The sequence below is a fragment of the Sporomusa sp. 246TCP1 genome (genome assembly GCF_057319775.1).
In genome coordinates this window covers 853,545-911,215 of the sequence record NZ_CM170492.1, presented here as the reverse complement: position 1 = coordinate 911,215, position 57,671 = coordinate 853,545, and the positions used below count along the sequence as shown (strand labels likewise).

At 43.0% G+C, this 57,671-nt stretch carries 50 protein-coding genes, 2 pseudogenes, 1 riboswitch and 1 other annotated feature; of the genes and pseudogenes, 3 read left to right on the top strand and 49 right to left on the bottom strand.

Going from position 1 to position 57,671, the window contains the following annotated elements; genetic code table 11:
- Nucleotides 1–69: 69 nt before the first annotated feature.
- The 20 genes and pseudogenes from AC1ECB_RS04345 to AC1ECB_RS04250 form a co-directional block, all read right to left on the bottom strand.
- The gene (locus tag AC1ECB_RS04345) at nucleotides 70–786 is read right to left on the bottom strand and encodes an SDR family NAD(P)-dependent oxidoreductase (RefSeq protein WP_485667620.1); all 717 of its coding nucleotides are present in this window, start codon (nucleotides 784–786) and stop codon (nucleotides 70–72) included.
- Between the two features lie 129 nt (nucleotides 787–915).
- Nucleotides 916–1,176 carry a hypothetical protein gene (locus AC1ECB_RS04340; RefSeq protein WP_485667619.1) on the bottom strand — a complete coding sequence of 87 codons (261 nt, stop codon included), beginning with the start codon at nucleotides 1,174–1,176 and terminating at the stop codon, nucleotides 916–918.
- Between the two features lie 83 nt (nucleotides 1,177–1,259).
- Nucleotides 1,260–2,006 (bottom strand): GNAT family N-acetyltransferase, encoded by a 747-nt coding sequence (locus AC1ECB_RS04335; protein WP_485667618.1) that lies wholly within the window; start codon nucleotides 2,004–2,006, stop codon nucleotides 1,260–1,262.
- A gap of 49 nt (nucleotides 2,007–2,055) precedes the next feature.
- Nucleotides 2,056–2,313 (bottom strand): annotated as a pseudogene (locus AC1ECB_RS04330) (PEP-utilizing enzyme); the annotation flags it as partial.
- Nucleotides 2,314–2,696: 383 nt separating this feature from the next.
- Nucleotides 2,697–3,083, bottom strand: a complete 387-nt coding sequence (locus tag AC1ECB_RS04325; protein WP_485667617.1) for a sigma-70 family RNA polymerase sigma factor — start codon at nucleotides 3,081–3,083, stop codon at nucleotides 2,697–2,699.
- Nucleotides 3,067–4,827 carry a recombinase family protein gene (locus AC1ECB_RS04320; RefSeq protein WP_485667616.1) on the bottom strand — a complete coding sequence of 587 codons (1,761 nt, stop codon included), beginning with the start codon at nucleotides 4,825–4,827 and terminating at the stop codon, nucleotides 3,067–3,069. Before AC1ECB_RS04320 ends, AC1ECB_RS04325 begins: the two co-directional genes overlap by 17 nt.
- A 250-nt stretch (nucleotides 4,828–5,077) precedes the next feature.
- Nucleotides 5,078–8,134, bottom strand: coding sequence for an efflux RND transporter permease subunit (locus AC1ECB_RS04315; protein ID WP_485667615.1), 3,057 nt, complete (start codon nucleotides 8,132–8,134; stop codon nucleotides 5,078–5,080).
- Nucleotides 8,131–9,240, bottom strand: a complete 1,110-nt coding sequence (locus AC1ECB_RS04310) for an efflux RND transporter periplasmic adaptor subunit (RefSeq protein WP_485667614.1) — start codon at nucleotides 9,238–9,240, stop codon at nucleotides 8,131–8,133. Before AC1ECB_RS04310 ends, AC1ECB_RS04315 begins: the two co-directional genes overlap by 4 nt.
- A complete protein-coding gene (locus AC1ECB_RS04305) occupies nucleotides 9,215–10,513 on the bottom strand; it encodes a TolC family protein (protein ID WP_485667613.1) in 1,299 nt (432 codons plus the stop codon). Before AC1ECB_RS04305 ends, AC1ECB_RS04310 begins: the two co-directional genes overlap by 26 nt.
- A gap of 71 nt (nucleotides 10,514–10,584) precedes the next feature.
- A pseudogene (locus tag AC1ECB_RS04300) lies at nucleotides 10,585–11,156 on the bottom strand (response regulator transcription factor); the annotation flags it as partial.
- 438 nt (nucleotides 11,157–11,594) lie between these two features.
- On the bottom strand, nucleotides 11,595–12,203 hold the full coding sequence (locus AC1ECB_RS04295; protein WP_485667612.1) for a TetR/AcrR family transcriptional regulator: 609 nt from the start codon (nucleotides 12,201–12,203) through the stop codon (nucleotides 11,595–11,597).
- 219 nt (nucleotides 12,204–12,422) lie between these two features.
- A complete protein-coding gene (locus tag AC1ECB_RS04290) occupies nucleotides 12,423–12,962 on the bottom strand; it encodes a GNAT family N-acetyltransferase (RefSeq protein WP_485667611.1) in 540 nt (179 codons plus the stop codon).
- A 416-nt stretch (nucleotides 12,963–13,378) separates the two neighbouring features.
- Nucleotides 13,379–14,425, bottom strand: a complete 1,047-nt coding sequence (locus AC1ECB_RS04285) for a tyrosine-type recombinase/integrase (RefSeq protein ID WP_485666398.1) — start codon at nucleotides 14,423–14,425, stop codon at nucleotides 13,379–13,381.
- Nucleotides 14,418–15,368: a tyrosine-type recombinase/integrase gene (locus AC1ECB_RS04280; RefSeq protein WP_485666397.1), complete on the bottom strand. Its 951-nt coding sequence runs from the start codon at nucleotides 15,366–15,368 to the stop codon at nucleotides 14,418–14,420. The genes AC1ECB_RS04285 and AC1ECB_RS04280 overlap by 8 nt, the downstream gene beginning before the upstream one ends.
- Nucleotides 15,365–16,597: a site-specific integrase gene (locus tag AC1ECB_RS04275; RefSeq protein WP_485666396.1), complete on the bottom strand. Its 1,233-nt coding sequence runs from the start codon at nucleotides 16,595–16,597 to the stop codon at nucleotides 15,365–15,367. Before AC1ECB_RS04275 ends, AC1ECB_RS04280 begins: the two co-directional genes overlap by 4 nt.
- A gap of 213 nt (nucleotides 16,598–16,810) precedes the next feature.
- Nucleotides 16,811–17,728 (bottom strand): Fic family protein, encoded by a 918-nt coding sequence (locus tag AC1ECB_RS04270; RefSeq protein WP_485667610.1) that lies wholly within the window; start codon nucleotides 17,726–17,728, stop codon nucleotides 16,811–16,813.
- Between the two features lie 157 nt (nucleotides 17,729–17,885).
- Nucleotides 17,886–18,272, bottom strand: a complete 387-nt coding sequence (locus AC1ECB_RS04265; protein WP_485667609.1) for a YoaP domain-containing protein — start codon at nucleotides 18,270–18,272, stop codon at nucleotides 17,886–17,888.
- A gap of 58 nt (nucleotides 18,273–18,330) precedes the next feature.
- Nucleotides 18,331–18,774, bottom strand: a complete 444-nt coding sequence (locus AC1ECB_RS04260) for a CGGC domain-containing protein (RefSeq protein WP_485667608.1) — start codon at nucleotides 18,772–18,774, stop codon at nucleotides 18,331–18,333.
- An 83-nt stretch (nucleotides 18,775–18,857) separates the two neighbouring features.
- A complete protein-coding gene (locus AC1ECB_RS04255) occupies nucleotides 18,858–19,820 on the bottom strand; it encodes an MBL fold metallo-hydrolase (RefSeq protein ID WP_485667607.1) in 963 nt (320 codons plus the stop codon).
- A gap of 165 nt (nucleotides 19,821–19,985) precedes the next feature.
- On the bottom strand, nucleotides 19,986–20,336 hold the full coding sequence (locus tag AC1ECB_RS04250) for an ArsR/SmtB family transcription factor (RefSeq protein WP_485667606.1): 351 nt from the start codon (nucleotides 20,334–20,336) through the stop codon (nucleotides 19,986–19,988).
- Nucleotides 20,337–20,637: 301 nt separating this feature from the next.
- Here AC1ECB_RS04250 and AC1ECB_RS04245 point away from each other — a divergent pair, with 301 nt between their 5' ends.
- A complete protein-coding gene (locus AC1ECB_RS04245; RefSeq protein ID WP_156023726.1) occupies nucleotides 20,638–20,805 on the top strand; it encodes a hypothetical protein in 168 nt (55 codons plus the stop codon).
- Between the two features lie 307 nt (nucleotides 20,806–21,112).
- Entirely contained in the window at nucleotides 21,113–21,682 is a 570-nt protein-coding gene (locus AC1ECB_RS04240; RefSeq protein ID WP_485667605.1) for a Fic family protein, read from the top strand.
- Between the two features lie 359 nt (nucleotides 21,683–22,041).
- On the opposite strand, the gene AC1ECB_RS04235 is transcribed toward AC1ECB_RS04240, so the two are convergent.
- From AC1ECB_RS04235 to leuS, 18 genes are all read right to left on the bottom strand, one after another.
- Complete coding sequence (locus AC1ECB_RS04235) at nucleotides 22,042–23,346, bottom strand: DUF977 family protein (protein WP_485667604.1); 1,305 nt, start codon at nucleotides 23,344–23,346, stop codon at nucleotides 22,042–22,044.
- Nucleotides 23,347–23,744: 398 nt separating this feature from the next.
- The gene (locus AC1ECB_RS04230; RefSeq protein WP_485667603.1) at nucleotides 23,745–24,095 is read right to left on the bottom strand and encodes a helix-turn-helix domain-containing protein; all 351 of its coding nucleotides are present in this window, start codon (nucleotides 24,093–24,095) and stop codon (nucleotides 23,745–23,747) included.
- Nucleotides 24,092–24,466, bottom strand: a complete 375-nt coding sequence (locus AC1ECB_RS04225) for a sigma-70 family RNA polymerase sigma factor (RefSeq protein ID WP_485667602.1) — start codon at nucleotides 24,464–24,466, stop codon at nucleotides 24,092–24,094. Before AC1ECB_RS04225 ends, AC1ECB_RS04230 begins: the two co-directional genes overlap by 4 nt.
- A gap of 310 nt (nucleotides 24,467–24,776) precedes the next feature.
- On the bottom strand, nucleotides 24,777–25,370 hold the full coding sequence (gene yyaC / locus AC1ECB_RS04220) for a spore protease YyaC (protein WP_485667601.1): 594 nt from the start codon (nucleotides 25,368–25,370) through the stop codon (nucleotides 24,777–24,779).
- 68 nt (nucleotides 25,371–25,438) lie between these two features.
- Nucleotides 25,439–26,008, bottom strand: a complete 570-nt coding sequence (locus tag AC1ECB_RS04215; RefSeq protein ID WP_485667600.1) for an HDIG domain-containing metalloprotein — start codon at nucleotides 26,006–26,008, stop codon at nucleotides 25,439–25,441.
- A gap of 29 nt (nucleotides 26,009–26,037) precedes the next feature.
- On the bottom strand, nucleotides 26,038–27,768 hold the full coding sequence (locus AC1ECB_RS04210) for an ABC transporter ATP-binding protein (protein ID WP_485667599.1): 1,731 nt from the start codon (nucleotides 27,766–27,768) through the stop codon (nucleotides 26,038–26,040).
- 120 nt (nucleotides 27,769–27,888) lie between these two features.
- The gene (locus AC1ECB_RS04205; protein WP_485667598.1) at nucleotides 27,889–28,557 is read right to left on the bottom strand and encodes a C40 family peptidase; all 669 of its coding nucleotides are present in this window, start codon (nucleotides 28,555–28,557) and stop codon (nucleotides 27,889–27,891) included.
- Between the two features lie 4 nt (nucleotides 28,558–28,561).
- Nucleotides 28,562–28,699, bottom strand: a riboswitch (cyclic di-AMP (ydaO/yuaA leader).
- A gap of 73 nt (nucleotides 28,700–28,772) precedes the next feature.
- The gene (locus AC1ECB_RS04200; protein ID WP_485667597.1) at nucleotides 28,773–29,756 is read right to left on the bottom strand and encodes a glycosyltransferase family 2 protein; all 984 of its coding nucleotides are present in this window, start codon (nucleotides 29,754–29,756) and stop codon (nucleotides 28,773–28,775) included.
- Between the two features lie 145 nt (nucleotides 29,757–29,901).
- Nucleotides 29,902–30,261, bottom strand: a complete 360-nt coding sequence (aroH, locus tag AC1ECB_RS04195) for a chorismate mutase (RefSeq protein WP_485667596.1) — start codon at nucleotides 30,259–30,261, stop codon at nucleotides 29,902–29,904.
- A 90-nt stretch (nucleotides 30,262–30,351) separates the two neighbouring features.
- Entirely contained in the window at nucleotides 30,352–30,666 is a 315-nt protein-coding gene (locus AC1ECB_RS04190) for a hypothetical protein (RefSeq protein ID WP_485667595.1), read from the bottom strand.
- A 27-nt stretch (nucleotides 30,667–30,693) separates the two neighbouring features.
- Nucleotides 30,694–31,176: a HyaD/HybD family hydrogenase maturation endopeptidase gene (locus AC1ECB_RS04185; RefSeq protein WP_485667594.1), complete on the bottom strand. Its 483-nt coding sequence runs from the start codon at nucleotides 31,174–31,176 to the stop codon at nucleotides 30,694–30,696.
- An 11-nt stretch (nucleotides 31,177–31,187) separates the two neighbouring features.
- Nucleotides 31,188–31,910, bottom strand: coding sequence for a Ni/Fe-hydrogenase, b-type cytochrome subunit (gene cybH / locus AC1ECB_RS04180; protein WP_021167303.1), 723 nt, complete (start codon nucleotides 31,908–31,910; stop codon nucleotides 31,188–31,190).
- A gap of 19 nt (nucleotides 31,911–31,929) precedes the next feature.
- On the bottom strand, nucleotides 31,930–33,822 hold the full coding sequence (locus AC1ECB_RS04175; RefSeq protein WP_485667593.1) for a nickel-dependent hydrogenase large subunit: 1,893 nt from the start codon (nucleotides 33,820–33,822) through the stop codon (nucleotides 31,930–31,932).
- Between the two features lie 22 nt (nucleotides 33,823–33,844).
- The gene (locus AC1ECB_RS04170) at nucleotides 33,845–34,975 is read right to left on the bottom strand and encodes a hydrogenase small subunit (protein WP_485667592.1); all 1,131 of its coding nucleotides are present in this window, start codon (nucleotides 34,973–34,975) and stop codon (nucleotides 33,845–33,847) included.
- 103 nt (nucleotides 34,976–35,078) lie between these two features.
- On the bottom strand, nucleotides 35,079–36,071 hold the full coding sequence (nirJ2, locus tag AC1ECB_RS04165; protein ID WP_485667591.1) for a putative heme d1 biosynthesis radical SAM protein NirJ2: 993 nt from the start codon (nucleotides 36,069–36,071) through the stop codon (nucleotides 35,079–35,081).
- 100 nt (nucleotides 36,072–36,171) lie between these two features.
- Complete coding sequence (locus AC1ECB_RS04160; protein WP_485667590.1) at nucleotides 36,172–37,737, bottom strand: bifunctional metallophosphatase/5'-nucleotidase; 1,566 nt, start codon at nucleotides 37,735–37,737, stop codon at nucleotides 36,172–36,174.
- A 111-nt stretch (nucleotides 37,738–37,848) separates the two neighbouring features.
- A complete protein-coding gene (trxA, locus tag AC1ECB_RS04155; RefSeq protein WP_485667589.1) occupies nucleotides 37,849–38,166 on the bottom strand; it encodes a thioredoxin in 318 nt (105 codons plus the stop codon).
- A 36-nt stretch (nucleotides 38,167–38,202) separates the two neighbouring features.
- Nucleotides 38,203–40,683, bottom strand: a complete 2,481-nt coding sequence (gene leuS, locus AC1ECB_RS04150) for a leucine--tRNA ligase (protein ID WP_485667588.1) — start codon at nucleotides 40,681–40,683, stop codon at nucleotides 38,203–38,205.
- 118 nt (nucleotides 40,684–40,801) lie between these two features.
- Nucleotides 40,802–41,005: a binding site (T-box leader), on the bottom strand.
- A 107-nt stretch (nucleotides 41,006–41,112) separates the two neighbouring features.
- Between leuS and AC1ECB_RS04145 the strand changes: the two genes are divergently transcribed.
- On the top strand, nucleotides 41,113–41,517 hold the full coding sequence (locus AC1ECB_RS04145; RefSeq protein ID WP_485667587.1) for a hypothetical protein: 405 nt from the start codon (nucleotides 41,113–41,115) through the stop codon (nucleotides 41,515–41,517).
- 462 nt (nucleotides 41,518–41,979) lie between these two features.
- Here AC1ECB_RS04145 and AC1ECB_RS04140 read toward each other — a convergent pair whose 3' ends face one another.
- The 11 genes from AC1ECB_RS04140 to AC1ECB_RS04090 all read right to left on the bottom strand — a co-directional run bounded on the left by AC1ECB_RS04140 (nucleotide 41,980) and on the right by AC1ECB_RS04090 (nucleotide 57,332).
- Nucleotides 41,980–45,498 carry an FAD-dependent oxidoreductase gene (locus AC1ECB_RS04140; protein WP_485667586.1) on the bottom strand — a complete coding sequence of 1,173 codons (3,519 nt, stop codon included), beginning with the start codon at nucleotides 45,496–45,498 and terminating at the stop codon, nucleotides 41,980–41,982.
- A 16-nt stretch (nucleotides 45,499–45,514) separates the two neighbouring features.
- Complete coding sequence (locus tag AC1ECB_RS04135; RefSeq protein ID WP_485667495.1) at nucleotides 45,515–47,269, bottom strand: NADH-ubiquinone oxidoreductase-F iron-sulfur binding region domain-containing protein; 1,755 nt, start codon at nucleotides 47,267–47,269, stop codon at nucleotides 45,515–45,517.
- Nucleotides 47,259–47,795: an NADH-quinone oxidoreductase subunit NuoE gene (gene nuoE, locus AC1ECB_RS04130; protein ID WP_021167189.1), complete on the bottom strand. Its 537-nt coding sequence runs from the start codon at nucleotides 47,793–47,795 to the stop codon at nucleotides 47,259–47,261. Before nuoE ends, AC1ECB_RS04135 begins: the two co-directional genes overlap by 11 nt.
- Before the next feature lie 292 nt (nucleotides 47,796–48,087).
- A complete protein-coding gene (locus AC1ECB_RS04125; RefSeq protein ID WP_485667585.1) occupies nucleotides 48,088–49,143 on the bottom strand; it encodes an NAD(P)-dependent alcohol dehydrogenase in 1,056 nt (351 codons plus the stop codon).
- Between the two features lie 333 nt (nucleotides 49,144–49,476).
- Nucleotides 49,477–51,663: a sigma 54-interacting transcriptional regulator gene (locus AC1ECB_RS04120; protein ID WP_485667584.1), complete on the bottom strand. Its 2,187-nt coding sequence runs from the start codon at nucleotides 51,661–51,663 to the stop codon at nucleotides 49,477–49,479.
- A 267-nt stretch (nucleotides 51,664–51,930) separates the two neighbouring features.
- Nucleotides 51,931–52,200: a hypothetical protein gene (locus tag AC1ECB_RS04115; RefSeq protein WP_485667583.1), complete on the bottom strand. Its 270-nt coding sequence runs from the start codon at nucleotides 52,198–52,200 to the stop codon at nucleotides 51,931–51,933.
- 892 nt (nucleotides 52,201–53,092) lie between these two features.
- Nucleotides 53,093–54,256, bottom strand: a complete 1,164-nt coding sequence (gene dltB / locus AC1ECB_RS04110; RefSeq protein ID WP_485667582.1) for a D-alanyl-lipoteichoic acid biosynthesis protein DltB — start codon at nucleotides 54,254–54,256, stop codon at nucleotides 53,093–53,095.
- A complete protein-coding gene (gene dltA / locus AC1ECB_RS04105; protein ID WP_485667581.1) occupies nucleotides 54,253–55,773 on the bottom strand; it encodes a D-alanine--poly(phosphoribitol) ligase subunit DltA in 1,521 nt (506 codons plus the stop codon). The genes dltB and dltA overlap by 4 nt, the downstream gene beginning before the upstream one ends.
- 14 nt (nucleotides 55,774–55,787) lie before the next feature.
- A complete protein-coding gene (locus AC1ECB_RS04100; protein ID WP_485667580.1) occupies nucleotides 55,788–55,949 on the bottom strand; it encodes a teichoic acid D-Ala incorporation-associated protein DltX in 162 nt (53 codons plus the stop codon).
- Nucleotides 55,909–57,093 carry a D-alanyl-lipoteichoic acid biosynthesis protein DltD gene (gene dltD / locus AC1ECB_RS04095; protein WP_485667579.1) on the bottom strand — a complete coding sequence of 395 codons (1,185 nt, stop codon included), beginning with the start codon at nucleotides 57,091–57,093 and terminating at the stop codon, nucleotides 55,909–55,911. The genes AC1ECB_RS04100 and dltD overlap by 41 nt, the downstream gene beginning before the upstream one ends.
- Nucleotides 57,090–57,332: a phosphopantetheine-binding protein gene (locus AC1ECB_RS04090; RefSeq protein ID WP_485667578.1), complete on the bottom strand. Its 243-nt coding sequence runs from the start codon at nucleotides 57,330–57,332 to the stop codon at nucleotides 57,090–57,092. The genes dltD and AC1ECB_RS04090 overlap by 4 nt, the downstream gene beginning before the upstream one ends.
- Nucleotides 57,333–57,671 lie beyond the last annotated feature (339 nt).

Sequence of the window (57,671 nt, the reverse complement as noted above, 5' to 3'; positions counted from 1 at the left end):
GGCATCTCGAAGGATAAAGCCTCGTTCATTTCACCTTCTTACGCTAAGGCTTTCCTTCTGTTTTTACAATTAAATTTTGTTATAAAGCCAGTCCGGTAAAATCTTAAGTAACCACGCTATAATTCGCCAGCGCTTCGTTATATATGCACGACTTCTTTTATTTACGATTGCCTCATAAATCTGTTGTGCCGCTTTCTCTGGCGTAGCGATCCAAAATAGTCCTTCCCCTTGAGCCATAGCGGTATTAACAAAGCCGGGTTGAATATCGGTCACAGTTATAGGAATACCCAATTTATATGCCTTTTTTCTTAGTCCTTCCATATAGTTCGATACAAAGGCTTTTGATGCACCGTATGCCGGAGCCTCAGCACTGCCCCTAAGTGCTGCAATTGATGATACTGCTACAATATGGCCTATACCTTGAACACAAAAATGTTTGAAAGCAACATTTGCCATAGCAGCATAACCCAATATATTAACATTAATGGTTTTTCTCTCTTTGATAAAATCCAAATCAGGATTTAAAAAACCGCATCCCGCGCTAATTACGATTAATTCTACCCCATTCATTTCTTGAATCAATGCTTCCAGTGAACTCTGTGCTTGCTCCAGACGCGATATATCAAAGCTGCTGATATACGAGTCTCTAGTAATTTCATTCTGTAGTTCTCGCAAGAGTTCAATTCTTCTTCCAACAAGCCCCACTACATAATCGTTTTCTGCCAATACTTTAGCTAATTGCCTCCCTATCCCCGATGATGCTCCAATTACTATAGCCTTTTTCATATGCGTCTCCTCCCCGACCCGTCCTCCCTGCATGCTCCTACGCTGGGTCGATGCCCGTAAGGTAAAATTCAACTTGACTGCCCCGGCTCTGGTATTATCAATGTGCTCGAAGTGCGGGATAAAACCTTTCTAATAACGATTATACTTTTTTCCGATAATATCGATTCGTTCTGTCCATATGCAACCATTGTATCCATCTGGTATTTCCTTTAACTCATCCTCATTATCAAAACCTCCGCTCCATTGACCCCGGCTTTTTACTAAAACCAGTCGGGAATTAGCTTCTTTCACTCTATCCAGAAAAACTGTTGGCCACCCCCATAGGAATCTAGCATATTTTACCGGTAAATGGATATCTAAGTTCTTCATGTTTTCCGGAATAATGCCCAACCTGGCGACTCATATTCAATCAGTCCTGAAGTATCATCAATGATCAAGTAACCAATATCGTTCATGTACAAAAAGAATTTTGTTTATCGGCCAATCAATTTCTTTAGATAACCCTCATTAAGCAATTGCACTGTTTCAAACTTGCCTCTATAAAAAACAGCCCAATTATTAAAAATGCAAGGAAGCTCCTTGGCTTTTTCCAAAGTATCAACCTTTATCAAATCAAGCGGGATATTATTTGCTTTGCAATAGGCTTCAATTTGCTCAATACAATTTGGAATATACGGGCATTGTAAACCATAATAGATTGTCAGCGTTTCATTACTTATGGTTCTTTTTCTAGCATTTTCCGCAAACTGCGGCTTTGTACCATTAAAAGAAAGCGCTAAAAGTTCATATTCATCAACCATGTTCACTGTTTCAAAGCCATATTTCTGCATGAACTTCTTCTCGGAAAGAAACGGTTTTTTCTTTGTAGAACTGAGAATGCAAATACCGGACTTGTTGTGTTTTTTTGCATCGTCTATGCAATATTCAATCAAGTCCTTACCATAACCCTTGCCCTTAAAGCTGCCAGAAACCCAAAGACAATAGATATATAAATAATTATCGCCAACAACCGGCACCCATGCTTTTTCCAGCGGCGCATATTCAATAAAGACTTTCCCTTTTTTATTTAATTTTCTGAATACATGCCCTTCGCCAATTCTGTCATCAAGCCATGCTCTTTTGAGAGCAACTCCACATTGATGTTTTTTGTCGGCAATAGCACAACACAGATGCTCGCTTGCAACATTATCGGCAGTTAGATTAATAAAATCCTTATCCATGCTTATCATACTCCTCACAGGATTTGATTACATAAAGACTATCTGTCTCTCACAGCAATACTCCTTGGAAATATCTTATATTTTCCATATAATTATAAATTGCATTCGGTCTCAATTCAAAATTTCTACATACCCTTCCGTTCACTCGGATTTGTTGCCCATCTTTTATCAGTTTAGTAGCATTTTCTACTCCGACAACTGCCGGCAAGCCATATTCACGTGCGATAACAGCTCCATGGGTCATCAGTCCACCAACTTCGGTGACTAGCCCCTTTATGGATACAAACAATGGTGTCCAGCTAGGGTCGTACCTTTTGCATATATTCTATGCCCTCGCATTTTGCTTCGTAGAGGTTGCTATTATATTTGTGCGCCCTTTTTTCTGGTACATAGGAGATGTTTTCATAGTAAAGTAACAAAAGGTCTAGACCCCAAGCTTCCAAAAGCTGAAAAGCCGGGCGATATTCCTAAAATCCGTAAACTCGCTACGCTCAAACAGTACGGATTTTTTATCGGAATACCGCCCGGCTTTTCTCCTGCAGAACTCTTTTTCCGGCAAAGGCCGGGGAGTTACGGGAGTTTCGAAGAGTGCGACCGCCTGTGCCAGGTTTTATTCTTGCCACTCCTTGTTTTATAAGGCATCCATACGCCCCTTATTCTGCTTTTTTATGACTTCATTAGCCTACAGATCTATTTAAGTGTAGTATCATTTGCAGACAGTGTCTTCCCTAGTTTGGTAATAGCGTGTTTTTCTATTCTACTAACATAGCTGCGAGAAATCCCCAAAATTTTGGCAATATCTCGCTGGGTTTTTCGTCTGCCGTCAGGCAAACCAAAACGCATTTCAAGCACCCATTTTTCCCGGGCAGTCAGACGGTGGATTTCACGGGTCAATCTTTCCTGTTCACATAAACTTTCTACCGCTTCACCCACAATATCAGGAGCTGTGCCCAATACGTCAATTAAAGTTATCTCATTGCCTTCTTTGTCGACCCCAATCGGATCATACAAACTAACTTCTGTGCGAATGCGCCGGGTGCTTCTCAGGTGCATGAGTATTTCATTTGCTATTCTCACCTAACGTCTCAGTAGTGTTCTCCTCATTTTCAGCAAACTCCCCGCCGTTACCCTGCAGAAAATCATCCGGCGGCAATTCAATACCGCCGCTATCATCAGAGCCAAATAGATACACATGAACATTCTCGCCGTCCCAAACCACCTTTTTCACAAAGGTGCGTAAAGCGGCGCGTTTTTGTTCAACGCTCATGTCGTCCATCGTATGCTTGAAAGTTGTGAGCATCTGACGGATAATATCAAACTCAATATTAGAAAGGGCATGACTGGCTGTAAGGCTTTCCATTTCAGCAATACGGCTTCTCATTATTTCACCCTCGCCGTGCAGCTCTTCAATTTTTTTAATGACATAGCCCTTGGCTACTGTACTCTCCGCTACAGAGAGTGATGCTACCTGCTCGGCAATCTTTTTTTCATTCTCTGCAAGCACACCGCGCAGGCGCTCTAAATTATCGTCATATTCTTCACGATTGCCTTCCAGTTGTTTTTTACCAAGCTCAAGCTGACGGATAAATTCAGAACTGTCTGCGCCAAGTCTTTTTATTTCTTCACACACAACTCTATCAAGCATATTTCCGTTGGCGTTCTTCATCTGGCAGGAATGAGAACGGCTCTTTTCTTTCATGGCACAAAGATAAGAATAAATAAACTCTCCTTGTGCATCCACCCGTTTGCTTAGTTTCGGACGCATATAGTCACCACAGGTGCAAAATAAAAGACCGGAAAGAAGCGCGACGTTGCTTCTGGGTTTACGGAAAGACTTAGACCGATTCTGTTCTAAGTATTCCTGTACCTGAATCCATTCCGTGCCCTTGATCAGACCTGTGTGCTTCCCCACAGCCACAATCCATTCGTACATTGGGCGTATTTTGTTAGCCTTACCGGATTTTTGAATCGTACGGTTATATGCCATAATGCCATGCTCGCTGTCAAAATCTTGATTTTCGGCAAACAAATCGACCTCGTTTTCGATTAAGTAACGATATGCATCCTCGTCAGCAATCATATATACAGGATTGGTAAGGATATTACGAAGAGCAAAGCGAGTAAACAATTTCTTGTTTTTCGTTTTATAGCCATTTTGAATAAAGTAAGTTTCCGCTCTAGTCAATGAATTTGTTTCCAAGAACACTCTGTAAATCTCTTTAACAATTTCTGCTTCTTCGGGAATGAGTTTCAACTTACAGGCTTTTTTTGCTTTCCCGTCTATTCTTATATTCTCCACTTGTTCAGAAACATAACCTGTGGGCGATGTACCACCAAGCCAACGACCGGTTTTGGATAACTCGTGCATATTATCGCGTATACGCTCGGCTATCGTTTCACGTTCCAACTGGGAAAATACAGAGGAAATATACATCATGGCCCTGCCCATAGGAGAGGACGTATCAAATTGTTCCTTAATAGAAATAAAAGAAACTTTCAAGCCGTCCAATTCTTCAATCAACTTGGCAAAGTCACCTATGTTACGACTTATGCGGTCAAGGCGATAGCAGACAATAGCAGAAAAGGTATTTGCCCTTGCCTCAGCCATCATCTTCTTAAATTGAGGACGCTCCGTATTGCCGCCCGAAAATCCTTCATCTTCATATATCAAGATACCTTCGTCGTTGCAATTGGGGTAATGGGTACGGATATACTGTTTGCAAAGCTCGATTTGATTTTCTATACTTTCCCCCTTACCTGTGAATTTAGATTTACGGGAATAAATCGCAATCTGCTCTGTATTTTCTTTTGTTTGCTTCACTTTATCGCATCAGTCCCTCATGTTCTATATTATCATTTATTATAACACAGCGTCCCCAATATAAACAGGACAAAACTAAAGGGGCTGTCGCGCTAAAACAGTCCTTTCAACAACAACGGGAATATATTCAAGTAACCGCTCAAGCACTCTTGAATTCGTTTCTATAACATGCCACGAAAGAAACGAAAGTCCAAGGCCCAACAATACTGAGCTCTTTATATGCATCCCTTTGTTAATTTAAAAGATTCACCTACTCCGATTGAGAAAAAATAGATTTACGCGCTTTCCAGTCATAAATAAGTGAATAGACGACAGGTACGACTACCAGTGTGAGCAGAGTCGAGGTAATCAGGCCGCCGATGATGGCATGTGCCATGGGAGCACGCGCTTCCGAACCTGGCCCAATGCCTAATGCGATAGGAAGCATTCCAAAAATCATCGCGACACTGGTCATTAGTATGGGACGCAAGCGGATGCGAGCTGCATCTGCCAATGCCTCATTACAAGGGACATTATCTTGCATTCGTTGTTTGGCAAAGTCAATGAGGAGAATAGCATTTTTGGTGACAAGTCCCATTAGCATCATAATACCGATTGCCGAAATCACACTGAGAGCGCTACCTGCCAAGAATAATCCAATCAAGGCGCCGATGATGGCTAAAGGCAAGGAGAACATGATGGCAAACGGTTCAATGTAGCTTTCAAACTGCGCTGCCAGTATCATGAAGATGAAGGCAACAGCAAGAGCTAGGGCGACCCCCATGCTGGAGAAGGATTCATCCATATCATCTGACTCGCCGGCAGCACCGATCTGATAGCCTACAGGTATAAGGATGTCTTGTATACTGGGGTAAAACTGATTATCAAAATCGCCGAGGGTTGTTTTCTCCAAATTGGCGGTCAGGCGGATTTCTTTTTGCCGGTCATAGCGATTAATTTCCGCCGGGCTTGTCGTATATTGCCACTCGGCTACCTGGGACAGCGGGATGAGCATTTTTTGTCCGTCGGCTTTTGTTTTTTCGCTGGGTACATAGATAGTATTCAGGCTTTCGGGGTGGCTGCGGTCCATCGCGGTCAGGCGCGCGCGGATATCGACACGCTCGTCGCTGTCGCTGTATTTACCGATGACCGTTCCGGCCAGCAGCGTTTGCAGACTATTGCCGATGGTGGCAGTGGAAACAGCCAAATCATTGGCCCGCTCTGTCTTGATTGTAATATTTAGATTTGGGGTGCCGGGACGGTGACTGGTAACAATGTCTTGCACGCCAGGTATGTTTTCCATTCTTTGCTGCAGTTCATTGGCGATTTCCCCTAACTTTTCCACGGAATCGCCTGTTATCGAAACAGTAACGGGTTTACCGTCTCCTTGCTCTATGTCAATCCGGACACCGGGAAGACTGTTGAGTTTTTGGCGCACTTCACTGATAACGTCAGCTTGACTGCGCTGCCGTTCTTTTTTGGGCACCAGTTTGACAAACAATGTTTGTTCTTCGTCGGCCGAAGTACTGTAAATATGCTGGATTTCAGAAAGTGACCGGAGTTCTTCTATCATCTTCTGGGCGCTATTATCCAACGCCTCCACTGTTGGACCGGCCTGCCTTTTTATCTTCACGGTAAACTGTGCCTGGTCAGTGATAGGCATGAAGGAGGAGCCCAGATACGGAAACAGCATCATGCTGAGCATAAACAAGGCGAGTGCTCCCGCCAGTACTTTTTTCTGGTGCTGATGGAGCAGTTTTTTCAGTAACACAGCGTAAGCGTCTGTAAGACGTTCAAACCAGCCATTCCACTTGGCCCACCACTGGCCCAAACGGCCTGAGGCATGCTGCTGACCCACTGGTAGATATAAAGCTGCCATCATCGGTGTCAGAGTAAAGGAAATGAAGAGAGATACCAGAACGGCAAAGGCAATCGACAATCCAAATTCCTTGATAAATTGTCCACTTGCACCGGACATAAAGCCGACGGGGAAAAATACAGCGACGACGGTAAAGGTTGTGGCCATAACTGCCAGGGCAATTTCTTTGGTTCCTTCCGCAGCGGCCTCAAGGGCCGGCTTGCCCATTTGCCGATGGCGGATAATATTTTCAATGACGACGATGGCGTCATCAATCAGGAGACCGACCGACAGCGACAACCCCATGAGAGACATGCTGTTGATAGAAAAATTGGCTAATTTCATAAAGAAGAATGTGGACATAATGGAGGCGGGAATGGCTATAGCGCTGATGACGGTACTGCGCCAGTCGCCCAGAAACCACAGCACGGTAACAACGGCAAAGAAGCCACCGATTATGAGATCGAACCAAACTTCATGAATAGAGTCCTCAACGCGCTGGGCATCGTCGCGAACCATATGTAAGGCGATACCCGCCGGCAGGCTTTGCTGAATTTTTTCCAGTTCGGCTTTTACTTGTTTGGCTACGTTTACGGCATTGGCGCCGGATTGTTTGCCGATTTCAAGACCGATGGCCGGTTGGTTATCGTAACGGGCAATTGTCTCAATTTCCTTGATCGCATCCTTGACGGTGCCGATTTGCCGGTAATATACCGGTGCGCCGTTTCTGGTGCCAATTACGACGGAGCGGAAATCCTGAGGATCTTCGAAATTTCCTGCTGTGCGTACCGATAAGTTCTGCTTGGTTGCCGTAAGCTTACCGGCGGGAATGTCCTGGTTTTCCTGCTGCAAGCGCTGGGTAACTTCCGGTGTGGAAAAACCGAAAGCAGTCAGTTTGTCTTGGTCTAGCAACAACTGAATCTCGCGTTTCTGGAGGCCCGTTATTTTTAACTGGCCGACGCCGGCAATTTTTTGCAAACGGGGTTTAATCACGTCATCTACTAAAATACTTAATTCACGGAGAGTGACGGTTTCACTGGTAAGCGCAATAGCGACGACCGGAGCCGCCTTCATATCGAAGCGTTCGATAACCGGCTCTTTAATATTGTCAGGCAGTTCGCTGCGAATGGCGCTGACTTTATCCCGGACATCCTGGGTAGCCATGGCCGGATCAATGTCCAGATTGAATTCAACGCCAATCTCCGCTCCGCCGTCTCTAGAGGTAGATCGAATATGTTTTACTCCTTTGGCTTCGCCGACCGCTTCTTCCACCTTTTTGGTAATCTGGGCGTCAATTTGCTCCGGCTGCGCACCTTCATAGATAATGCTGACCGATACATAAGGGAGAGTTGTATCTGGCATTTCGTCCACGTTCATGCGAAAGTAGCTGACAATGCCCAATAGAATAAGGGCGAGAAGGGTAACGGTGGCAAAGACCGGCCGCTTGATGCTGATTTCTGGTAAGCTCATCGGCTGGTACCCCCTTCATTCAGTAAGGCATCACCGTCTTTAATTTTATCCAGATTGTCGATCACCACAGCCATACCTGCCTTGAGTCCTGCTTTGACCTCAATCAGATCGTCGATCAAATCGCCGGTTTCCACCAATGTTTTTTTCGCTTGACCGTTTTCAGCAACATAGACATAATGCAAGCCCTTTTGGGCCATCATAGCGGTTCGCGGTATCGCCAAAACGGATTGCGGCTCACCCGATGTCAAGGTCGCCTGTGCAAACATGCCTGGTTTTAACAGTTGTTCGGAATTATCGACTTTGATTTTAACCCGGAACATACGACTTTCGTTGCCTGCCACCGGATTGATAACAGCCACCGTTCCGGTAAATGCCTGGTCGGGATAAGCGTCTACTGTAACAGTTACAGCAGTTCCCAGTTTTGCTGCGACAATGTCTTTTTGTTCAATATTTACCACAACATACACTTGGTCAATTTGTTCTATGGTAAGGAGTGCAGTGCCGGGTGAAACGACCTGACCGATGGTGGCCGCTTTATTGGCGACCACACCGGTTACCGGGCTTATGATGCTGCCGTCAGCGATTTGCTTTTGGGCATTATTCAGATTGGCATAGGCATTGTCGACTTCAGTACGGCTGGTAATCATTCGGGCCTGGGCACTTTCCAGCTGTTGTTTAGTAACGGCGGTTTTCGCATATAGGTTATAATAGCGCTGATAATCGGCCTGGGCGGTATTGAAATTGGCCTCAGTCTGCCGGACGTTATTTTGGGCGATGCGTTCGGTATTAGCCAATTCTACGGTATCCAGTGTCAAGAGTGTCGCTCCTTTAGGAACGGCCTGGCCGTCTTCGACGAGTATCTGATCGATTTTGCCGGCAAATCGGCTGCTGATGATAGCGGAGGTTAGGCCTTCCACTGTACCTGCTAATTTGAGTGTGTTTGGCTTTGTCGTTTGTCTCACTGCAGCGGTAGTGACCGCCAGGGGCTGTATCATCAGGCTGGCCTGCTGCTGAGCATTGTAGATTCGCCAGGCGACAGTACCGGTAAGCAGTGTCAAAATCAGTATAATCATCAACATTCTAACGCGTGGTTTCTTTTTTATCATGGATATAAACCTCCGTAATAATGCCCATAGCTTGTGCTAACTGTATAGTATACTTGTTGTAGTCATAGCAGGCGTTAATGTAGTTGAGTTTAGCTGAAGTCAGTGCACCCTGTGAGTCGATGACATCCAGGTTGATGCCAATACCAGACTGGTAGCGGACCTGAGCAATCGCGTAATCTTCTTCCGCTTTGTCAACAACCTGAGATGCAATGTCTAGAGCCGTGCGGGCATTTTGCATATTGAAATAGGCTTCTTTGGTTTCTAACGTGACTTGCTCCGTTTTTTGCTGCAGGAGCTCATGTTTCTGTGCGGTTTCCCACTCGGCCTGTTTGATTTTGGCTTTGGTTTTGCTGCCGTCAAATATGTTGAATGATATGGCCACCTGAGCGGACCACGGATTAACGGAGGCCTCCTGATTTTGCCAATCTTTTTTGAGCGACAAGCTTACCGTAGGCAATTGACCGCTTTTGGCTATTTGTATGCCCTGATGGGCGGCTTTTTCTTCCTGATAGGCTTGTTTAAGGTTTGCTCTTTGCACTAATGCGATTTGAATGGCCTGGGCTACAGGACCCTCATAGGCTGACACTGTGCCGGTGTCAGCTAATGTTATCTCCAGATCGTCAGAAAGTCCGAGCAGGGTAGTAAGCTGGCTGTTAGCCAGTCTGAAAGCGTTTTGAGCTTTACTTTGGTTTTGCTTGGCCTGGGCCAGCTCGACTTCAGTCCGCAGCACATCGCTTTTTATTACAGTTCCTTCAGCGTATTGCGCCTGAACGACGGACAAATGTTGTGTCAGGCGCTGAACCGCCTCAGTGGCGAGGCCCACGTTTTTTTCGGCCTGCAGGACATTATAATAGGCCAGATATGTATTGGTGATGACTTGCTGTTTGGTATGTGCGAGATTATACTGTGCACCTGTGTAAAACTCCTTAGCCTGGGCAGTGAGACCTTCGTTGAGCCCGCCGCTGTATAAGGTCGTTTTTGCCTCGATAAATGAAGAGCGAGAAGTGGATGGCGAATCAGCGGTGCCAGGGTAATTCTGGGTTTGCACATGGTTGGCACTGAAAATGGGCAAATAGGTTGAGTGATTTTCTTTGATCAGCCAGGATGCTTTGGCTGTTTCCGCTTCGACCGCTTTTATCGCCGGACTATGCATAAGAGCCAGCCGGATACTGTCTGCTATCGTCAATTGCGCCGGTTGGGCATAGGTTAAGTTGGGCATGCCGCAAAAAATAAGGGTCATCCCCCATAAAATCGATGTTTTTTTTAGGTTCATGAGTTATTCCTTTCTATTGTAAAAAATGTTTTATGTATTGATACTTGTCAGTACGGGAAATACAGTGTCTATTACGAATTCTTGCAGACATCCTGGACCTCCAGCTTATAGCCAAGGCTCCGAGCAGTTTTTATGGCAACTACATCCTCAAATGCATTGAGTTTTCGCCGCAGCAGCCGTACATAGGCATCCAGGTTATTGGACGATACATCTGTTTTAAATCCCCAAATTCGTTCTAAAATAACATCGCGCGGAATTACATGATCCCAGTTACGAACCAGCAGATCAAGCAATTGAAATTCACGGCTGGTAAGCTGTATTTCCGTATCACCCCGCGGTACGCAATGCGTCAGGCCATTAAAGATTAAGCTGCCAACCTGCAGGATATCTTCTGTTAACCCCACTCTACTGCGCTGGCCAAGGCGCGAAGCCTAGCGAACAGCTCCGCAAACTCGAATGGCTTGACAAAACAATCATCGGCTCCCGTATCTAAGGCCAGTACCCGGTCATCAACAGAATCTTTTGCGGTCAGTATCAAAACAGCACCGCTATATCCCCCTTTACGCAGTTGGTCACAGACGGCAATGCCAGTTTTTTCGGGCATTCTCCAATCAAAATCCAGGATTAACACATCATACGGATTCTTGAACATCAGTATCATCACCAATTGGTTACTCGCCTACTGAACAGGGTCAGTTAAAAGGCAAAAAATATTACGGCGACAAGTAGTGTATCAAAGTCCGAACAGCATCATCGGTTAACGTTACTCTTTTCTCCGCCTGCAAGTCAGTATATAGACACTGCGTATTCTGGCGATAAGCTGCTGCTTTCAGAGTCTTTTTCTGCCAGCCCTTATGAAAACACCGGATTAGTTGCGAACGTATCTGGTATGCTTGTTATGCTTTAACAAAGAACTATGAAAGGAAGAAGAACTATGAAAGGAAGAAGAACTATGCCTCATATAATTAACACGGTTTTCCCACGTCATGATTTCTTTCCTTTCAACATTGTTGTTTCATTAATTAATGACCAAGGTCAGTTATGTGGTAAAAAAAGATGCACATTCCTACGCAACTTAAACTTAGGGAATGGATAATTCGAGTTTTCCCTCCTCGATTCCCAGAATTCGTTCCAGCACAGATTCGGTAATTTTTGTTTTCATAAAAAAGATTTCCGCTGGTTCCTTTAGATCACTAATTTCTAATAAGCAATCTACTGTACTCCAGAAAAAAGCAATAGTTTCCTTTATATAGTCTACATGCATGCTTCCCTCTTGATTTCCCTGCTGGATGATATCACGCAAAAGCGGGTTAAAGACAGTTTCAACCTGTTTCTGCCAAATTGTATAAACTAAATTAAATTCTTTTTCGTCCCATAGCCTGTCAATAATAACATCCACTTGACTAGGAAGTGTTAATTCCAAAATAAAGATTTGCAGTTTTTTTATTGCTGTGTGCGATTGACTTTTTATTTGAAAGGAGGCTGCCATCTCGGAGGCCCAGCGCGTACATACGGCTTCTAAAACGGCTTCCTTGGTGGAAAAATAGTAAAAGAAGGTTCCCTTGGCTACACCAGCCTGTTTGACTATATCAACAATCATTGTTTTTTTATAACCGGCAGAGCAAAATAGCTCTAAGGCTGCATCAATCAGCTCTTTTTGCCGAACTTTGGGATCTTTCCTGATTCTCATAATAAATATTACCTCCTAACTAGGTCAAACCTACAAATAAGAAGACTTTCTCCCTGCTTTAAAGGAACCTCACTATCCCTTAACTCGTCCTTCTCACAGAGTGTGACCTCTTCTATACTGCAGTTGATGCGAACTGGTTATTGTATAAATCTGAATAAAAGATATTTGGTTCCAGCAGTTCGGAATGGGTTACTGTTGGAGTATCTTTATAAATAGAATTTATCGTTTCATGACCTTTTCAAATCTAAAGAAATCTTCGCCTCCTGGTAAGTCTTTGTTAATTGGTGTATGCGAATCAGAGTGATGTTTATTGAAATATTCTACGATTTGAAAGCCACATTTATTTACATAAAAATGAATATTACGTTTTTCAAAGTACGGTGTGTGAGTTTCCCAAATTTGGGTTTTAGGGTACTTTTCTTCAATAGCCTTCCAAGCTTTTAAGCCAATACCACGACTGTGTTCAGTTACTGCTATAAAAAAAAAGTCCAACGAGTTATGTTGTGTCATTTCATCGATAGCAAGTACAACACCGCCTGCCTTTTTCCCATTTGAGAGAATATGATAAACAACAGCTCCAGTAGCATTGAAAGATTCTTCTATATCTTTATCAGAAGGAATTAGCTCATCTAAGTTAGAACCAAATGTTTCAACCACTGCAACTGCAAATGCTTTTTGCATGTCTTTTTTAAATTTTGTCAATTCCTCTCTTTTTGCAACCTCTAATGTAACTATATTTTCTATGTTAGCTTGTATCATAAATTTTGTCTCCTATACGTGTATATTACTAAAAATTCCCATCTTAATCGGTATTACTGATTCTATTGTCAAAGAGATTTAAAATAGTATAACAATAGCATTGAAACTGACCAAAGTCAGTATAATTTTATAGAATAGCATTTGTAATGTCAAGAAAAAAGTTAAGTGAGGCAACCTAACGGAATTAGGCAGACCCGTGAAATCCTGCTTTTGATACTTTCCATACTACTTACATTTTCCCACTCCCTTTTCAAATAACCTAGACAATGAAAATATATTTGCTAGACAGCCTGATGTACGGTTCTGTTATCCCGTTAACGGGATAACAGAACTTATCCCGCAAAATGCGGCATCCCGATTATCGGCATCACACCCTCATATAAAGCCCTTCTTTCATGATAATATCGGGATAATATTTAGCGACTCAGTCCGTAAAGCTGCCTGATTAATTCCTCATCATCTTCCCATTCAAGATATGTGGTTTCTCCAGACACCAGCGGGTTCAGCTTTGAAGTAACTTTCTGGATGGCCTCTTTCTTCATTTCCGTATCAGCATTCGCATAAATCAAGGTCGATGAAATCTGCGCATGCCCGAGCCATTCAGCCAGCAATACCATTGGCATACCACTTCTGTACAAGTGCATGCTGCGGCTATGGCGAAACATATGGCAATGAAGCGACTCAGGAACTTCAGGATTCATATTATGAGCAGCGACACCGTATTTCTTGATGAATCTTTCTGTGTTGTCTGGCGACATTGCAAATCGGCGCCCTTTACGCTCAGTGTAAAAAAGATAATCGTCAGAAGTGTGTTCAGGGTAAAAAACTGCAGCATATTTTCTGAAATGATCAACGGTTTTGGGCATTACCGGCACCAAACGCGTTTTTCTGCCTTTTCCGGTAATGACAACGTAGGGAGATTTCCCTTCGAAATGAATGTCACTTAGCTTGAGATCCAGCAGTTCTTGGTTTCGGGCTCCGGTATCATACATCAGTATCATAAAGAATAGGTTTCGCAACTCTTTCTTCTTTCTGGTATCTGGCTGCTCAAGTATTGTTTTCAACGCAGCTTCACTGAAGAATTTAATGACGGTAGTCTTTGCTGCCCTCTTTAAAGGGATAGTACACAAATCTTTGACGTATGCCTGAACACCAATATCCCTGGCACCGGCATATTTAACGAATGACCGGATACATGCGAGCCGATGATTGCGCGTGGAAACACTGCAATACCGTTCTTTTTCAAGATACCCTAAATAATTCTCGACAGTCTCCTTGGAAAGGCGCTCAAAGCTGAGTTTTCCCAGACTGATCCCATTTCTATCGCAAATGTAGCGTAACAACTGGTTAAGGCATTCACGGTATGATTTAACTGTATTGACGCTCACAGCTTTTTGATCGGGGAGATATACCGTCAAAAAGTCTCTCACCAACTTGAAAAACCGAGTGCTCTTCTCATTCATCTTCGGCCACCTCCGGGATCAAATCCGAAAAATGGCTCCAGTCAATAGCAGTTGAACGAATGAGCCTTTCGGGCAAAAGGTGGATGTAATATGCCGTGTCCGAAAAGTGGGTGTGGCCCATGTACGCACTCAGGTACGGGAGCTTGGCGTAAAGGTTCGCGCCTTCGTCCAGCCATTTCATCATCATTGTCGTAGCGTAGCGATGTCTAAGATCATAAGTAACAGCGCTTGCTTCATTGCCAGTTCCCCGGGCTTTACTCCAGATCATTTGAAACTGTCTGGCAAGCCAACGCCGATTAAATGGCGCGCCGTTTGTTGATGGAAAAAAGTACATATGGTTGGCGAAAATCTCTGCAACAGTTGATTGATAATTCTTGCACATCTGTAATACATCGTCGGACATGGCGACATAGCGTTCTTTGTGGGATTTATTTTTTCGGATTAGCAGTATGCCTTTGTCGAAATCAATATCGCAGCCCTGCAGTTCCCGACCTTCGTTCGGGCGTAGGCCGCAGAAATAGATCAATCTCAATAATACAGGAAGAATCAGATGCCGATGCGGAGAACAAAGATTAGGTGGAAGCCCGTCGCATTCCTTGAAAATGCTCAACATCTCTTTATCTGTGAAAATATATGGGGTTCGTGTCTCTTGCCTGGGGAGAAAACTTGATGGGATCACATAACAATCGACTCCGATTGCAGATAGGTACTTAAGCAGCTCCCGAATTGATTGAATCCTTCTTCTTGCCCCGGTCTTGGACTCGTTTTCCCGCCGTGAGCACCAGTTAAGAACTACGTCTTCCTTGAGTTCAGACACATTCAACTGCTTTGACTCTATGAATCTGCAAAAACGATCTAAATCGTACTCGTAGGAACGTCTGGAATAACCAATGGACTCTTTGTAGAGGAGCATATCCTCAATATATTCGCTGAGCGTTTTCATAGTCTGGAGCCCTCCTCAAAAGAGTCAAACCCCAGTGCGCATTCGCGTAAGCCCTCAATATCCAAAGAAATATATGGTCTTGTCGCGCCGGTGTTTTGATGACCAAGTATCTGTGTGACCGTTGTGATGGGTACCCCTTCCATTGTCATCTGGGTTCCAAGCATCCTTCTGATGCCGTGCATCGTTTTCCCATCACCAAGCCTATGTGAAACCCCTGCTGCTTTCATACGTCGGCGCAAGACGCACGCTACTGAAACGCCATCTTTAAAGCTTTGAAAAGGTGCAAGGCTTCTTAAAAATATCTGTGGAGATTCCGATTCCGGACGGCTGTTCAGGATATAGTCTGCCAACGCTGCGCCAACGGCTCTTTGCAGTGGAAGGCTAATTGGTATCTGGGTTTTTCCTTGGATTATTTGGACCTCGCTTTTACGCCAGTCAATATCCGACAGTTTAATCTTCGCAATGTCCCCAGCACGCATCCCGCTGCTTGCTGCCAAAAGCAAAATGGCATAATCGCGTTTCCCTATCGCGGTGCTTCGATCAATAGACCTGATGACTAAGTTCAAGTCATCCAGAGGCATGCACGGATATATTTTTCTCTCTCTTGCTCTCGGCACCATCAGTAAGCCTGCATACGGAAGTCCTGAATCCCCTGAACTGGTGAGATAATGATCCAGTTTACGGAGTGATCCGACAACATCGTCCATGCTTTTTGCGCGTGTCTGCGAAATATCGCTCAGAAACATCTGCACATGCTCTGCCTTAATTTGAGAGATATCGCTGATTCCCAAGCCAGTAAGCGACAGAAGAAAGCGCCTGACTATGGTTTGGTTATTACGATTTCTGAGTTCTGAGTGACTATCATCAGCGACACCGGCGATAATGCGCTCAAAGTTCTCCGATAAAGCGAAAGTATCTTTGTAAGCGGGGCCTTTCCAAACGAATCTGCCCGTCTCGCCTACTTCTCGCAGTATCCTGATTCCTCGGGTGCGGAGATTGAATACATTTCGGGAAATCGCTCCGGCCTGCAGGTTCTCTCTATAGAGTTCCTCAAGTTCGTTTATCAAGTCTTCACTGTAAAATTCTTCTTGTTTTACCTTGAAGAAAGCAGAGATTGGCTTAAAACTACGTGATGCAATCACTTCAAGTGAAGATGGGGCTAATCCTACTTCTTTTTCCAAAATCATTAATGCTTGTTGGATGATTCCAAAAATCGTACTATCTTTCATGTAAACCTCCTATTGAATTTGATAAATTCAATATACAGCATACTGAAAGAAAAATATTATCCCGATATTTTTACGGAAGAAGGGCTTTATATGAGGGTTTCAGATCAATAATCGGGATGCACGATTTTACGGGATAAGTGGTGTGAGAGGTCAAGGCTTAAAGAAGATATTGGACAAAAAGCAACCTCGCGGCAAAAAATCACGAGGCTGTTTTCAATCCTGCAGCAGGCTCAAATACTGCGAAAGTCTTTCCTTTACATATTCACCCACCATGTTCACCATCGGGGAAGCGTCGCTATCCCGATGATAACTGTCAAAGCAGGCGTAATATTTTCTCCTGTCCAAAAACTTCACATTGATGGGCGGGTAACCCGCCTGCATCAGCATAAGGTTTAATAGCAATCTGCCGGTTCGCCCATTGCCGTCGATGAAAGGATGGACTCCTTCAAAATTCAAATGGAACAATGCCGCCGTTTCAATCCTGTGTCGGCTGTCGCGGGGCAGCTCTGCAATCAGCTGCTCCATCTGAACAGGGACAAGGTAGGGCTGTAGAGGTTCGTGGTGCGCACCCATAATTTTCACCGGAATTCTCCGATATACTCCCTTGTCCTCCGGCCTGTTCATCAGGACGAGGGAGTGAATTTCACGGATGACCCTTTCTGAAATCGGCACCTTAGTACTAACAAGTGAAACGCCATAAAGGAACGCATCGCGGTGACCCACCGCCTCCAGATGGTCTTTAAGCGGCTTTTGGTCAATCGTCATGCCCTCCAAAACAAGTGCGGTTTCTTGCAGGGTGAGCGTGTTACCCTCAATGGCATTTGAGTTGTAAGTAAATTCCACGAGGAATTCTTCCTGCAAGCGTTTTAGCTCCCCGCTGGTCAATGGGCGCCGACGGTCAAGCTCCGCCTTCATCTCGTCAACAAATGCAAAGAGCGCAGCGTATTGTTCCGGAATCTTCTTGCCCCGCAGGCTGCGCCCGTCAATCGGTTTTAATGTATCCAACGGAATGAGGTAGGAACGTCCCTTTTGAATGACGCCCTCTATCCGCCCCTCCGAACAAAGGACACGAACGCGGCGGTCGGATATACCCCACCGCTCCGAAGCCTGTTTTACCGTAATGTATTGCATTATTTCACCACCCTAGCCCTTTTTCATAGTATAGCACATTATAGGAATAATATAAATGATTTACTCTGTGTAAAAGCTTATATTATTCCTATGGTACTACTACGAGAGTAGCGGTTATTCAATTGTTCTAACTAAATTGTAAATCGGAATTGTATTTTCATTTTTTGAGTATTCTTTTTAAGTAGTTGACATCTAACAGCAAATTCACTGTCTCAAAATTTCCTTTATAAAACACACCCCAGTTATTGAAAACACAAGGCAATTCCTTTGCTTTTTGTAGCGTATCTACTTGAATTAAAGATACAGGAACATCATTTATTTCACAATACTGTTTTATCATCTCAATATTTTGATAGACATAGGGGCATTGCATATCATAATAAATTGTTAGCTCTTTGCTTTCAATTTTTTGGGTTTTAGCATTTTGTGCAAACTTTGGTGTTGTCCCATCAAAAGAAAGTGCAAGCAATTCATATCCATTATCGGTAGTATCAACAACCTCAAAGCCGAACTTTTTCGCAAATGATTGGTCAGTAAGCTTCATACCCTCCCGGATACGAATTATATTCTTCCTATGAATATCCGTAGTTATGTTTCGGATATTAATCCGCTGGCAAATATTTTTTAAACTCCTCAGTAATACCATGACTGTCATCAATAAGCACGTTTTTCAACATTATCTTCATCGTCTCCAGCGGCGTAGATTCATCCGTCCCCATCACCACTTCCACATGAGGGTACGTCGCATTAATAATGCTTTTGTACTTTCTGACGAATGGACAAAGTTTAACCATGCAGCTTGAAAAATGAATGGTATCCGCTTTACTGAGTTCAACCAGGGGCTTTACTTTCTTTAAAATTTTTTCCAGCGCATAGAGTGTCGGACAACCGGCACAAGTAGCGAAACCTACGATTTGTGATTCTTGATCCTCTTTATACCGCTCAAACATTCCCTTGCGATTATTGAATGATTTGAAACAGCCTACTGCTGAACAACTAAGTTCATTCTTTACATTGCCACAACTCATGATTGCTATTTTCTTCATAAATTCTTACTCCTTTTATTCATTTGATAATTTTAATGGCATACTTCCAAATTTATTAATAATCTCGCGAGTCAGCGGTCGGTTTAGAATACTAATGTAGTACCAACATTGTTTGGTATAAAAGCTTTGGGCATTGACTGTGCTATCTTGTGAATAGCGGACCAACCAGTACAATGCCCCGGCATCAAATAGGTTGGATTAATTTTTTGTAATTCAGTAATTGTAGCAGGAATAATTTTTTCAAATATCCCGCCTGTTAAGTGAAAACCGCCTAATACGGCATAGACTTTTTGAAAATTAGTCAATGTTTGAGCATAGTGAATAGTATTAATAAGTCCAGAATGACAACACCCGGTAATCACAACCAACCCCTTTCCCCGGACATTCACAATAACGCATTGATCATCCTTTACTGCCGGATCATTTTCCCACTGCCCTTTACGTTTTGTATAGTGGATGGGAAACCCTGTTTCAAAATCAGTAGTTCGAGCAATTTCGCCAGAAACAAGAATCATGTCATCACCCAAAAGGGTTGGATCGACTGTATTAATAAAAACAATTTTCTCCTGTTGCGAAGCGGTCAATTTAGGAGCTGAAACATTCACCTCATAGCCCCCCGGCATTATCAATTTTCTACCTAAAAAAGCATCAGGATGACATATAAGAGGTATTTTATGCGATTCTAACTTCTCAACCAGACTAGGCAACCCCATAGTATGATCAACGTGACCATGACTGATTATAATCGCTTGTATGTCATTTATATCAATTCCTAAAGAACTCATATTATGTAAGATGCCATTAGGGCTCATACCTGCGTCCAATAATACAGTTGCTTGTTTATTTCCATTTTTAACCTGAATCATCGTTGAAAAACCATGTTCTGCTATAAGTGCTGAAAAACCATCATCTTTAGTAAGTGGGGATTTAGAACTGTCAAATCTATGTACAATTTCATTACCTGTCATAAATAAGTCAATTGTATTATCCATAATTAGCGTTATTTTTACTTCGTCAACTTCTAACAATGGTATATTTTTTATCATATAAAATCCACCTTTCCACACGTTAGTAATTAATTTAAAGAACTATGCAAAAAATTCTTGTAAACACCTCCTGCTATGAAATTTAAGTCCAGTAATTGAACATTAGAGATATCACCTCACTTCATAAGACTATAAGCAATAACTTATATTCTTATCATACTTTTACTATTTGCACTTATTATTATAAGAACACTGGTCACAAGAAAAATTATACTGACATTTCTCAAAGGCTTTCCTAAACAATTCGTTTATATCTTTTCTATATTCTTTCAAAACATCCGAATTAATTGTATAAAAGACTCTAAAACCCTTTCGGTTCTCTTCAAGAATACCGATATTCTTTAATACCTTTATGTGTTGTGATACGGCAGGTTGAGAAATACCAAGCTGCAGAGCCACATCCGAAACGCAAAAAGTTTCATTACTATTTGAAGCAAGCATTTTTATTATTTTTAATCTTTTCTCATCACCGAGAGCTTTAAGGACGACAGCCATTTCTTTAAGATGATCTTGCATTAATATACCTCTTCCACATAAGTCTATAAGTATTGTCTTATAATCATATCTTTTTGTCAAGTTATATTTCTTGCTGTACCATTTCCACGTCCATTGTCTCATGCATTTTTTATGAGCCTGATATGCCGTTACTCCCTTTTCAGTAAGCGATAAAAGTATCTCTTTACTATAGGCTATATTACGGACTTTATGAACGTAGCCTTTTTTGTGAAGTTTTAAGATAACCTGATACCGCTCCTTTGGAATATAGACAAAAGCTTTTTGAATAAACTTTATCAGCCACCAAAAGGAGGAGGTATTTTTGAAAGTAATCGTTCACCCTCCTCGAAGCCCGGAGGGATTACGCGATTTGCAAAAAAAGGTTGCAGCCGTTCATGCTGAAGCGGTTTTGAAGTACATAACAAAGCTCTCATGCTCTAAAGAACAGAAAATACAATTGGTTTCCAGTATCCAAAATTCTTTCAAGTAAAATAAGTAAGCGAAGCAATTAGAAGACTGCTTCGCTTACTTATTTTATATTGTACGAATACGTTTTAGAAAAACTTGTTGTAAATTTTCGCAGTAGTAAGACAACTTCCTTCGTTTGGATTTTCATGGTATAATTTTTATCAGAATTAGCGGACGTGACCCTTGGCAAAAATCAGCGCAAGAGATGCTTCGATACATTGTTGCCATAGGTCATGGAATCCCCTACTCTATATCAACTAGATTTCCTGCGGATATGGTAAACACTATCTCAGAAAGGAGTGTCGAGTTATCTGCTCGACTTGAATTTTATGACCAAGCAAGAATTATTTAATAAGGCAGATCAGTATAAAAAAATTATTCAAGCGGCACGTCCATTAAAACCGGAAGAAATTAAGGAATTAGATGCCTATTTCAAAATTGGCTTAACCTATAGCAGTAATGCCCTAGAAGGAAATACCCTTACGATTTCTGAAACGAAAATACTATTGGAGGATGGGCTGACAGCTGGTGGTAAACCTCTGAAAGACAGTTTGGAAGCAATAGGTCACGCAAAAGCATATGATTTTATGCTTCAGATTGTCAGAGAAAAACCTTTTGAAATTACAGAGCATATTATTTTAGAATTGCATCGCCTGTTTTACGAAGGGATTGACAAACAAAACACCGGAAAATATCGTGATATTTCCGTCTATATTACTGGAACCGATTATCTACCACCAGAGCCAGAACAAGTTCCACGGCTGATGAAGGAATATATAAATAAAGTAAATCAATTATCAGGAAAAGTGCATCCTATTGAACTGGCTGCGCTTGCTCATAAATGGCTGGTTGATATCCATCCCTATGTTGATGGTAATGGTAGACAGCGCGTCTGCTGATGAATCTATTTTTGATGCATTATGGATATGGTATTGTATCTATCCCGCCTGTATTGAGGATGGAATACATTGAGGCGCTTCGTATATCACAATGTGCTAACCAACCGGATGCCGAACCATTTATCAAATTGATTGCAGAATGTACCATAGAAGCCCAAAAAGATTATTGTAGGCTTTTACGCATAAATACGAATTAAAACAAACGATGCTAAAAAACCTCTGCTTGCTATTTCAAGCTTTCTACTCATAATCTAACCATTCTAACCAAATGAGTTGACAAAACTGGTTAGAATGGTTAGATTTTTAAGCCATTAAAGCCTTTTTAAATTTTTCCCAGAACTATCATTACCTAAACAGATTTATTGAAAAGGCCGATAGCATGTGGTTTTCCCCTTACCTTCCTGAATAAGCTGCCCATTTTTCATCATTTTCTTTAACAGACGGCCACTGGTTGTCTGTCCGATACCTAACAGCTTTTCAACTTCCTGCCGTGTAACCATACCCTGTTTCCTCGCGAGCTGGATTACTTTTTCCTCTTGAGTGTCCCTTTCATCGCTTAGCTGTTTCTTCTCAGTCTGAGCGTTGAGATTCGGCAGGATAATCTTAAAAGCGTTATCTGATGTTTCAATCTGCGGTTTCTTTCCACTGCCTTCATAAATATCCATAATCTTTCGTATACCTGTTCCGTAAGCTTCAATCAGTTCCAAACGATAAAACACGTTTGCCAGCTTTGTGTTACGGCAAACAGAAATACCCATCAGCACATCATTCAATGTTACCCCGGAAACAAGACCGCCAATCGAGGTAAATTCCATTCTGTCGCCATAGATACTGATGAGCGTGCTGGCTCTGAACGAGTATTCCCGATGTACAAGGGAATTTAAGAGGGCCTCTCTGACAGCCACCTCCGGGTAATCCCTAGTATCGATACGCCGCAACTTATCAAAAGTGGATCGGGTTTGATTATGAAAATCGATATAATCATAAACCTCTGCCATCTGTTTAAACAGAGAGCCGGAAAATTCTTTCCGGTCTTTAAATACACTTTGATTGGTTCCCTCAAAAACAGCAGCCTTAATAGTATGCACACATTGCTCGGAGAGAAGTAGTCCAAGATTGGTATATATACCATCCTGATTTATAATTCCGAGTGTTTTCATCTGAATCGGCCCAAACAGAATATTTCTTTCTGAGAATTCTTTTTGTGCCGCCTCAAAAGTCAAATCCTGCTCTAGCGAACGCATTTCCTCAAAGCTGTCTCCATCGGTTTCTTTAATCATTCGCCGGATTGCCGTATCTGTCGCTGGCACAGAAGAATAGCCCTGCCGAACATAAACACCTTCAGGGCGCAATCCTTTTTTTGCAATATAATAAGGACGTTCTGTCCCGCGCTGAATATCAACAGCAATTATGCTCTTTCCCTCTACCTTCAAGGTTTCATAATGAAGAAACATTGTCAAATCTGGCTTAATCGCGTCGCGAACCATGTTACTGATCTGAAGCGCTGCCCCATCTGGATCGTCCATGCCGATAACTTCACCATTATCTTGAACGCCTATGTAAATTTTTCCACCCTCGCAATTTGCAAAAGCTATAATCTCTTTTTTTATATCGTCTACAATGATAGTTTTTAATTCTACAGTTTCGCTTTCCCGAAAATCCATCCATTTACCTCCTAAAAATTTCCTAGCTATATTCTAACCGTTCTAACCACTTTTGTCAATCACTTGGTTAGAATGGTTAGAATCTTGGAGAAATAGGCACTGGATGGATATGAAAAAGCGGTTTCACATGTTTAAAATCCAGAAGAGCGTAATTGGATGCTATTTTTTATTCATTACCAAACAATTTTACCCAGCTACTTTTCAAAATTTGAATAGTATCATTTTCCCATTTTTAACCGTATATGCATGAAAACCATATAGCTTGACAAATTCTTCTTTAGTCAGCCCCAAACTTTGGCGAAAATCCCGTATTTGTCGGCCTTGTCCATTGTATAAAAAAAGATTATAATCATCAAGTAGGTCTGTGATCTCAACGCCAAAAAGCTCGGCAATTTTACTTAGCTTGTCAAAAGGATAAGGGATTTTCTGTCTTCCTGTTCATAGCCGCAATAAGCAGCAATGTGAATTCCAGTTTTTTCAGCCACAGCCTTTTGCCGCAACCCTTTTTTATGTCTGTAATAACGCAGCTTGTCTGATACTGTGGCAATTTCAGAAGGACTGGTATATTTAATATTAAACCGTTCCGCTTCAAGCAATTTGCGTGGCTGCAGTAACTGGAAGTTGTGAATATATAAGGGCGCATACTTAACGCCTCCGATACAATGCCAGCTCATTATATACATATGGTTACCAAGACGTATAAACGGGTGCCATTTTTCATGATAGCGAATCTGGTTAGTATAATTCAAATCATTTTCAGCCACTGTGTGAGTATAGCATTCTCAATGCAGCGGGCAGCATAAGTGGCCAGTCTAATTTTTTTGGCTGGATCGAAGGTGTTAATCGCCTTAATAAGGCCAATGGTGCCGATGGAGATTAGATCATCAACGTCTTCACCTGTATTATCAAATTTTTTAACAATATGGGCTACGAGTCTCAGGTTACGTTCAATTAATACACTACGAGCGCCTTCATCCCCGCCTTTTAGCCGTTGCAAATAGACACGTTCATCTTTCTCTGACAACGGTAAAGGAAATGTATTATTGGCTATGTAGGAAGCAAGCAGGGTGATGCCTTTGATTATTGATGTTGCTAATACCGTTAAAAACGTAATAGCCATTCAGTCATTCACCCCCGAAAAGTCTGTCGATAAAGCTTATGGGACGGACAAGGTGAATGTGCCTGGCAACAAAAAATATTTATTACTCATACCTTGCACAAAGGCCGTAAGTAGCCTATAATCCAAATAAGAAATGGTTGCTATTCAAGGGGGTATGGCTTGCATGGAGCGTTATATTGCCGATATTGGCATATTCTTTGCCAGCACATTGGTAGCACTATACATACTATGGGACAGATTGTTTCCGGAAGATTAACACAACTAAAGAACGAGATTGCTTTTTAGGCAATCTCGTTCTTTTTTCTTCACCTTATTTAGCAACTGATTGCGTACACGTGGGTATGTTCTTAGCAACTACCGTATGAATGGCCTCACTAATGGCTTCACCGATGACTTTACTGAGTTTCATTACTTTAGCTAAAGACGTGCTTTGCAGATCCAGATAGCCAATCTGACTTTGGGCATTGACAACACCGATAACTGAGATATCACCGATAGTAGGCAGTCTGTTGCCTACTGCAATCCCTGCGGCCAACCCCCCCTGCCAGATTTCAATATTACCGACTTGATGACTTTTGCCAAGGCAAGCGTCAATGGCAATAATGAGTGGATGATGATGATGGTGAGTTATCCGATTTAACGTCTCCACAAAGTTACCTGCATGAACAGGCTGTTCTAGTGTACCATACACATTACATTCGTTTTTTCCCTCAAGGTGGGTACCAACTAACGGCCCTAAAGCATCGCCTGTATAACGATCAGAGCCAATACAGAGCGCCACAAGTGGTCGCAAACCGATCCCTTCCTGACGTTTTAAGAGTAGTATCAAATGTTCATATAATTTGTTCCGGATATCGATGTCATGTAGATTAACAGTAAGCCTATTAAGGGCATTTTTTGCCATGCTCTCTCTCCTCTTAGCTATCTCGTTAATCTATATGCACCTTTTATCGGGTTTATGTTTGGTATTCATTATTCGATCAACGGCAATTCCTGGTATTCAGGCATTTTCACAGCCTGGGCCAGTGCCTTGATAACAAAAGCAACATGTTCTTTAAAGTCAATATTCATAGCTTCAGCACTTGTTGTCAGTGTTTCACGATTGACAGCACGAGCAAAGGCTTTATCTTTGAATTTTTTCATAACTGATTTTACTTCTAAATTGTCCAAACTCTTATCAGGACGCACCAGAGCGCAGGCAATAATAAACCCAGTCAGTTCATCCACTGCTAATAATGTTTTTTGCAACAGTGTGCGCTCTGGCTGCCAATCACGAGCATGAGCCTCCACATCGGTAGCAAACTGACTGTCATAGCCAGCGGCAATAAGAATTTCTCGACCATGGTTTGGATGATCTTCAGGATATTTCTCAAAATCAACATCATGAAGCAAGCCTACGGCCCCCCAATATTCAACATCTTGTCCAAATTTTGCGGCATAGGCGCGCATGGCAATCTCAACTGCCAGGCAATGTTTTAAAAGTACTTCGCTTTGAACATGGTTACGTAATAGTTTCCAAGCACCTGATCTACTATAGTCCATCGTAAGCCTCCTGGTTTATATCATATAATTTACGGGTTTATACGCAGTTCAAGTTCATCAAGCCGAACTGCCCGGGCATATAAGCCCCCCTTGTCAATAAGCTCCTGATGAGTACCCGTTTCCGCAACCCTGCCACCCGTCAAATACACTACCCTGTCTGAAGCCATAATTGTCGACATACGGTGGGTAATAATAAAGACTGTCCGTCCCGTGCTGGCTTGCCGAATGGCTGACATAACCTGTTTTTCGGTATGAGCATCAAGGGCTGCAGTCGGTTCATCAAAAAGCAATATGGCAGGTTCCATAATAATCGCTCTGGCAATAGCAATCCGCTGTCGCTGACCACCAGACAGATTTCCGCCCAATTCTCCTACTATCGTATCATAGCCTAATGGCAAGGCCATAATAAAATCGTAAGCATTGGATAATCTAACTGCTTGCTCAATCTGGCTTATAGTTGCATTCGGCCTGCCATAACGGAGGTTTTCCAGAATAGTGGTGTTAAATAGAACCGGTTCCTGCTGAATAAAGCCAATCTGCCGCCGCAGATCACCAATTTTAAGTTTTTTAATATTTATTCCGTCTAAATAAACAGCCCCTTTGTCTGGATCGTAAAAACGTAAGAGTAAATTAGCAAATGACGATTTACCTGCCCCGCTGGGGCCAACAATAGCAATAACCTCTCCTGGCTTTGCATGAATATTAATATCTTCCAGTACCGGCTTGCCAGCCTGGTAAGCAAATGACACATCCTTAAACTCGACTAATCCCTCCGCCGTAGGAATTTGTAAATAACCATCAACCACCGACGAAGTATGTTCGTTAAGCAAGCTGTTAATACGCCCCCAGGCTACTGCACCAAGCTTCAGATAAGTCAAAGCCTGACTGATTTTGCGTACAGGCATAGGTATATTGATAATATACACCAGAAAAGCAAACATCCCGCCAATACTCAGATCACCCTGAATAACCTCCCGACCACCATACCAGACAATAATAGTTAAACCGATAGCGGCAAGAAATTCTACCAATGACACCAAAATTGCACTTAATCGCTGAGCTTTTAGCAATTCGTTTGCTGCTTGCTGAATCTTTTCACTGAATTTTTTGTATTCATAACCTTCCCGGACATAACTTTGCACGACTATGATCGATATGAGCGATTGTTGAATAATGGCTGTGACTTTCGCCAGCGTATGTTCAACAAGCACTCCTAACCGGCCAACTTTATTATTAAAAAAACTGATGGCAATGATGATAAATGGCAAAGTTGCAAAAGTCACGATCGCCAGCTCCCAATCAAAATAAATCATAATTGCCATGATAGCCAGTAGATTGAGTGACTCAACAATAGCATCAGGAATACCTACCGTAACGGCCTGTTGAATAAACAATAGATCATTGGTAAATAGAGAAATAAGCTCACCTGACGGAGTTTTCATGAAATAGGCATAATCTAGTGACTGCAACTTACTGAACATATCCTGCCGCAGTTTAGCCAGCATCTTATTGCCGGCTTTTGCCATACTGCATCCATAAAAATAAGAAAATAATCCACGAATGAAGTATAGAATTATGATACCCGCAGTAATCAGATGCAAAAACGCAATATTGCCACTGGTCAGCGCATCGTCAATCAGCAGCTTAACTACCAGCGGCGCCGCCAAGCCCGCTAAACTTGCAACAATAAAACACAGTACCGCTGTTAAAGCTAATAACCAATAGGGTACTATGAACTTTCGCCAATAAAAACTAAACATAATAATATCTCCACTATAATAATGCTTGACTTTACACTTATATTGTCTCAGTTCCTATCGTTAAATACAAGTACCCAGGGGCAATAAAAAAGGAAGGCTGTCATGCCTTCCTTTCTTACTTTACATCACCCGGCGAGCACCGATGTAGCACGAACCCCAGTAACCACTATCTAGACTGTCAATTCTTACACCACTACTAGACGTAGCACTGATAAATCTACTATCACCAATATAGATGCCGACATGAGATGCTCCTGAAGTGTAAGTGCTAAAAAACACCAAGTCCCCAGGCTGAAGACGACCATAAGATACATGCCGCCCAACTTCAAATTGTTCATCAGCCATTCGTGGCAAATAGACGCCGCTCTGAGCAAAAACATAGCGAGTGAAGCCAGAGCAGTCAAAACCATCAGGACTTGTCCCACCAAATACATACGGTACACCTCTGTAACGCATGGAAGTCTGAATGATACGCCTTACCGAAGCAGTAGAGGAATCACGACTGGCTGGAATATCGCGTCCCATCAGAGCACGATAGGTTTGCGCTCCAATCACACCATCTGATTCAAGACCACGCTCTTTTTGGAAAGATTTAACGGCATTAAGCGTTAAGTTTCCAAAATCGCCGTCTGCTGCACCGGCATTAAACCCCAGATTATTAAGCTGAGCTTGAATAGCGGCAACATCATCTCCCTGGTCGCCAACCTCATATGTACCCGCAGCGTGAGCAAAAGCAGCTGTCCCTAAAAAGAGGCATAAAGCGACAATAAACCTGAAAAACTTTTGCAAATAGGTTTCTCCTCTCACTTGCCTCCGAGGTTAGCTGACGGGTTAGGGTTGCAGGCACCCTACTTGAAAAGCTGACGCTTATCAAGTTTCACCCCCTTAATTGGTTCCCCCGTACCAGAGCTGGATTCGGCTTTCTATAATGCTCTAAAACTATTATTCGGCTTAGATTTAGAAATTCCTTCCCAAAAATCGTGTTTTTTTTTACATTTATTAGGTCAAGTTCCTTTTTCGCCAAATGTCGCCTGTTTATCTTTTGCCACTTGCGTGCCGAGCTCAGCCCGCAACCAGTAAAGAGGACGCTGCTTTACTTCTTCAAATATCCGGCCAACATACTCTCCAATAATACCAATTCCCGCCAATTGCAAGCCGCCTAAAAGCAAAATACTGGCGGTAATTGTCGCCCAGCCAGGAACTGCTTCGGCGGTAAAAATTTTAATATAGAGAACATGCAGGGTTAGGCCAATGCTTACAGATCCCAACAGAATCCCGATGTAAAATGCAAAACGAAGTGGTGTTTTAGAATAAGCAGTAATCCCATCAAGGGCAAAATGCAGCATTTTTTTTAAAGAGAACTTAGATTGACCGGCAAACCGTTTGGGAGCAATAAATTCGATGTTCGTTTGACGGTAGCCAATTGCACTAATCATACCACGAATAAATCTGGCGCGTTCCCGAAAACGTCGAAAACTGTCTACAACCTGCTTGTCTAATAATCTAAAATCAGAACCACCCTCGGCAACCTGGACATTCGATAAGGCATTCATCAACTTATAAAACATACCTGAGGTGAAATTTTTAAACCAGGATACTCCTTCGGTATTTTTCCTGACTGTTTGGACAACCTGAAAGCCTTCCTCCCATTTACTAATTAACAACGGTACCATTTCCGGCGGATGTTGCATATCACCATCCATAGTAATTATCGCATCTCCCTGGGCATGGTCCAGGCCACAGGTTAAGGCCACCTGATGACCAAAGTTACGCGCCATAATAAGCGCCCGTACCCGCTTATCACCAGTAGCTAACCGCTCCAAAATAAGCGGCGTGGCATCACTTGAGCCATCATCGACAAAAATAATTTCAAAACAATAGGCCAGTTGTTCCATATGTTTAACAACTTCACTATAGAAATTATCAATATTTTCCTGTTCGTTATATACGGGCACAACAATAGATATCAGTTTATTGATTATATCCATCAACTATGCAAGCCTCCTTGTTACCACTATATTATTGCACTGCTGGCGAATGATTGCAAATACACACGAGAAAAAGTAAGCATAAAACCTGCTTTGCAAATTACAAAGCAGGTTTTATGCTAAAACGATAAGTCTATCGTTATCGCTAACTGTCTTGACGTAAACTGGCAGCGCCATGTAGGTAGACATTCTTAATGTCTTGCTGCCTCAAATCAGTATTCCACAAAATCAATACGCGAACACAAAGTGCCGGCGCATCAGGGCACTCGATTTCTTGCGTCCCGAATAGTGGTACTTGCGTCCAACCAAACTTTCTTGCCCCGGCTGCCGGAAAGGCAGCGTTTAAGTCAGGAGTCGAGCTAAAGATTACGGCCCCAATATCTTCGGTATTCAGCAAGTTTTCCCGTGAGATTGCCGCAAGCAGTTCGGCTACACATTCAAATATTTCTTCACGATTATTAGTTGTAACAGTTGTTGCACCACGAATACCGCGTAATATAATCACCACTCCTCAAGAAAGAATTAAGTAAAATCCCTTATATAATATACGCATAAATTAGCATTTTTCCTGCAAGCTTTGTACATTGTTTTGTAATTAATCCTGTTTTAGCGGTTTATTGCATCGGCAAGAACCACAGACATGGCACCGCCACCAACCGCATTCGGGGCAAACAGTATCTGACTGATTAAGTTCTATGTATTGTCCCTGCTCATACTCCTGCCAGCAAAAAGTGGCTCCTGATACCTTTTTTAACTTCACTGCCCGGGTATCTACCCAAAGCTTCTGGTCAAAAACTATTATTAATAACTCATGACAGCTATTTTCCTGGTTATACCGGTAATCCTCGGCGGGAAATACCTCTGGTTCTTCGCTCAGGGTAAGAATAACATACAGAACACGGTAGTTCAAAGCCCCACCTCCCGCATTTGTAAATTACTATGTGTGCGGAAGACAGTTTATACCCCAGGAATTCAAAACAGTAATCGTTCGTAGTACAGCCTGATCAATAGCCGGTTGCACAACCTGACTCAGTTCAAGACCAATATCAATCACGGCAGGCTGAACGCCCAAAACGACTATCTCTTTTACCGGCTCTCCTAAGAGTTCAAGTGCTGTCAGCACATCCTGAACCCCTAACTCGTGCATAGATACCTTTTGTTTAAAATAGACCTTAACTTCTTCATTGGCAAATTGATAAAACTCGCCAGGCATGCCGCCACCGTTTACCGCATCAATAATCAGCAGGTAATCGACACCGGCAATAAAGCGTAGCAGCTCCATCCCGAGAGTGCCGCCATCAAGAATTTGCACATGTTCCGGGAATGTATAGCGCCGGGTGATTTCTTCAACCACCCGGACACCAAACCCCTCATCTTGCATTAAGATATTGCCAACACCGAGAACAACGATTTTTTCCATAGGTAAAACTCCTACTTTGCCTTGCATTTCCTGGTATCTATCAGATCTCCTGCATCGTCAGGCTCTTCTTCCATATATTTAAGACCCGAAAACATAGCAGATACCTCGCCGCCTTTTTCCGTAAAATCTGCCCTGATGGCCATATAAACATGGACAATGACAAACAGGATGATAAACCAGGCGACAAAATGATGAATCATATGTACCACATATTCATTGACCAGCCAGTTATTAAAAGGGCCAAAGATCTTTGCCAAAAAACGGTTAGGTTCAACCATGTAATACATGGCAAATCCGGTTATGATTTCAATTAAAAACATGAAGTACACCGCCAAATAACCTGACCTGGCTAATGAATTTCTTAAATAGGGCCGGTGTTTGCTGCGCAAAAACATATAGTGCAGCTTAGTATCTATCATCCCGGTCCAATACAGTTTCGTCCAGGGCTTAGGAAGCAGCCTGTCGCCCGGATTAATAATAAAACCATAAATACGCGGGATAAAGGAGATAACAAGGATATACGCAGCGAGAAAATGGATATATCGTATCATCTCCATTGCCATACCATTAGTAACGGCAAAAGTGGGTTCCATCCCCTGTGTCCCCAGGAAAAAGGGGTTACCGATGTACAGTCCGGTAACAAACAGGATAAATACACATATTACCATGACCCAGTGGAAAATTCGCGTCCATGGGCTAAACAAGTAATAGGGTTTCATAGCTCCTTGGCGCATGACCGGTATCCTCCTTTTTCTATAAATACGGGTCTGTGCGAACGACAGTAATTTCCTTACCCTCTTTATCAAACAGATGGGTCGCGCAGGCTAAGCATGGATCAAATGAATGCAGCACCCGTAGTATTTCAAGTGGTTTTTCAGCAATCTTTACTTTGGTTTCAATCATGCTGGCTTCATACGCACCATATCCGGCCTTGCCGTCCCGGGGACAAGCATTCCAGGTAGAAGGAACAATAGCCTGATAGTTGTCAATTTTTCCATTCTTAATTGTTACCCAATGACTAAGACCGCCGCGCGGTGCTTCATGTAGCCCCACACCTTTCGCTTCCTTGGGCCAGGTTGCCGGGTCCCATTTAGCCGAATTAGCCACTGTAGTATCACCGGCTTTAATATTATTTACCAGTTTATCAAAGAAATATTTATTTATATAGGCACTCAGTTGGGCATCCAGTCCGCGGACGGCTGTCCGTCCTACCGTCGTAAGCATCCAGGTTTCCGGTGGTACATTAAGAAGCTTGGACACAGCATCAACTTGCTCGACCATAAGCTTTTCCGCCCAAGTTGGCTGCTGAATAATACCTTGTTTAACCTTAGTATATATAACAATATACTTAGCCAGCGGACCAACCTCCGCCATTTTACCATTCCATTTAGGAGTCTTTATCCAGGAATACTTGCCAGTTTCATCAAGATATTTCCAGTTGGTCTTAGTTCCTTCCTTAGGACCGGTAAATTGTGGGTTGGTAACACCGCTCCAAGGATGAAGATCCTTACCGGCTTCGGGATAATTGTACCAGGAATGTTCAACCCCTTCAGCCAATACATTCGGATCAGTTAAATCTTTGCCCTCCAGCGGATAGAACGAAGCTTTTGCCACACCCTGATTAAAGTTTTCGACAACACCGCTCGAATTGACTAATAAATTTTTAAAATACTCGCCGTTAGCAACACCACTATAGCCTTCTTCCGGATAGTCCCCAAAAGATAATACCCTCTGCCCGGCCAAGCCGCCACCATCTACATAACCTGCCTTAACAAATAAATCGCCAATTACCAGTAAATCAGGAATATAAAAATTATTTACCAGATCTATACCCAGATTAACTGAGGTGTCCACAAGTGCTAGGCGCTCAGTATTGACTGGTGCATTCATATCATTCAGGGAGATAGAGCAAGGCATCCCTCCGACAATATAGTGGGGATGGGGGTTTTTGCCGCCAAAAACGAGATGCGAGTAAACTAACTCCCGCTGACGGTCAAGCATGTTTAAATAATGAGACACTGCCATAAGATGTGCTTCTGGCGGCAATACGTTGTAATCAGGATGATCCCAGTAATGGCCCGCAAAAATGCCAAGTTGTCCACTCTCGACAATGGCCTTGATCTTATTTTGAATTTCTCTAAAATAAGCGGTAGTCGCTTTGGGGAAATCCTTAGGATAGGCATTGGTAGCAAAACTAACAGGGCCTTCAACCTTAAGACTGTATTTTTCCAGCACGGTATTTTGGAGAGCTGCCGCAGCCGCTGGATCGGCCTTGAGCGCCGCAACCGGGCTTACCCAGTCTAACGCATGCAGGTGATAAAAATGGACAATATGGTCATGAATCATTTGGGAAGCAGCAATTATATTACGAATATAGTTGGCGTTTTTGGGGATTTCTATGCCCAATGCATCTTCAACCGCCCGCAAACAACCTAAAGCATGTACGGTTGTGCATACGCCGCAAATCCGTTGGGCAAACAGCCAGGCATCCCTTGGATCGCGGCCCTTCAAGACCAATTCAATCCCCCGCCACGCAGTACCGCTGGATAGCGCATCCTCGACTTTGCCGGTAGCTTCATCTACTTTGATTTCTACCCGCAGATGACCTTCAATACGGTTTATTGGGTCAACAACGATATGTTTCATCTAAGCCGTTCCTCCTCATCCGCTATTCATTATCCTGGCCGCGCTCCGGCTTATGTTCGTCAGTGTTTTCTACTTCTTTCTCAGCTTTAGATTCGTGCATTTTGTGTTGGACATAGGATGCTATGCCATGAGTCACTACTCCGGCGGTAGTCACGCCAGCCAAAACAGCCCCGACTTTGTCGGCATTGACAATAGTATTAGGCATTGGAATATTGGGCAGCCGTTCGTAGAAAGGATCATTATCCCAGAAGTTATTGGCAGCGCAAGCTACACAAGGGGCACCTGATTGGATAGGATAGCTCATGCCGTTCCACCACCGCATATTACCACAGGAATTATAGGCTTCTGGCCCCCGGCAGCCTACCTTATACAAACACCAACCAGCTTTACTTGCCATATCATCAAACTTCTCCACAAACATACCGGAATCAAAGAAAGGACGCCGGTAACAGGTATCATGAATCCGGTTGCCAAAAAATTGTTTGGGCCGTCCCTGACTATCAACAGGCGGTAATTGACCAAATAAAACATAGTGCATAATTGTGCCTGTCAGCACTTCAGGAATTGGTGGACAGCCAGGCACTTTAATAATGGGCTTGCCGCTAATCACTTCACTAACAGACACCGATTTAGTGGGATTGGGCCTAGCGGCCTGAATACCACCCCAGGCAGCACAGGAGCCATTTTCAATAATAGCGGCAGCACCTTTAGCTACATGTTTCAGTGTCTCAATAATGGGCTTACCGCCCACCATGCAATATATACCACTTTCTGCTTCCGGAACAGCCCCTTCAAATATCAGTAGATACTGACCGGAATATTTTTGCATAGTTTCTTCTAAATGCTGCTCTAACTGCTCACCGGCAGTAGCTGCCAGTACGTCCATATATTCAAGAGCAATCATATTAAGTACCAGGTCTGAGGCCAACGGTGACTGGGACCGGATAAAAGTTTCATCACAACCTGTACATTCATGCCCATGAAGCCAAATCACCGGCGGTAATGGTTTTTTCTCAGCAGCCTCTATGACTTGCGGTAGTAGTTCAGTGGATAAACCCATCATGCTAGTCAAGGCCACACATGTTTTAAGAAAGTCACGCCTGCTGATATTCTTCTTCTGAAATAATTTCCAAAGAGTATCCCGCTTTTCCATAGTCGCCCCCCTTTAAAAAATAATACTACTTACTAATCCTTATTCTGCTATTCTACTTTTTTCCTCAGTTTCCTCTTAATTTATCAGAATAATTACAGTTTTATTACTTTTCTCTAATTCCCCGACTACACCAGGGTTCTTCCGCAAGGTAATCCCCATCTGAATAGAAGTAGGCTCTGGCACGGCAGCCGCCGCATAAGTTACCAAACCCACAGGAACCACAGCCGCCTTTAAGCGGCCCGTTGCGAAGCTCGTTAAATACCTGACTGGTTTGCCAAATAGTGTCAAAGGCTGTCTCACGTACATTTCCGACTTTCAGTGGCAGATATGGGCAAGGCTGAACATCCCCATTAGGTAATATTACGCAATAGGCTGTTCCTGCCAGACAGCCGCGGGTATACCTCATCGGTACGCCTCTTTCTTTGGCAATCCGCATGAACTGGGGAGCACAGGTAGGTTTTATCTCAATAGCAGTAGTAGCCTGTTTATCCAGAATACGGTTCAATACGGCTTCATACTGATTGGTCTTAAGTGTCGTTTCTTCAATGTCTTTTCCCCGTCCGGCAGGCACCAGAAAAAAAACATGGTGGGCTACAGCGCCCAGTTCAACTGCCAAATCAGTAATATCAGTCACTTCCTGTTCATTCCAAGTAGTGACTGTAGTATGAATTTGAAACGGCAAGCCAGCTTCCCGGCATGCTTTGATGCCAGCCATAGTTTGCTGCCATGCGCCTTTCACGCCTCTAAAGGTATCATGGCGCTCAGCATCACAACTATCCACACTAATACCGGCGCACATCAAGCCGGCCGCTTTAAGTTTGGCAGGTACATCGCCAGTAAATAAAATGCCATTCGTACCAAGAACAGGACGCAGGCCGACGGAAACAGCATAAGTGATGAGTTCATAGATATCAGAACGAAGCATCGGCTCACCGCCGCTTAATATCATAATCTTGAAACCGGCTTTAGCGATCTCACTAAGCAATTTTTTGCCTTCGACGGTACTTAACTCATCAGTACGTTTGGCACCGGCATCGCGATAACAATGTACACAGTTAATATTGCACTGCTGGGTAGTATTCCATGAGATTATCATTCCATTACTCCTTGTAATCAGTAATCTTACGTATTATGCCAAGCAATAAATTCGACACTTTTCAACATCTTCCCTGCTGACCTTTGAAACTTTCCTGGCATTAAGCAGCAGATCGATTTACAGTGTTTACTGGCATAATTTCGATAAAACGCTTATCAACAGTAGCATTAATGACTTTCGTCTTCGTTACAGCCTCTATCAAGCAATCCCGAAGTGGAAGCTGGGTGTCAATCAGATGTTTTCCCTGGCTAAACGTGGTAAAGCCATCACCGCCTTGCGCCAGAAAATCATTTGTTGCAACCTTATATATCTTAGTAAGACTGAGTTTACTGCCATCGGTTAAGGTTACTTTGGTTATTCTCTTACCGGCAGGTAATAACTTATCATAGTCCACCTTAAGACCGGAAAATTGCACCATACCGATTTGTTGATTATCGATACCATGTTCAAGAACCTCCAAAATCTGTTTACCGCTTAGCTCTACCGTAACCAACGTATTATCAAATGGTACTACTTGATACAGCGTGCCTAACGTGATAACGCCAGCCGGGATACTGGCCCTCAGACCCCCGCCATTCTCAAAAGCAATATCTGCTTTAACTTTCTGGCGCATGCTATCTGTTACCCACTGCCCTAAAACAGAATGAGAGTATTTTTCATGCTTCAACTCATAAACAGTATGGCCCAGCACCTTGTTTTTCATCGGCGCTACCTCTTCCTGTACCTTATCCACAATTGCTTTTACCGCTGGGTCAGCAACTAAATTGGCAGCTGCTACTTCAGTGACATTGCTCTCAGCAGCTACTACTTTCCTGTCCATTTTAGAAAAGGTTAAGCTAAGATTGCCTACGGCCCGTCCATTATAAGCCGCCTGAACGATTGGTACTGAATTCACCGCACCGGACACTTTCTGATGAGTATGGCCCGAGATAATGGCATCAATAGCAGTGACTGCACGCGCCAAATCGGCTGCTTCTCCTTTAATTTGCCCGGTTAACGGATCAACTTCACTGCCCAAATGCGACAATACAATAATTATATCGACTCCTTGTTGTTTTAACTCAGGAATATGCTGGGTTACTGTTTGGGCCGGATCAGCAAAAATATAGTTTTTACTGTACTTAGGGCTGGTCTTATATGCTGTTTCTGGGGTTGCCAGACCGATTATGGCAATTTTCAACCCGTTTTTCTCAACTATTATATACGGTTTGACAAAACTCATAACCTGACCAGTTGCTTTATCAATAATATTGGCTGCCAGGTAGGGAAAACTTGATTGTGCGATCCGTTCCCTTAACACCTGGGTGCCCCAGTCAAATTCATGGTTGCCAATAGCCATCGCCGAAAATCCAATCTCATTCATTGCTTGAACTACCGGTTTGCCATAGAGCATATTGGATTCAGGCGTTCCCTGAAACATATCACCCGCACTGACAATAATAGTTCCTGTGGGATTCTTAGCCACCTCCGCCTTCAAAAAAGCAGCAAGTTTTGCCATACCTGGATTCTTGCCGCTCTCGGACAATGCACCATGGAAATCATTTACTGTAAGAATATTGATAACTACGTTTTCGCTTGGTTCTCCTGCTGCCAAAACTGATGGCAAAAAACATAGTAGACTAATACATATGATAGCAATAAATACCGTTAACTTTCTAGCAAACATCTTATTTCCCGCCCCTTTCTTTATTATAGTTCTAATTATGACAAAGCTTCCATATAAATACAAGTTACTATGCAAAATAAAACTCCCGGATACTTACCGGGAGTTTATATTTTATAGTGCCTTTTCTAAGATATCGGTAATGTCCTTTTGTGGACGATAACCGGTAATCCGGCCAACTTCACTGCCAGCCTTGAAAACTATTAATGTAGGAATACTCATAACATTGTACTGGCTAGCCAGGTCCTGCTGTTCATCAACATTAACCTTTGCTACCACTGCCCGGCCATCGAAGTTTTTGGCTATCGCCTCCACTTCCGGTGCTACCATCTTGCAGGGACCACACCAGGGTGCCCAAAAATCAACCAGAGCAGGTTTGTCGGACTTAAGTACTGCCTCATTGAACTCTGTTACGTTTGTGATGGAAAGCATACTTATCACCCCTTATATTAATTAACTTTATTATCCCTATTTGACAACAATATTAACCAGCTTCTGCGGCACTGATATTACTTTGATTACTGTTTTTCCCGCAATAAGTTCCTGAACTTTTTGCTGCTTAAGAGCTATCTTTTCAAGTTCCTGGGAAGTTCGGCCCACGGGAACAATAACCTTATCCCGAACTTTACCATTAATCTGAAGAACGATCTCAACTTCCTCCACTTCCAGGGCAGAGGCATCAAAAACCGGCCATGTCTGTTTATGAACACTACCTTCAGCAATGGTCTCTTGCCATAGTTCTTCCGCAATATGCGGTGCAAATGGTGCCAGCATCTTCAGCAGACCAGCTACCACTTCCCGGGCCAAAGCTGCACTTGGTATTATATTCTGCTCTTTAAGCGCATACATAGCATTAACTAATTCCATAATGGCACTGATGGCTGTATTGAAATTGAAACGTTGTCCAATGTCTTCAGTAACCCGTTTGATCGTTATATGCAGAATACGGCGCAGTTCCTTTTCGGGTTTGGTTAGTTCGCTGGGTTCATCGCTTGCTGCTTCTGTTTTAATTAGTGGCACATAATGATCAATAATCCGCCACAGCCGGCCTAAGAAACGGTAGGCACCTTCTACGCCCTGATCGCTCCATTCCAGATCACGCTCTGGCGGTGCAGCAAATAAGATAAATAACCGGGCCGTGTCAGCACCATATTTACCAATAATTTCTTCAGGTGAAACTACATTACCTTTAGATTTGGACATTTTCGATCCATCTTTGATGACCATCCCCTGAGTCAACAGGTTTTTAAATGGCTCATTGACATTAACCAAACCAGCATCTTTTAACACCTTGGTAAAGAATCTCGAATACAAAAGATGTAAAATAGCATGCTCAATACCGCCGATATATTGGTCAACAGGCATCCAATAGTTGGCTTTGTCAGGATCGAACGGCTCATCTGCACTATGCGGACTGGTATAACGGAAATAGTACCAGGACGAACAAATAAAGGTATCCATAGTGTCGGTTTCTCGCCGCGCTTTGCCGCCACACTTAGGACATGTGCAATTGATAAAATCCTCTGCTTTTGCCAGTGGCGATACTGAACCGCTGGCAAAGTCGATATTTTCAGGCAAAAGAACCGGAAGCTGCTCTTTCGGCACAGGTACTGTGCCACAATCCGGACAATAAATAATAGGAATCGGTGCCCCCCAATAACGTTGACGAGAAATAAGCCAGTCACGCAAGCGGTAATTAATACGGCGTTTGCCAATTCCTTGGTTCTCAAACCACTGGGCAATCTTCACCTTACCTGTTTCATTGTCCAGACCGCTAAACTCCCCGGAATTAACCATCGTCCCCTGACCATCATAAGCTTCGGTCATATCATCAATCGTAAGCTCTTTATCAACAGGCCGAATTACCACTTTTTTAGGTAATCCATACTTACCGGCAAAGTCCCAGTCACGTTGATCATGAGCCGGCACACCCATAACTGCACCTGTACCATATTCTACCAATACATAATTAGCAATCCAAATAGGCACTTGTTCGCCAGTAAACGGATGAATGGCATAAGCACCGGTAAAGATACCTTCTTTTTCTGTTTCATTGGAGGTGCGGGCAATATCACTTTGATTACGAACGCGTGCTATAAACTCTCTTACCGCAGCCTCTTCTGGTTTGCCTGCAATGAGCTTGTCCACCAGTGTATGTTCTGGTGCTAAAACAATATAACTAACACCAAACACAGTGTCGTGCCGGGTAGTATATACGGAAATCTTATCATCAATCTCAGGTACAGCAAAGCTGAACTGTGCACCTTCACTACGGCCAATCCAGTTTTCTTGCATGGTTTTGACCCGGTCAGGCCAACCTTTTAACTCATTCAAATCAGCTAAAAGCCGATCCGCATAATCTGTTATTTTTAGAAACCATTGTTCAAGGTCTTTTTTTACAACAACCGAGTCACAGCGCCAACAGCGGCCATCAACTACCTGCTCGTTAGCCAGTACGGTATTACAGTCATTACACCAGTTTACAGCAGCTTTCTTTTTGTACGCCAAACCGCGTTCAAAAAATAGTAAAAACAGCCATTGCGTCCAGTGATAATACTTAGGATGACAGGTAGCAACCTCACGGTCCCATTCATAAGATAAGCCCAGTTCTTGCTGTTGCCGACGCATATTAGCAATATTATCCCATGTCCAGGACGAAGGATGAATGCCATTCTTGATGGCAGCGTTTTCGGCAGGCATGCCAAAAGCATCCCAGCCCATGGGATGCAGCACATTATAACCTTGCATTACTTTAAATCTGGCAATAACATCGCCGATAGAATAATTACGTACATGGCCCATGTGTAAATTTCCCGACGGATAAGGAAACATTTCCAGGACATAATATTCTGGTCGCTGGCGGTTAATAGTTGTGCTGAAAGCATCGTTTTCGCCCCAGAGTTTTTGCCATTTAGTCTCAATCTCATTCGGCGTGTATTTTTCATTCATCGAGTAATCCCCCTCGGACAAATAGTAAAGGAAACACGGCTTACGCCAAACCATTGACGAGCACGAAAGCCAATATTGCGTTTATACCCGTAGGGTATAAAAAAGTCCCGTGGCTAACGCCAGGGACGAGATTCTCGCGGTACCACCCTGTTTGATGACAAATGTCATCCACTCTTTGCCTATAACGCAGGCTTACGGCGACTGCTAATCCTTCACAGCCACTCCTCCGCAGCGAGTTCAGCTATCACCCAGATTGGCTCGCAACATCCGCCAACTTTCTGAACTGTGCTATAAGCATACTATTCTGCCTCTTCAGATTTGTATGTTCCATTATATAGCAACATATTGTAAAAGTCAACTTAGCCTGCGTCTTAAAAACTGTTCTATCTCAAATAAATAGTCATACAATAGTTCATAAGGAGGTGCGTCATGTATAAGCTTATTATCGGCAATGTAAGAGTAACTGTAGATGATGACAGTATTAAGCGGGAGCAGGCCGCCGCTTATGCCAAGCAGGCTATTTCCACCGCTGGCCAGCAAGGTAAATTGCTTTCTCATGTCGGCCTTAGCGCCGGCCCGGATGGCATAGAGGTTGCTACTACAGAGAAGGCCGGTTGCCGTATGATCAGAAAATCCATCAAACAAAGCATGCTTGATGGTATCTTGGATGCTGCTCAGGAAAAAATGTACCCCAGCGGAACTTTTTCACAAAAGGATTCATGGTTCGACAGTCAGACAGGGCAAGAATGGCGTGGTACAGAAGTAGAAGATGCCCGAACAGAAGTATTGGCCAAGTTAGAGGAGTGGATTAAATCAGCCAGTTCTACTAATTAAATGAATGCGAGGTCAGCCAATAAAACAAATACCACCCAGAACCCGTAACGCGGAATCTGGGTGGTATTTGTTTATCAGGACAAGGGGACACCTCTCTTTCACATTAGACGCAATTTTTACCGTATCTTCAAAGAGCTCTTTAAATGCCTCGTGAAATATCTTTTGCCGTGCTTCTGAGAATGCTTGTTTGCTGATAGAATCCATTTCCCCGAGCATTTCCATAAACAAATCAATTTCTATCTGAATTGACTTTCTCACAAAATTCAGGATAAAAGTAAATAAACCTACAAATCCGATTTTCCCCTTTTGACTAAAATTCTTAGAACTCGTCTTGCTGTACACATAAAAGCATAACTCTAAAATCCATATTATTACATGTTAGCTCGATGACATTGCTTTACTATCTACATAATGAAATGGGCCAGGGCGAACCCTGACCCATTTCTGTTTGAATTAGCAGTACTACAAACTCTGCTTACCATTTGCAAAATACATTTCCACAGAATCATACTTTTTCTTTTCTACGAATACTGGAACATCACCAACTGCGGCAAGAATTGCCTTTTGCCCCTCAGTTGCGAAACTATCAGTGTACAAAACATTTGTATTGTTCGGCCAGTAAACCATTGTCCCAAAGTCGGCTGCGTCCATGCCGGCATAATTAGAAACTTCACTGGCAATTGCTGCTCTGACATCAGCAATAGTATCATATTTAATACCTAAGCTATTTAGGGTTTCGACTAATATTTGCAGCGTAGCTTTACCCGTTTTAGGTTGAATTGCCGCACGCACTGCCTGGATGCGACGGTCGCTCCGGGTATAAGTGCCATTTACTTCAGCACTGCTTACCAGTGGAACTACCATATCAGCGGCAGTTGCTGTCTTGGTCATGAACATGTCATAAACAACCAGGAAGGACAGTTTTTGCAATAAGGCAAATTCTTGCGGATATGCGGCCGGATCCTCGCCAATAACCACCAATGCCTTAATTTTACCGCTTTCAATACCCTGAGCTACAGCGCTGACTGGCATCACAAAGCCCATGTCAACTGCACCCTGAGTATTGTTTTTGGTTCTTACAAGTATAATTCCACGATATGCAGCACCAATTTTACCAGTTAACACTGCCGCATAAGCCATTAGTTTTACCGCTTCTGCACTGACAGTGTCCTCATCAATTACAATGAGTGGTTTTGCTGCTTTCGCATATTTTTGGGCCAAAGCCTGTATTTCTTCACTGACCTTAACATCAGCCAGCGATGCTTTTAATTCGGCAAAACCTTCGGTTTTTTCAGCTACTTTGTTCTCATCCACACCCAAGTTCAGCAGCGCCTTAAGGAATACCTTCATATCTGCAGTATTTGCCAGTGATTGAGGCCAAGCTACGCTACAAACACCTGACAGTCTGATTTTGAAATCCAGTACTGGATGGTTTTCTTTAACATTGCCTAAAGTTAACACAAAGTCGCTATTATCAAGTTCGGCATAACTATTTGTGGAGGCATCATATCCTAGTACAGAACCCAGACCACTGCCACCATCGACACTGTATGAAGTCTTAATGGTTGTATTTACGGCATCAGCAAGCTTTCCAGCCAAGAACAATTCTTCATTGGTTAGCCGCGGAGATACGACTACACCAACACTGTCTTTACCATAAGCAGCGACAACGGCCTGCAGACGTTTAACCACTTCCAAATTGGCTTCGTTCCAGTCTACTTTGACATACTGTCCGTTACGTTTGATAACCGGTGCTGTCAGTCGGGCTTTATCATTAGCATAACCAAGACCGAATTTACCGCGCTGACACAACCAGCCATCGTCATTAACTCTGTCTGGAGTAACACGGAATACAACGTCACCTTTATACTCGATATTAACATTGCAGCCTACGCCGCAGTAGCCGCAAACCGAGGCCATGCTATCCATATTGGCCGGTATTTGCTTATAGCTGACTTGTTTTTCCATACAGGCACCAGTCGGGCAGACATCGACACACTGGCCACAAGATATACAAGCTGTCTCACTCAGCGGCAGTTTAAATTCCGGCATAATAACTGAATCAAAACCGCGGCCTACCAGGCCAATGGCAGTTGCACCAACAACCTCTTCACAAACACGGACACACAAACCGCATAATACGCATTTGTCCGGATTACGCTCGATGAATGGATGATTATCAAATTCAGTTGTTTTGTGGCATTCAACCTGGCTGTCTTTTTCCGTATTAACGCCATAATCCTGAATATATTTAATAAGCTGACATTCAAAGTAGTCACGGCAACCGCATTCCAAACAACGCTTGCTTTCGCGCAGAGCTTCTTCTTCAGTAAAGGTTTTTGCGACTTGCATGAAGCTCTGGTTTCTTACGTCAGCGTCTTCCACTGTCAGGCTAACCCTAGGCGCCTTGGCTCTGTCGGCCAAGTCAGCTGCAGTTATGTCCTTTTGAGTGAAATACTGACTATCGGCATGTGGTACCAAGCAGCCGTTAAGATAACTGTCAATTACTTGGGCAGCGTTTTTACCTTGGGCAATAGCATCAATAGCGATCTTCGGACCAGTGACAGCGTCGCCGCCGGCAAATACTTTGTCCTTATTAGTAGTAAATGCACCGCCGTTGACAATAATATTACCGGATTTATCGGTAGCTATATCTTTTATATTGCCGATCACTGTTTTTTGACCGATTGCGGCAATGATTCTATCGGCTTCATATACAACAGTTTCACCGGTAGGCTCAGGTTTTCTCCGACCGGAAGCATCCGGTTCACCTAACCGCATAATTTCACATTTTAAGGCTTTGGCCTGACCATTTTCACCCAATACTTCGACCGGCGCCACCAGCAACTGGAATTTAACGCCTTCTTCCTGGGCTTCATGAATTTCGATTTTTTCAGCCGGCATTTCATCAATGGTTCTGCGGTAGATAATGGTTACTTCTTCAGCACCCAGCCGCTTTGAAGTACGGGCCACGTCCATAGCGGTGTTACCGCCGCCCACTACCAATACTTTGCCGCCTAAGGTAATATTGTTATTCATGGTGACTTCCCGCAGAAAATCTATGCCGCCAAGAACGCCTTCCATGTCTTCACCTTTGCAACGCAGTCCCTGACTCTGCCAGGAGCCAATTCCCAGGAATACAGCATCATAGTTGTCATGCAGATAATCCAGACTGACATCATCGCCAATCTTGGTATTATAAATAATCTCTATGCCCATTTTCGTCATTAGCGCCACTTCAGCATCAAGCAAAGCTTTGTCTAACCGGTATTGCGGAATACCGTAACGCAGCATACCACCGGGATGAGGCATAGCTTCATAAATTACGACCTTATGGCCATCACGCGCAAGAAAATAAGCAGCAGTGAGTCCAGCAGGACCAGCACCCACAACGGCGACTTTTTTACCAGTCGCCGGCTTCATCGGCGGCTGATATTGGTTTCCATTGAGGTCGACCTCAGCAACAAAGCTCTTTAATTGAGCAATAGAAATTGGTTCTTCCACCAATTCGCGCCGGCATGCTGTTTCACAAGGATGTGGACAAATTTTCCCAATACTGGCCGGAATCGGCATTTTATCTTTAATGAGTTTTAACGCTTCTTCATACTGTCCATTAGCAATAAGGCCAACATAACCCTGGCAATCGGTTTGCGCCGGACATGCCAGCATACATGGCGGTCTGCAGTCACCACGATGGTCTGAGGCTAATAATTGCAAGGCAGTTTTCCGAGCTACAACTGTTCTGCTGGTATCTGTTCTAATAACCTGACCGTTTTGCACAGAAGTTGCACAAGAACGGACGAGTTTAGGGCTTCCTTCCACTTCTACCACACAAAGTCCACATGCGCCATATGGCTGGATTCTTTCATCATGACATAAATGCGGTATTTCTATTCCATGTTCAGCAGCGGCCTGTAGAATTGTTTGTCCTGCCGACACAACTATCTCACGGCCATTTATATTTATACTAATTTTGCTCATTATTCACCACTCCCTTCTACTCGACACAAACTGCGTCTAATCGACAAACGCTCGCACAGTTTCCACATTTGGTGCACAATGCCTGATCAATAACATGTGGTTTTTTCTTTTCGCCGGTAATAGCTTGTACAGGACATTTTTGAGCACATAAAGTACATCCCTTACAGTTATCTTGATTAATCGTATATGTTAATAATGGTTTGCAAGATTTAGCCGGACATTTCTTATCTCTGATATGGGCTTCATATTCATCCCGGAAATAACGGATAGTTGTTAATACCGGATTGGGCGCTGTTTGACCAAGACCACATAATGACCCGTCTTTTATGCTAATAGACAGTTCTTCTAATTCTTCAATATCACCTTCACGGCCTTCGCCTGCGGTGATTCTTTCCAGAATTTCAAGCATTCGCTTCGTGCCGATACGGCAGTAGATACATTTACCACAAGACTCTTTGACGGTAAAATCCAGGAAGAATCTTGCCATGTCAACCATACAGGTAGTTTCATCCATAACGATCATACCGCCGGAACCCATGATAGCGCCGGTTTTATTGATTGAATCGTAATCAACAGGAGTATCCAGTAATTGTTTGGGTATACAGCCGCCGGATGGTCCACCCATCTGTACTGCTTTAAATTCCCTGTCGTTGAGAATACCACCACCGATATCATAAATAACTTCCCGCAGTGACATCCCCATCGGTACTTCAACCAAACCGCCATTTTTGATTTTTCCGGCAAGTGCAAATACTTTAGTGCCTTTGCTTTTCTCGGTGCCATAGGCTGCATAGGCACTGCCGCCATTATACATGATCCAAGGAACATTAGCAAAGGTTTCAACGTTATTAATATTGGTAGGTTTTCCCCAAAAACCAGACTGGGCCGGGAACGGCGGTTTAAGACGCGGCATGCCCCGTTCGCCTTCCAGCGACGCAATCAATGCTGTTTCTTCGCCGCAGACAAAAGCTCCGGCTCCTTTTTTAATTTTCATATCAAAGGAGAAGTTGGTCCCCATAATGTTTTTGCCCAACAAGTTGCGCTGTTTGGCATCAGCAATCGCAATTTCCAATCTTTTTATTGCCAGAGGATATTCGGCCCGGCAATAGATGTGGCCTTCATTGGCACCAATTGCATAACCGCAAATAGCCATGCCTTCTAAAAGAGCATGCGGGTCACCTTCAAGTACGCTGCGGTCCATGAAAGCTCCTGGATCTCCCTCGTCAGCGTTACATACTACATATTTGATTTCGCCTTTTGATTGTCTGGCTGCATTCCATTTGAACCAGGTCGGGAAACCTGCGCCGCCACGGCCACGCAAACCTGCTACCTTGATTTCTTCAATAACTTCTTCTGGAGTCATCTCTTTAAGAGCTTTCGACAACGCTTTGTAGCCATCATTTGCCTTATATTCATCCACATTTTCCGGATCTATTACTCCACAATTTCTTAACGCAATCCGCACTTGTTTGGCTAATATGGCATATGGTTTTTCTGTTGTGGATACAATATATTGAGTAAGAGGTTGTCCACCAATGATATGACTGTTGAATATTTCTGTAGCCATATCGGCAGTTACGTTAGCATAACTATATACCTTGTCACCATCAAATACATCGACAATAGGTTCATAAAAGCACATGCCAATACAGCCTGTTGGCAACAGTTCAATTTCTTTACCATGATTTTTAATTTCTTGGGCCAGTCTGTCCATTACTTTACGACCGCCGGCAGCAATGCCGCAACTGCCAAGACCTACTCTAACCTTCACTTACAACACCGCCTTTCTCGGCTTCTGCTATATCCTGTAAAATCTTTCTTACGCTGGTTGGCGTAAGTTTGCCATAAGCTTCACCATTGATCATAATTACCGGTGCCAAGCTGCAGCACCCTAAACAAGCAACATCCTCCAGGGTAAATAGTCCATCAGCAGTTGTTTGGCCGGGAGTAATCCCGAGTTCGTCGCAAATAGCACTGCCTATCGCCTTGGAACCAAGTACATGGCAGGCTGTACCCTGACACTGCAGGATAACATATTTGCCGACAGGATTTAACCTGAATTGCGAATAAAAGGTCGCTATCCCATAAATCTTGGCCCGTTTATTATCAGTATTATCTGCTATTGCCTGCAATGCGGCTAATGGCAAATATCCGTAGATTTCCTGAGTTTTTTGCAGTATCCCGATAATACTGCCGGCTTTACCCGCATATTCTTTGAATACGGGTTCGAGCAATGTCAAATCTATTTTATCGGCGGGAAATTTTGTTTCGAGCTCTTTTTCGCACGAATTACACATAATTCTACCTCCTCGTAATTCCCAGTATCTTACGCCTCATATTTAGTTGTATATACAATATAACATAAATAGTTAGTGAGGTCAGCTGGTTTCAGCTGACCCCACTACTAGGAAACGGCTTCGTCTGAAAACCTAAAGTATATATTTCCAACTACAAAGTAACATTCCCTAACTTTATACTTTTGGCCTTGGTAAGAATCCAGCCCCTTTAACAATGTCCGGTAAGGCTGCTTCCCAACCAACAGGCATGATTACCTTATTGTATCTTTTTTGGCAACCTTTGACCGGAACGTTAAATTAAAACCACCGGTTTAATCAAATCTTTCGGTTTATCTTTCATGAGTAAGAGTGCTTCTTCAATATGGTCAAACCCTTTAAACACATGCGTAACTAATTTGCTTAAGTCAACACGATTGTATCTTACAAGATCAATCAACATTTCCATTCTTACACGTCCACCCGGGCAAAGTCCTCCCATTATCTTTTTGTGCGCCATTCCACATCCCCATGCTAAACGAGGTATCGGAAGATAATCTCCTTGCCCATGGTAATTAATATTAGAAACAACTCCACCAGGCTTAACCATAGTTACGGCTTGTGCCATAGTCTCAGTAGTGCCGCCGGCCAAAATAACACAATCAACACCTTTACCTTTGGTTATTTCTGTAATCTGATCAACGATATCTCCATTTCTATAGTTGACAATATCTGTTGCACCATAGAATTTTGCTACTTCAACACAAGCAGGCCTGCTGCCAATACCAAAAATTCTGCCGGCACCACGTAGTTTAGCTCCCGCTATTGCCATTAAGCCAACCGCGCCAATACCGATGACAGCTACACTAGATCCCAATTGAATGTCTGCCATTTCTGCGCCATGAAACCCTGTAGTCATCATATCGGTTATCATCACGGCACTTTCTAAAGATATATCATCAGGCAAAAAGGCCAAGTTCATATCTGCATCATTCACATGAAAATATTCGCCAAATGTACCATCCTTAAAATTAGAAAATTTCCAACCGGCCAGCGCTTCATGGTCATGTTGGTGAAATCCTCTTTGAGCCCCTATAGAACGCCAATCAGGGGTTATTGCGGGAACTACCACTTTGTCGCCAGGTTTAAAGTCTTTTACTTCACTGCCAACTTCGACAACTACACCTACAGCTTCATGCCCTAAAATTAGGTTATGTCGATCGCCAAGTGCTCCTTCAAACACCGTATGAATATCAGACGTACACGGAGAAACGGCTGTCGGACGAATAATAGCATCATATGGACCAGCTGAAGGCCTTTCCTTTTCAATCCACCCTAATTCATTGATACGTAACATCGCAAAACCTTTCATTATTCATATCCTCCCTTTAATATAAATTGGATCAGTTGTATTGTAACCTAAACATACAGCCGCCCCCAGGCTCTAATAACGCAAGTTTTATGCCAAGTTATATAATTTAAGCTTTTTTTATCACTATTAATCCAAAACCGCCGTCCAGCCTTCTAACACTTGCAAAACTAAATCATTTTATGTAGTAACAAATACTTCTTCATTAGCACACAAAAAATATAACGGTGAAAATATTCACCGTCCTCAGTAAATTTCAATATTTTTTAGAGTCACCATTGATGCATTATTTCACCGAATTGGGTGAAACAATTTACCTTGTCCACATCAATTATATTAGTTTCTTTGCCAATGCAATAAATCAATACCGTATTTAGCCGCTTTTTTAACAATCGTTGAATGATCAACCATAATTTTTTCAGCTACTTTCCGTGTAGATCCATATGTTTCAATTGCCTTCTGAAAAAATTGCAGTTCAAATTGTTCTTTTGCCTCTTTATAGGTCATAACCGGGTCATACATGTGATTTGTCCGAGTAATAGTCGTCAAAAATTTTTCCATTGTTTCCGGTAAACATTCCACTGTAATCAGATTGGATTCCGTAGTTACAATTAATCGTTCCATTAGATTCTCCAATTCACGGACATTGCCTGTCCATGAATATTCAGTAAAAATTCGATAAACTTCCGGTACCAGCGTTTTATGTGTATGATATTTTTCGTTGTACTTCTTCAGAAAGTATTGCGTTAAAGGAATAATATCACTCGATCGTTCCCGCAGTGCAGGAATATAAATTGTTAATACTTGCAGTCGGTAGAATAAGTCTGAGCGAAATTCTTTGTTCCGCACCATAGTTTCCAAGTCTCGGTTTGTTGCAGCAATAATCCTGGTATTAACTTTAATCAGCCGATTTCCGCCGATTCTATAAAAATCCTGATTCTGGACAAAACGAAGTAATTTTACCTGCAACGACAGAGGAAGGTCCCCTATTTCATCAAGCAGCACAGTGCCATTATCCACCAGTTCAAAAATGCCAGGTTTGCCACCTCGCTTCGCACCGCTAAAAGCACCTTCTTCATAACCAAATAACTCCGACTCCAGTAATGATTCCGGAATGGCCCCACAATTGATTTTTAAAAAAGAAGCATTTTTGCGATCACCCAACTCATGTATTAGATCAGAAACCACCTCTTTGCCTACTCCCGATTCACCGGTAATGAGAACAGGCGCATCAACTTTGGCATATTTTTCAATGAGTTTCACCAGATTCTTCATCTGCGGACTTACAAATGACAGGTTTTCGCACAACCCCTGTTTTTTTGTGAGAGTATCGACTATCTCACGATATCTGTTCAACTTTTCTTGGGATTCCCTTAATTTTTGTTTTTCATGCTCAATATCCCGTATTGTCCCAGCTAAACGCACTGGGACACCCTGTTCATCCCGTAAAGTAGTGCCTGTAGCATGAAACCAGCGATACTCGCCGTTTTTAAGGCAAAGGCGATAATCAATTGAATAAGGTGTATTGCCGGAATAGTCATTCAAATGATCAAAAAAAGCTTTCAATGTCTGCTCTTTGTCCTCCGCATGTAATCTGTCGATCCAACTACCTAATATATTGGGAAACTCATATTCATCATTATAGCCTAAATTATTTCGGAATTGCGGCGACCACCAAATTTCATTGTTGGGATTCATGACATTACCTGCAAAAATTTTCATATCCCAGGGGCCTTCTGTCAAAGCTTGTCCTATCAGTTCATACCGTATTAGCAAAGACTTCATTTCTTGTTTTTCCATTTTCTTTTTGTGAATATCAAATAAACCGCCAATAAATCGCACAGGCCTTCCTTTTTCGTCCTTGGTAGTCGTACCGGTAATCCTAAACCAGCGGTACATGCCGTTCTTCAACCTTATCCTGCATTCTATATCGACGCTGCTAGTCCCACCTAAGGACTCCGCTATATTCGTAGTAATAGCTTGCAACACCTTATCGTTATCGTCTGGATGAATTCTTGATGTCCAGCTCACAAAAACATTGGGAAATTCTGTTTCGTTGCTAAAACCAAGCATTGTGCGAAAACCACCAGTCCAAGCAACCGTATTGTTAGGATTTACCGGATCCCCCTCTATGACATCCATCTTCCATAACCCAGCATTCACAACTTTGGTTAAAAACTCAAAACTTACGTCCATGTCTTGTATAGATTTTTTTAAGACATCGTTCTCACAACTTAGTTGTTTGTTATTCTCTATTATTAGTTTCATCGTACTATCGAGTAAATCAGACTGTAAGATCAGACCGAGAAACCCTTTAAACTGGTCTATTAAAACCGGTAAAAATATTACCGTTCCATATTTACTATGAACAATCGTATTATCAATATCACTAAGCTCTATGTTGAAAAGTTCCTTGATGTTGGTGCCGGATTTAAAAGATTCGTGAGACAATAATGGATCTGCAAAAAGAATATTTTGATTTTCTGAGCATACAAAAAACATGTATCGTGCATTATTTTGCATTATAAATCCCCCCTTCGACCTAAATCATAAGTGAATGATAAATTTATTGCCAAAAAGCTCGTGCTTTTCGACTTAAAAGGTATTCCTTCGACAATATTCCCCTCTAGACCATGTACGACTAGATTCATTTTAGCCAACGAATGGTGGTTTCTTTCTTTTCCTGATCGCTTACAGCCTTACGACCTGACTCTTCCAGGAAGTGAAGACGATACTAATACACGAAAGGAGTTTCATATTTAAAGCCAGCAGATTCGTTTGTCCCGCATGCTACCAATAACAGTAACAATCTGCCCTATTTGTCGAGATCTGTCTCCCAGTTTTTTCCACTTCAGAAGATTCACTGACTGTACGCCGAATCTCCACCATTTGTTCTGTTGCTTCGTGCATAGCAGTACGTCCTGACTCAACCGCATAGGATGTTTCGATTGACATCGCCGCATCTTGTGATTTCATGACAATGTATCCACTCGTCAATACAAAAAACATCACTATAATAAAACATACACCTAAAATTTTTCTGCCAACTGCCAATCTCATAAAACTTTTTCCTCCCTATTTTTGATCCATGATTGCAGGTATCCGATGAACTTTTATATAAGGCTTCACCGTCTAGAACAGGTTAGTAAGCCTAGCTCTCTCTATCTGCTGCTCCTCAAAAAAACCATGAAGATACAGAGCCTTTTCCAGGTTCTTTACCTTCATGGTTTTTTTGCACTATGCTAACAAGGTGGTGTTTTTGATTACAGCCTTCGTAGCCGCATTATCCAATAATACTACCGTTTAGAATTTAACAATAGTAAACTTCTTTATTGTAGTAAGTTCTACACCGTACAATTCAGCTAATTTATTGTTAGTAACGATAGCTTCCGCCTGACCGAATTTCAACAATTTCACAATTATTATGTCATACTTTATAAAAATTTGTCAATATAGTAGAAGCTCTCTAAGTTCAAGAGTTTGCTACTGTGAACTTAAACCCAATTGTTAGACATATCTACTATTAGGGGTGCAGTTCAATCCGGTTTAAACAACTGACCGCTTCTTTTTTATTTCTGGTCGAAATAATATCTCGTACCTATTCTCTTAAAAATTTGTTCGATACTTTCTTTTCCTTCTTTAGCTTTGGTTTGCAGGACTACCTAGTTATATCAAGGCTTACCTGCCTAATTTAAACAAATACCACCCAGAACCCGTAATACAGAATCTGGGTGGTATTTGTTTATCAGCGCCTAGCAATATGGATATTCTTTTGTTTGGCCGGTATCGCAGCGCGCTATTACATAACCATATTTACGGGCATAATATTGTCGCTGGGCGGCTATATGTGATAATAGGTTCAAAAAAACATCAATCTCCCGCACAGTATAGGTGCGGGAGAGGGGGTCTGCTTGCCATTGCTTTATACAGAAAAAGCCTAAAGCGTACAAGCCTAGAATAATCTGCCGGAAAAAATAAGAAAGCCGAAACATACGGCGTGAGCTGTAATTACTACCGAACAAACCCGGTTCAGAGCCGCATTGGCAATGAGAGGCCTTTTACCCCGTATCCCGGAAAATATTTCATAGACGACCATCAGCATTGCATGGTACAGACCGTAGGCGATATAATTCCAGGTTATCCCATGCCAGAGACCCATAAGCCCGAACAAAACAAAATAACCGGTAATAACCGGGGCATATTTTGCGGTAAATACTTTCCGCCGCGTAAACCAGATTATCAGCCGCATAAAGACAAAGTCCCGAAACCAAAAGGACAAGCTCGTGTGCCAGCGATTCCAGAAGTCTTTAATATTCCGGCTGAAAAACGGATAATTGAAGTTTTCCGGGGTTCGGATCCGGAATATGTAGCTGAAACCGATGGCAAACAAGCTGTAGCCGGCGAAATCAAAGAACAGATAAGCACTGTAAGCGTACATATAGTTCCAAATGTTAATCAAGGTTTTCGGCTGGCTTTGCAAAGGTAGCAGCCAGTACACATTCACAATGTGTCCCAAGATGTATTTATAGAGCAGACCGAGAAATATTTTCCGAATACCCGTATGAAGCATCTCAAGGTATTCCCGTGAAGACGGAATAGTGTGAAGGTCCACGAGAAATCGCCTTGACCGGTCTATCGGCCCGGAACTAAGTGTGGGAAAAAACAGCAGAAAACTCGTATAGTCTAAAAATGACAGTCTTTTGATCAATCTGTCGTGGCTTTCGATAATTAGCTGGACGTTGCGAAAAGTAAGGTATGAAATGCCAAGAAAACCGATATTGGTTAGATGGAAATAATGATATTCATTGAGAAAAGAGGTGACCTTGACGGCTATCAGCGGCAGGAGTGATAAAAGCAGGCAGCAGTAATACAGTATTTCCCAGCGGTCGGTTTCTCTGAATCGGCGATAAAGCCACAATACGAGCCACTGCAGAATAAAGTAGTCAATCAGGATGTATAATTGGCGACGGGGGATGCTGCAGGTATAATACACGGCAAAAACGATTGCCAGCAAAAGATACGGTCTGATGCTTTTCTCTTTTAGTCCGAAAAAAACCGCGGGAATTGACAAAACCGACATAAACAGGAAATAACTGAAATCCGCATATGGAATCATAGCAAGATCTCTGTGACTTTCTTGCGGTCAATTTTACCGTTGTTAGTTATTGGTATAGCGTCCAACAGCAAAATTTTGTGCGGAATCATATAATCCGGCAAAACTGCCTTCAAGTCCTGCTTTATCGACAACGGGGTAATGGTTTGACCCGCCGCCGTGTCTTCATTAAGCATAATGCCGGCAAATAAATATTGGTTTTTGCCGTCTGCCAGAGCCTTAGGAATTACTACCGCCTGTCCGACATAGGGAAGGGTGGTTATCTTGAACTCAATTTCTTCCAATTCCACGCGAAAACCATGAATTTTTATCTGATTATCTTTTCGCCCGCAGTAAAACAGCAATTTATCGGCGAAATAGCCACAATCCCCTGTTTTGTAACCTCTTTTACCATTTATTGTAGAAAAACGTTGCCTGGTTCGCTCGTCATCATTTAAGTACCCTGGGCTGACACAAGGACCGGATATTATTAACTCTCCCTGTTTGAAATCCTCCGACACCGCCACTTCATCTTCAACCAGGCTTATCCTGTTATCGCCTTTAACATATCCGATAGGCAAAGGGTTGTATTTCTCCAGGATTTCATCCGTTACCTGGACGGATGTTACCATAACCGTGCTTTCGGTAGGCCCATAGGTGTTGAAAACCTTTGCCGCTGGGAAACGTTGCCGAAGTTTATGGGCACAGTCGTTAGTAAGCACCTCGCCGCAAAAAATAAAAACCGCAAGCTTGGGCAGAAGTTCAGCTTCGAAACTGCGATCGACAAGACAGTATTCTGCAAACGATGGTGTCGACACCCAGACGTTTAGCGGTGTCTCTCTGAAGCCATTGAATAAATCCCTGGGCCTAGCGATCATATCTTTATCAATACACCACAGCGTGCCGCCGGTGATTAATGATAAATACAAATCCAGGACCGAAAGGTCAAAAGAAAATGGCGCTTGGTTCATATAAGTCTGGGGTTCGGTTTTGCCGCCGACGAATTCTTTAACGATCCAGTCTGTAAAACTCTGCAGACATTCAAGCGTAATCCGGACCCCTTTAGGACTCCCGCTGCTACCTGAAGTATAAATGATGTAGTAATCGTCTTGCTGCTGTACAAATGTCGAAAAGTCAGCCAATAATTTATCCGCCTGATAAATATTAGCCAAGTCAGCTTGTTTATAAACAGGCAGCGTCTGCGGCCAGTCGGCGGCACCGTCGGTAAGATCTATCAACAGCACCGGTTCGGCGCCGGCAATGATCTCCCGCACTCGCTGCTGCGGTGTCGAATAATCAATAGGTATATAGGGATGACCGGCCTTGACGCTGGCGAGAAACGATATTACCATGGCGCTTTCTTTGTGCCCATAGACAATGATCGGTTGTTTGTCGCCGGGTAACTCAGCTAAAATCCTGGCCGCCAGGGCGTCGGAACGTTTCTTAAGCTCGCGGTAGGACAGTTTATCATTGCGGTGGACAAAAGCAAGGCTATCCGGCCTTACTGCCGCCCAGGCGTCGATCTTTTGGATGAAATGCATACTATTCACACTTTCTAAAAGTTATTGTAGATGAACGGCTGAGGCGTGTTTTCGCCGTTAAGGATATAAACCCAGTAAAGAATTAAAAGAATACCCAAATAGAACACTGTTGACAACAACCAGTTCAACCTGGGTTCAGCGAGTGCTTTGCATATAGAAACGGTAAATTGCTTCATCGATGTGGGCCCAACCTTTCCATCCCAGATGCATTTTTTCAAGCAGGAAGTATTTTTCATATTCCCGGTCGGAGAAATCGGCGATTTGAAAACCGCCCCGGCTGATTATGTCCCTCGTCTTTTGGTAATAGGCACGCCGCTCTTTTGGGGGCACGCTTGTATAATCCGCCCATGGTCCACAATCGGGAACAATAACAAATAAGGGATCCATCTTCAGTTCCTTTAATATTTCAACAAGGATTCCTAAATCCTCATACTCGGGAGAAGCACTGTAGGTGGTGCTTTTTGCCGAATCCTTCAGCTGTGCATAACGATAACCGATACGTTCCTCCCAGTATTCGTCAGTAAAGCCATAATCATTATTAGTGCAGCTTTGTCGTCCATCCTTTTCCGCCTGCTGGCGGAGCAGTTGCCAGTTGCCGCCCGCCGGGAAGGTGCTTTGGTGCTCATTGCCTAACGGTGGCTTTTCGTTCTTAAGGGCTCGATAGGCATAGATATAGTCGGTTTCCTTTAACACCAACTGCAGAGGATATCTTGACCAGGCGCCCAACGAATACAGAAATTTATTGGTATGAGCTGCGGCATAAAGGTTGAGAGATAAAACCGGATCAATTTTAATAGCGGTAAATTGCAGAAGCCTTGCGGCCAGACTGGCCTTAAGCCCTGGCGACAGGCGCGGATTATCAAGAGTCTGATAGATTTGCTGCCGGGAAAACCAGCGTTCAAAGTCTTCCGCGGAGATTCCTTTGCGGTTGAACCATTGCTGGGAAAGAATGATGACGACTTTCTTTCCCTGAACGGTGCCGCCAAGCGCACCGAAATGCAGGGAGTGAATGAGGGATTGATTCCCGCCCGCCCCGATCAGATAAGGCAAGAATGGACTTTCCGGCCCTTTAAACACAACGCTGGGGTGCTCGGCTAGGAAAACATAACCTAATTCCGACGACCCGTAAATTGGCAGCAACCGGCTGTCGGCAATCGCTTTTTCCTGCAGGGTGAGACTGTCGGCGTTTGTCACGCCAAAAGTGCTATGAGGTCTCACCGAATGCGATAAAACGAACGGAACAACGTAACTTGTCTGTACTGCTATTACCACCATAAGAAAGATAATAACAGCCGTAAGTAGCGGACCAAACCGTTTCATGCCTGTTGCAGCCTGTCCCAGACGTGATTATTGATTTGCTCAATAGTTGAGAATGTTTCCCGCTCCAACTCGGTAATGGCGATATACAGCTTCAGTTCATCCTCGATTGCTACCAATAAGCGAACAACACCCAATGAATCCAGCCCGGAATCATAAAGATTGTCATTATCATCAACATCTGTTTCGATTATCTCTTTCACAATATTCCGAATAGCTGTTTTGACTCGATTATATTCCATAGAAGAACCTCCCTGCTATTAACCTGGCCCGGGGTTGTACAGATGAACTTTCATCCGAACTAAAGCCTCGTCCAGAAATGAGACTACATTGGTTATGAACCCTTATTTTAGGTATTATAACAGCAGAAACTGGCGAAGTTTGTCGAACTTAATTAGAAATAAATTAAGTTTAGCATGGAATTTTCCATAGCTCAGTGCTGGGACCATAGTCCCCAAAAAATATGACCGCCGGGCCGGTTGTTAAGGCGGAAAAAGTGGATTAAATGAATACAGAGTCAGCCAATAAAACAAATACCACCCAGAACCCGTAATACGGAATCTGAGTGGTATTTGTTTATC

Excerpts from the sequence above, each read along its gene's own strand:
- AC1ECB_RS04345 (WP_485667620.1), bottom strand. The coding sequence starts at position 786 with ATGAAAAAGGCTATAGTAATTGGAGCATCATCGGGGATAGGGAGGCAA.
- AC1ECB_RS04335 (WP_485667618.1), bottom strand. The coding sequence starts at position 2,006 with ATGGATAAGGATTTTATTAATCTAACTGCCGATAATGTTGCAAGCGAG.
- AC1ECB_RS04315 (WP_485667615.1), bottom strand. The coding sequence starts at position 8,134 with ATGAGCTTACCAGAAATCAGCATCAAGCGGCCGGTCTTTGCCACCGTT.
- AC1ECB_RS04310 (WP_485667614.1), bottom strand. The coding sequence starts at position 9,240 with ATGATAAAAAAGAAACCACGCGTTAGAATGTTGATGATTATACTGATT.
- AC1ECB_RS04305 (WP_485667613.1), bottom strand. The coding sequence starts at position 10,513 with ATGAACCTAAAAAAAACATCGATTTTATGGGGGATGACCCTTATTTTT.
- AC1ECB_RS04295 (WP_485667612.1), bottom strand. The coding sequence starts at position 12,203 with ATGAGAATCAGGAAAGATCCCAAAGTTCGGCAAAAAGAGCTGATTGAT.
- AC1ECB_RS04290 (WP_485667611.1), bottom strand. The coding sequence starts at position 12,962 with ATGATACAAGCTAACATAGAAAATATAGTTACATTAGAGGTTGCAAAA.
- AC1ECB_RS04285 (WP_485666398.1), bottom strand. The coding sequence starts at position 14,425 with ATGAATGAGAAGAGCACTCGGTTTTTCAAGTTGGTGAGAGACTTTTTG.
- AC1ECB_RS04280 (WP_485666397.1), bottom strand. The coding sequence starts at position 15,368 with ATGAAAACGCTCAGCGAATATATTGAGGATATGCTCCTCTACAAAGAG.
- AC1ECB_RS04275 (WP_485666396.1), bottom strand. The coding sequence starts at position 16,597 with ATGAAAGATAGTACGATTTTTGGAATCATCCAACAAGCATTAATGATT.
- AC1ECB_RS04270 (WP_485667610.1), bottom strand. The coding sequence starts at position 17,728 with ATGCAATACATTACGGTAAAACAGGCTTCGGAGCGGTGGGGTATATCC.
- AC1ECB_RS04265 (WP_485667609.1), bottom strand. The coding sequence starts at position 18,272 with ATGAAGCTTACTGACCAATCATTTGCGAAAAAGTTCGGCTTTGAGGTT.
- AC1ECB_RS04260 (WP_485667608.1), bottom strand. The coding sequence starts at position 18,774 with ATGAAGAAAATAGCAATCATGAGTTGTGGCAATGTAAAGAATGAACTT.
- AC1ECB_RS04255 (WP_485667607.1), bottom strand. The coding sequence starts at position 19,820 with ATGATAAAAAATATACCATTGTTAGAAGTTGACGAAGTAAAAATAACG.
- AC1ECB_RS04250 (WP_485667606.1), bottom strand. The coding sequence starts at position 20,336 with ATGCAAGATCATCTTAAAGAAATGGCTGTCGTCCTTAAAGCTCTCGGT.
- AC1ECB_RS04240 (WP_485667605.1), top strand. The coding sequence starts at position 21,113 with ATGACCAAGCAAGAATTATTTAATAAGGCAGATCAGTATAAAAAAATT.
- AC1ECB_RS04235 (WP_485667604.1), bottom strand. The coding sequence starts at position 23,346 with ATGGATTTTCGGGAAAGCGAAACTGTAGAATTAAAAACTATCATTGTA.
- AC1ECB_RS04225 (WP_485667602.1), bottom strand. The coding sequence starts at position 24,466 with ATGGCTATTACGTTTTTAACGGTATTAGCAACATCAATAATCAAAGGC.
- yyaC (WP_485667601.1), bottom strand. The coding sequence starts at position 25,370 with ATGGCAAAAAATGCCCTTAATAGGCTTACTGTTAATCTACATGACATC.
- AC1ECB_RS04215 (WP_485667600.1), bottom strand. The coding sequence starts at position 26,008 with ATGGACTATAGTAGATCAGGTGCTTGGAAACTATTACGTAACCATGTT.
- AC1ECB_RS04210 (WP_485667599.1), bottom strand. The coding sequence starts at position 27,768 with ATGTTTAGTTTTTATTGGCGAAAGTTCATAGTACCCTATTGGTTATTA.
- AC1ECB_RS04200 (WP_485667597.1), bottom strand. The coding sequence starts at position 29,756 with ATGGATATAATCAATAAACTGATATCTATTGTTGTGCCCGTATATAAC.
- AC1ECB_RS04185 (WP_485667594.1), bottom strand. The coding sequence starts at position 31,176 with ATGGAAAAAATCGTTGTTCTCGGTGTTGGCAATATCTTAATGCAAGAT.
- cybH (WP_021167303.1), bottom strand. The coding sequence starts at position 31,910 with ATGCGCCAAGGAGCTATGAAACCCTATTACTTGTTTAGCCCATGGACG.
- AC1ECB_RS04175 (WP_485667593.1), bottom strand. The coding sequence starts at position 33,822 with ATGAAACATATCGTTGTTGACCCAATAAACCGTATTGAAGGTCATCTG.
- AC1ECB_RS04170 (WP_485667592.1), bottom strand. The coding sequence starts at position 34,975 with ATGGAAAAGCGGGATACTCTTTGGAAATTATTTCAGAAGAAGAATATC.
- nirJ2 (WP_485667591.1), bottom strand. The coding sequence starts at position 36,071 with ATGATAATCTCATGGAATACTACCCAGCAGTGCAATATTAACTGTGTA.
- AC1ECB_RS04160 (WP_485667590.1), bottom strand. The coding sequence starts at position 37,737 with ATGTTTGCTAGAAAGTTAACGGTATTTATTGCTATCATATGTATTAGT.
- trxA (WP_485667589.1), bottom strand. The coding sequence starts at position 38,166 with ATGCTTTCCATCACAAACGTAACAGAGTTCAATGAGGCAGTACTTAAG.
- leuS (WP_485667588.1), bottom strand. The coding sequence starts at position 40,683 with ATGAATGAAAAATACACGCCGAATGAGATTGAGACTAAATGGCAAAAA.
- AC1ECB_RS04145 (WP_485667587.1), top strand. The coding sequence starts at position 41,113 with ATGTATAAGCTTATTATCGGCAATGTAAGAGTAACTGTAGATGATGAC.
- AC1ECB_RS04140 (WP_485667586.1), bottom strand. The coding sequence starts at position 45,498 with ATGAGCAAAATTAGTATAAATATAAATGGCCGTGAGATAGTTGTGTCG.
- nuoE (WP_021167189.1), bottom strand. The coding sequence starts at position 47,795 with ATGTGTAATTCGTGCGAAAAAGAGCTCGAAACAAAATTTCCCGCCGAT.
- AC1ECB_RS04125 (WP_485667585.1), bottom strand. The coding sequence starts at position 49,143 with ATGAAAGGTTTTGCGATGTTACGTATCAATGAATTAGGGTGGATTGAA.
- AC1ECB_RS04120 (WP_485667584.1), bottom strand. The coding sequence starts at position 51,663 with ATGCAAAATAATGCACGATACATGTTTTTTGTATGCTCAGAAAATCAA.
- AC1ECB_RS04115 (WP_485667583.1), bottom strand. The coding sequence starts at position 52,200 with ATGAGATTGGCAGTTGGCAGAAAAATTTTAGGTGTATGTTTTATTATA.
- dltB (WP_485667582.1), bottom strand. The coding sequence starts at position 54,256 with ATGATTCCATATGCGGATTTCAGTTATTTCCTGTTTATGTCGGTTTTG.
- dltA (WP_485667581.1), bottom strand. The coding sequence starts at position 55,773 with ATGCATTTCATCCAAAAGATCGACGCCTGGGCGGCAGTAAGGCCGGAT.
- AC1ECB_RS04100 (WP_485667580.1), bottom strand. The coding sequence starts at position 55,949 with ATGAAGCAATTTACCGTTTCTATATGCAAAGCACTCGCTGAACCCAGG.
- dltD (WP_485667579.1), bottom strand. The coding sequence starts at position 57,093 with ATGAAACGGTTTGGTCCGCTACTTACGGCTGTTATTATCTTTCTTATG.
- AC1ECB_RS04090 (WP_485667578.1), bottom strand. The coding sequence starts at position 57,332 with ATGGAATATAATCGAGTCAAAACAGCTATTCGGAATATTGTGAAAGAG.